This window comes from Devosia elaeis (assembly GCF_001650025.1).
In the GTDB taxonomy this organism is placed as follows: domain Bacteria; phylum Pseudomonadota; class Alphaproteobacteria; order Rhizobiales; family Devosiaceae; genus Devosia; species Devosia elaeis.
In genome coordinates this window covers 1-53268 of the sequence record NZ_LVVY01000067.1, presented here as the reverse complement: position 1 = coordinate 53268, position 53268 = coordinate 1, and the positions used below count along the sequence as shown (strand labels likewise).

Here is a 53268-nt window from a genome sequence, read left to right as displayed (position 1 = left end):
CGAGAATACCTCCATCGAGGTCGAGGCGATTTCGACCGGTTCGCTCGGCCTCGATATCGCGCTGGGCATTGGCGGCCTGCCCAAGGGCCGTATCGTGGAAATCTTCGGGCCGGAAAGCTCGGGCAAGACCACGCTGGCTTTGCATGTCATAGCCGAGGCGCAACGCAAGGGCGGCATCTGCGCCTTTGTGGATGCCGAGCATGCGCTCGATCCCGTCTATGCCCGCAAGCTGGGCGTCAATGTCGATGACCTGCTGATCTCCCAGCCCGATGCCGGCGAGCAGGCGCTGGAAATCACCGATACGCTGGTGCGCTCGGGCGCCATCGACGTGCTGGTGGTCGATTCGGTCGCCGCGCTCACCCCGCGCGCCGAACTCGAGGGCGAAATGGGCGACAGCCTGCCGGGCCAGCAGGCGCGCCTGATGAGCCAGGCCATGCGCAAGCTGACCTCCTCGATCTCCAAGTCCAAGTGCCTGGTCATCTTCATCAACCAGATCCGCATGAAGATCGGCGTCATGTATGGCTCGCCCGAAACCACGACCGGCGGCAATGCGCTGAAGTTCTACGCCTCGGTGCGCCTCGACATTCGCCGCATCGGCGCGCTCAAGGACCGCGAGGAGATCGTGGGCAACCAGACCCGCGTGAAGGTGGTCAAGAACAAGCTCGCCCCGCCGTTCCGCCAGGTCGAATTCGACATCATGTATGGCGAAGGCATTTCCAAGACCGGCGAATTGCTCGATCTGGGCGTCAAGTCGGGCATCGTGGAAAAGTCCGGCGCCTGGTTCTCCTGGGACAGCCAGCGTCTGGGGCAGGGGCGTGAGAATTCCCGCCAATTCCTCAAGGACAATCCAGAAATCGCCGCCACGATCGAACAGGGCGTGCGCGAAAGTTCCGGCCTTCTCGGCGAAGTCCTGCTGGTCGCCGGCGGCGAGGACGATGCGGGCGGCGACGAATAGGCCTCCAATCGCGATCCCGAAAGTCCCATGCATTGCCCCCGCTTCGGCGGGGGTTTTTGTGTTTTGGTCAATTGATTGACGCAGGGTCGCGGCGGAAGACGAAATCCAGCCTGTTGCGCTGGACACAGCTCCCGCCCTCACGATAAAAAGCCCCGTTTTTCCTAAAGGGCGCGCTCGCGTCCTCGCCCAAGAAAGCCTCTGCATGACCAGCGTAAACGATCTTCGTTCGAGCTTTACCGGTTACTTCGCCCGCAATGGCCACGAGGCCGTGGCGTCGAGCCCGCTCGTGCCGCGCAACGACCCGACGCTGATGTTCACCAATGCGGGCATGGTGCAGTTCAAGAACGTCTTTACCGGCGTGGAAAAGCGCCCCTATTCCACGGCCACCACGGCGCAGAAATGCGTGCGCGCCGGCGGCAAGCACAACGATCTCGACAATGTCGGCTTCACCGCGCGGCACCACACTTTCTTCGAGATGCTGGGCAATTTCTCCTTCGGCGATTATTTCAAGGATCGCGCCATCGAGCTGGCCTGGACCCTGCTGACCAAGGATTGGGGCCTGCCCAGGGAAAAGCTGATGGTCACCGTCTATGAGGACGATGACGAAGCGCTCGAGCTCTGGAAAAAGATTGCCGGCCTCTCCGAAGATCGCATCGTGCGGCTCGGCGCCAAGTCCAATTTCTGGCAGATGGGCGATACCGGGCCCTGCGGCCCGTGCTCGGAAATCTTCTACGACCATGGCGACAAGGTCTGGGGCGGCCCGCCGGGCTCGCCCGAGGAGGATGGCGATCGCTGGATCGAAATCTGGAACCTGGTCTTCATGCAGTTCGAGCAGCATGCCGATGGCTCGCGCACCGGCCTGCCGCGCCCCTCGATCGATACCGGCATGGGTCTCGAACGCATCGCCGCCGTCATGCAGGGCGTGCACGACAATTACGATATCGACCTGTTCAGGGCGCTGATCGCCGCCGCCGCGAATGCCACCAATGCCGATATCGACGGCCCGGGCAATCGCAGCCTGCGCGTCATCGCCGACCATCTGCGCTCCATGAGCTTCCTCATCGCCGAGGGCGTGCTGCCTTCCAACGAGGGGCGCGGCTATGTGCTGCGCCGCATCATGCGCCGCGCCATGCGCCATGCCACCCTGCTCGGCGCCAGCGAGCCGGTGATCCACAAGCTGGTGCCGGCCCTGGTGCGCGAAATGGGCCAGGCCTATCCCGAGCTCAGCCGCGGCGAAGCCATGATCGCCGAAACGGTGCGGCTCGAGGAAGGACGCTTCCTCAAGACGCTGGGCCGGGGCCTGCAAATCCTCGAGGCGGAAAGCGCCAATCTGGGCGAGGGCGATACGCTGGACGGCGCCACCGCCTTCAAGCTCTATGACACCTATGGCTTCCCGCTGGACCTGACGCAGGACGCGCTGCGCACGCGCAATATCAGCGTCGACCAGGCCGGTTTCGACGCCGCCATGGCCCAGCAGAAGGCCGAGGCCCGCAAGAACTGGGCCGGCTCGGGCGAGGCGGCCACCGACAATGTCTGGTATGGCCTGGCCGACAAGCTCGGCCCCACCGAATTTCTCGGCTATGAAACCGAGATCGCCGAGGGCGAAATCCGGGCCCTGCTGGTCGATGGCGCCGAAGTGCAGACCATCGCGGCGGGGCAGGACGGCATCGTCGTGGTCAACCAGACCCCGTTCTATGGCGAAAGCGGCGGCCAGGTGGGCGATAGCGGGCTGATCCGCGGCGAGGGCATCCTGGCCGAGGTCAAGGACACCAACAAGTTCCACGGCGTCTTCGCGCACAAGGTCAGCGTCAGCGAAGGCGTGCTCAAGGTTGGCCAGCCGGTCGAATTGGTGGTCGATCATGCCCGTCGTTCGGCCATCCGCGCCAATCATTCGGCCACCCACCTGCTGCACGAGGCGCTGCGTCTGGTGCTGGGCGATCACGTCGCCCAGAAGGGATCGCTGGTTTCGGCCGATCGGCTGCGCTTCGATTTCGTTCACACCAAGCCGATGACCCCGCAGGAACTGGCCGAGGTCGAGGACATGGCCAACGCCATCATCCTGCAGAACAGCCCGGTCGAAACCCGGCTGATGGGTGTCGAGGAAGCCAAGGAATCGGGCGCCCGCGCCCTGTTCGGCGAGAAATACGGCGATGAAGTGCGCGTCGTGTCCATGGGCGAGCCCGATGGCAATGGCCTGGGCTGGTCGGTGGAATTGTGCGGCGGCACCCATGTGCGCCGCACCGGCGATATCGGCCTGGTCTCTGTGGTGTCCGAAAGCGCCGTGGCCGCCGGCGTGCGCCGCATCGAGGCGCTGACCGGCAATGCGGCGCGCCATCGCGGCAATGCCAATACCAATATCGTGGCCTCGGCCGCCGGCCTGCTGCGCTCGGGCAATCATGAGGTGCTCGACCGCATCGAGGCGCTGCAGAACCAGCTCAAGAGCGCGGAAAAAGCCCTGGCCGATGCTCGCCAGAAGCTGGCTTTGGGCGGCGGCGGCGCGGGCGGAAACGCCACCGAAACGGTCAATGGCGTCACCTTTGTCGGCCGCGTCGTCGAAGGCGTCGCGGCCAGGGACATCAAATCCATCGTCGATGCGGAAAAGAAGCGCATCGGCTCGGGCGTGGTGGTCATGGTGCTCAAGGGTGAGGACGGCAAGGGCACGGTGGCCATCGGCGTCACCGACGATCTCACCGGCAAATATGCCGCCGGCACGCTGATCAAGTCGGCCACGGCCGCCTTGGGCGGGCAGGGCGGTGGCGGCCGGCCGGACATGGCGCAGGGCGGCGGCCCCGACGGCGCCAAGGCCGACGACGCCATCGCCGCCATCCGGGCGCTGATCTAGGGTGTTTCACATCTAGCTGGCGTCGCGCTCTTTGCTTCCCCCTTAAGGGGGGCTTGAGGGGGGCCACGAGTGGACAGCTCAACCATTCCCACCCACCGATCGTCACCCTCGGGCTCGACCCGAGGGCGTTTGCCATGCACCCAAAACAAAGAACCCTCGGGTCAGGCCCGAGGGTGACGATCCGGATTGGGTTAGATGTTTAAACGTGAAATGATCTAGGGCCTGGCGGTCGCTCCGGGGCAGGAGTGCTTGTCTTGAGCGAAGTCATCCCCGGTGGGGACCTTCAAGTGAATAACCCTAGACCTCATTGTGAGCTTGTCGAACCACGAGGTCGGGAACGCGAGAGTCTCAGTGCCACGCTCTCGTCCTTCGACAGGCTCAGGATAAGGCCTACTGGATGACGGCCATAAGAAGTAGTACGATTTAGGGGCGCGCCAGTCCCCCCTTCATTCCCCGATGCGGAAGAAGAACACCCGTGGTTTCCAGCGGATGGGCCGCTTGTCGCTGAGGACATTCATCAGCCCCGCGCCGACCACGACCAGCATGCCGATAATGGCGATCCAGTCCGGATATTCCCCGAAGAACAGCGCGCCGAACAGGATGGCCCAGATCAGCTGGCTATATTGCACCGGGGCGATGAGATTGGCGGGGGTCTGCTTGCTGGCCTGGATCAGCAGCAGGCCGCCCATGCCGCCGAGCAGGCCGATGCCGAGCAGGATGACCAATTGCTCCAGCGTGGGCAGGGTGAAGCTGGGGATCATCAGCACCCCATTGATGATGCCGGAATAGAGCACCTGCAGGCCGACAAGGCTGACGCGGCGCTCCTTGGGCGCGACATGGCGCAGGATTGTGGTGGTGCCGGCGCCCAGCATGGCCCCCAGCATCATCACGTAATGGCCCGCTTCCAGTTCGCGCAGGCCGGGCCTGATCACCAGGATTACCCCGAGAAAGCTGATGAACAGCAGGATCCAGCGGTGCAGGGCCACATGTTCGCGCAGCACCAGCACCGAGAGCAGCGTCACGAAGAGCGGCGTGGTGAAGCCGATGGCATAGACATCGGTGAACAGGATATGGGTGAAGGCGAACATCACGCAGGCTGTGCCGGAAATGGCGGTCAGGCAGCGCAGATGCACCAGCCAGGGATGGTGCAGCTTGTAGATGTCGCGCCAGCGCTCGCCACGCTTGGTCAGCATGATGGGAATGATCGAAAAGGTGGTGGTGAAGAAGGCGATCTCGAAAACGGAGAGCGCCGGGCCGGTCGCCTTGATCAGCGCGTCGGACACCGAGAATATCGCATAGGCCAGGAAGGCAAGGATGACGCCGATCGGCATCTGTCAAATCCGCGATGAAAGGGACGGGGCATGAAAATGTCCCGCCATTCTAGCGCCGCCGAATGAATGGGGCGTTACGGTGCCGGGGGCAAAGCAGGGGCCGGAAGGTTTTTGAGCGCCGGGCCGATCAGTTCGATCCTGTTGGTCCAGACATAGCCGTTGAAATCGGCTGGCACCATGGCCAGCGTCTCCAGATCGTCGATGCCCGCCGTGCCCGGATCGCCCGCGCCGAAGGAGCCGAGCAGGATGATCTCGCTGCCCGCCTCGCGCAGCCGCGCCTGGAGCAGGTTGGGCCAGCCCCAGAGCCAGGGCGCCACATTGATCGGGATCATCACCTGCGTATTGCGGCAGGCTTCCGGCACGAAGCCGGTCCAGCCCAGGCCCGCATATTGGGTGAGACAATCCACCAGGCCCCGCCGTGACCAGACATGCAGGTTCCCGATCAGCGCCTGGGCGCGATAGGTGGGCTCGTCGCCGCCATAGGCGCCCCAGATGGCCGGTTGCCATTGAGGATGTGCCGCCACCAGCGCGGCCAGCATGTCGCCCTCGCGCGCTTCGCGGCTCTTGAAATTGACGAGGAAACGCCGCTCCGGCATCGCCGACAGCACCTCCTCCAGCTCCGGCATCTGTCCTGGTCCCGTGCCGCGGAAGGGATAGGTCCGGCCCCCATCGGCGGTATAGCCATGGCCGATATCGAGCGCCTTGAGCTCGGCCATGGCATGCGCCCGGGTCTCGCCCGTGCCATCGGTGCGGCAATCCACGGTCCAGTCATGCATCACCGCCAGCCGTCCGTCCGTGGTGGGGTGCACGTCCAGTTCCACCACGTCGGCGCCGGCGGCAAAGGCGGCCTGCATGGAGGGCAGGGTGTTTTCCAGCAGGGCGTGGCGCGGCGCGTCGATGCGCTCGGCGGTGCAGGTATCGCTGTCGAGATCGTCGCGGTGAAAGGTCTGGTGCACGCCGCGATGGGCGATGAGGCGCAGTTCGGCGTCGTCAGGCGGGCCGACCCGCCAGCCGGCATTGAAGAAATAGACGGCCGCCAGCGCCGCGAGCACGATGCCGCCCACACGATATCGACGCTTCATGCTTGCCTCCCGTCCGTTCCGGATCCTTGCCGCCGAAGCTGTATAAATTGCGGCGGCCCGACAAAAAAGGCCGGGATCGCTCCCGGCCTTGCATCATGTCGTTCCGGCAGGCTTACGCCATGGCCTTCTGCAGGTTCTGGTCGATGGCATCCAGGAAGCCCAGGGTGGAGAGCCAGGGCTGGTCGGGGCCGACGAGCAGGGAGAGGTCCTTGGTCATCTTGCCTTCCTCGATCGTGTCGACGGTGACCTTTTCGAGCGTGGCGGCGAACTTGGCCAGTTCGGTATTGTCGTCGAGCTTGGCGCGGTGGGCGAGGCCACGGGTCCAGGCGAAGATCGAGGCGGTCGAATTGGTCGAGGTTTCCTTGCCCTGCTGGTGCTGGCGGTAGTGACGGGTCACGGTGCCGTGGGCGGCTTCGGCTTCCACCGTCTTGCCATCGGGCGTCATCAGCACCGAGGTCATCAGGCCCAGCGAGCCGAAACCCTGCGCCACGGTGTCGGACTGCACGTCGCCGTCATAGTTCTTGCACGCCCAGACATAGCCGCCGCTCCACTTGAGCGCGGAGGCGACCATGTCGTCGATCAGGCGGTGTTCGTACCAGATCTTCTTGGCCTCGAACTGCTCCTTGAACTCGGCGTCGTAGATCTCCTGGAAGATATCCTTGAAGCGGCCGTCATAGACCTTGAGGATGGTGTTCTTGGTCGAGAGATAGCAGGGCACGCCGCGATTGAGGGCGTAGTTCATCGAGGCGCGGGCGAAATCGGCGATGGAATCGTCGAGATTGTACATGCCCATGGCCACGCCGGCGCTCGGGGCGTCGAACACGTCGTGCTCGATCGTGGTGCCGTCCTCGCCGACGAACTTCATCGTCAGCTTGCCCTTGCCGGGGAACTTGAAATCGGTGGCGCGGTACTGGTCGCCGAAGGCATGGCGGCCCACGATGATCGGCTGGGTCCAGCCCGGCACCAGGCGCGGCACGTTCTTGCAGATGATCGGCTCGCGGAAGATCACGCCGCCCAGGATGTTGCGGATGGTGCCGTTGGGCGACTTCCACATCTTCTTGAGGCCGAATTCCTCGACGCGGGCCTCGTCGGGGGTGATGGTGGCGCACTTGATGCCGACGCCGTATTTCTTGATGGCATTGGCCGAATCCACGGTCACCTGGTCGTCGGTGGCGTCGCGGTTTTCCACCGACAGATCGTAATATTCGATCGGCAGGTCCAGATAGGGGTGGATGAGCTTGTCCTTGATCGCCTGCCAGATGATCCGGGTCATCTCATCGCCGTCGAGGTCCACGACCGGGTTGGCGACCTTGATCTTGCTCATCGATTAACTCCCTTGAAAATGCAATTTCCGGCCCTTCGGCCCTGTCGGTGGCCCGTATAGCATCGCTGGCGGAAAGCGCAAAGACGGCCTCGGCAAGGGGTCTTGCCCATCGGGCGGGCTATTTCGGGGGCAGGGTGCGCACGAAGGCATGGGCGGTGGAAATCCAGCCCGCCAGGTCCTCGTCGTCCTCGATGGCATCGCCCGAAACCACGACGAAACCGCCCATGGTGCGGCCCGACATTTCCATGATTTCGGCGCCCGGCCGGGCCAGCGCCGCGTCCATGCCGTCCTTGCCCACCCGCACCAGCAGCGCCCCGTCCTTGAGCGGGCAGACCAGCATATTGCCGTCCTGCATGAAGGCGATGCCGCCGAACATGCGCTTTTCGCGCGGATGCAGGCCCGGCGGCAGCAGCGTCCTGATGCGGTCGGCCAGCTCTTCGCGCGCCATGCTCATGACGATGCCTCCGGGCGATAGGCCTGATGACGCGGCAGGTTTTCGGCCAGCCGGTCCCAATCCTGGTGGCTGCGCGCGAAGATCAACTGGTTGGGCGCGAACCATTCGTTCTGCCCGGCGAACAGCCCGGCCGGCACGATTCTGAAGGCCGGCGCGCGCGAGGATTGGGCAAACAGGGTCGTGCCGCATTCGGGGCAGAAGTGCCGCGTGAACTTCGCCCCGGAATCGGCTGGCCGCACAACGCTTTTGGTTGCACCGGTCACGCGCACGGCTTCGGCGGGCAGCAGCACGACCGAGGAATGGCCGCCGCCCGATACCTTCTGGCAATTGAGGCAGGCGCATTGGAACATCGAGATCGCCCGGCCGCTGGCATGCAGCGTCACCGCCCCGCAATCGCAGGTGGCAATCAGGCCGAGTTGGGGCATCTTGCTCATGGCGCGGAGGCTGGCACGGGGCCGCGCGCGCCGCAAGCCTCTCCGCATGGCGCCGGGCTGGCGCGCGGGCGGCAAGCTATGGCATGGAGGAGCCATGAATTTTCTTCTGCACTATCCGCTCGAGACCGAACGGCTGCGGCTGCGCCCCTTCACGCGCGGCGATGTCGATGCCGTCTTCGCCTATCGCAGCCGCGAGGACGTGGCGCGTTATCTGTTCGACCCCCCGCTCAGCCGCGAGGAATGCGCCCTGGCTGTGCAGCAGCGGACCACCGAACTGGGCCTGGAGAAAGAAGGCGACCGCATCATCCTCGCCGTGGAAAAGGCCGATGATGGCGTGCTGATCGGCGAGGTTTCGCTGATCTGGCGGTCGGTGGAGGCGCGGCAGGGCGAGCTGGGCTGGATTTTCCATCCCGAGCACCAGGGGCGCGGCTATGCCAGCGAGGCGTCGGCCCGGCTGCTGGAAGTGGCTTTTACCGAGGCGGACCTGCACCGGGTCTATGCCCGCTGCGATGCCGGCAATACCGGCTCCTGGCGGCTGATGGAGCGGCTGGGCATGCGCCGCGAGGCGCATTTCCGCGAACATGCCCTGTTCAAGGGCGGCTGGGACGAGGAATTCTACTACGCCATCCTGCGCCGCGAATGGCTGGCCCTGCGGCAATAGCGCTTCCAGCCGGAAGCGCCCCCCGCAATCCGGATCGTCATCCCCAATCCGGATTGTTACCCCCAATTGGGATCGTTACCCCCCATCTGGGTCGTCACCTTCCAACGCGGATCGTCACCCTCGGGCCTGACCCGAGGGTTCTTTGTTTTTGGGCATATCGCAAATGCCCTCGGGTCAAGCCCGAGGGTGACGATCGGTGGGTGGGGGTGGTTCAGTTACCCACGGATGGCCTCTCCCTCAAGCCCTCCTCTTAAGGGGGAGGGAAGCAAAAGAGCCGCGATTCCAGCCAAATGCGGAATGCTCCAGTGCCCGGTTCGGAGCGCTTGAACACACCTGCCCGCGCCATTCCTTTTTCAACCCCCGATCTGGCAATATTTTCCGCTAATTGTCAGGAACTTCGCCAGTGAGGAGACGTTCTCGGTTCAGGGCTTTGCACCAGGCCACCGGGAGAGTCTCATCATGTCCACATTGCTTTTGCCTATTGAAACCAATCACTTGCGCCTGCGTCCTTTCGAGCGCAGCGATTGCGAGGCCGTGGCGCGCTATCATACGCTGCCCAATGTGCAGCGCTATGTGGAGCGCCAGACCCGCTATGCGGACGATGTGGCGGCGGCGGTTGGAATCATGCGCAATCAGGTGGAGATTCACCGGCCCGGCGATGCGCTGACCCTGGCCATGGAACGCAAGGGCGACAAGGCGCTCCTGGGGCAGGTCAGCCTCAAATGGGCCGATGCCACGGCCGGGCAGGGCGAGGTGCGTTTCGTCATCGCGCCGTCCTATAGCGGCCAAGGCTATCTCACCGAGGCCCTGCGCGCCATGTTCGATCTCGCCTTCGATCATTTCCGCGTCCATCGGCTGATGGCGCGCTGCGACGGGCGCTGCCACCATTCCATCAAGCTGCTGCAGAATCTGGGCATGCGGCTCGAAGCGCATTATCGCGAACATGCCCTGTTCCAGGGCGAATGGGACGAGGAATTGCATTTCGCCCTGCTCGACCGCGAATGGCTGCGCGACAGCAAGGTGCTCGACATGCCCCTGCAGCGCAAGGTCGCCTGGCCCTCCTACGGCTCGCCGGCCGCCTGAGAGGCGTTTCGGGCGCACCAATCCGTGAATTTTCACGATGTCATCCTCGCGAAAGCGGGGACCTCCGTTGTATTAAACAGGGGTTCCCGCCTCCGCGGGAATGACGCCGTGGGTGAGGAAAGCAACCAAAGGGAACTTTTCGGTCATCGCACGGTCCTGGCTGACGCAGCCGAGCACCGAAACGCTTTTTTTCGCCTCGCCGCCCATGTATGACGCCACCATTGCGAAAAACCAAGGCAGGCAAGATGGCGGGCACCGATCGCTCTCAGGAAACCAGTTTCAAGGCCTGTCCGGCCGTCATCCTGGTCGAGCCGCAATTGGGCGAGAATATCGGTTCGGCCGCCCGCGCCATGGCCAATTTCGGGCTCTGGGATTTGCGGCTGGTGCGGCCGCGCGATGGCTGGCCCAATGAAAAGGCCATCGCCGCCGCCTCCCGCGCCGACCATGTGCTGGAGCGGGTTCGCGTCTTCGAGACGCTGGAGGAGGCCATTGGCGACCTCACCCTGGTCTATGCCACCACCGCCCGCTCGCGCGACATGCAGAAGGAAGTGCTCGGCCCCGAAGAGGCGTCGGGCAATATGGCCGCCCATATTGCCGGCGGGCGCCATGCGGGCCTGCTGTTCGGCCGCGAGCGCTGGGGCCTGCTCAATGACGAGGTTTCCATGGCCGATGCCATCGTCACCCTGCCGGTCGAGCCCGCCTTCGCCTCGCTCAATATCGCCCAGGCCGTCCTGCTCATGTCCTATGAATGGCGCCGCACCGGCGCCGAGGGCAGGGCGCTGCCCTTCAGCGACGGGCTGGACGAGGCTGCGCCGCGCCAGGAACTGGTCGGCCTGTTCGAGCATCTCGAAGGCGTCCTCGACCAGACCGGCTTCTTCACCACGCCCGACAAGCGCCCCAGCATGGTCAACAATCTGCGCACCGCCCTGACGCGCGGTCGCTTCACCGCCCAGGAAATCCGCACCCTGCGCGGCGTCATCTCCTCCATCGACCGCCGCCACGAACGCCCCAATCCCAACCGGATGAAGAAGGCAGAGGAGTAGGTTTCTCCCCCGCCGGCCTCCTGGGGAAGGGAACGAGGGGGCCATCAGTGGATACCTGCACCACCCCACCCACCGCTCGTCACCCTCGGGTTCGACCCGAGGGCGTTTGCGATACACCCGAGACAAAGAACCCTCGGGTCAAGCCCGAGGGTGACGATCCAGCTTGGCTTAGATGCCCTTAAAGCAGTCCACATTGAGCTGGAATCACGGCCCCACCGCCACCCTCCCCCTTGCGGGGAGGGCAAGCAAAGCTTGGGTCCAAAGGACCCTAGCGGCGCTCGGGAGGGGGGCGCCGTCGTCAGGCGCCGCCGCTCGTCGGAACCGCCTCACCCCCGCCCAGCTCCGCTAAGCCAGCGGCTAAGCTGCGCTACCCTCCCCTCAAAGGGGGAGGGTGGGGAAAGAGCCGATGCTTCACGCGCATGCCAGGCTCGCCGATACTCGGCCCCAAATCCCCTTTGACCGCCCATCGCCGAAATGCGATGGCAGGGCATCATGAGCACTCCCGCCTCCGCCGAACCGTCCAAATACGCCTTTCACTATCGCGGCTTCCGCTTTTTCTGGCTCACCACCCTGTTCGTCAGCTTCGCCGTGCAGATCATGGCGGTGTCGGTGGCCTGGCAGGTTTATGACGTCACCGGCAATGCCTTTCTGCTCGGCGTGGTGGGCCTCTGCCTCTTCGCGCCGGCTCTGCTGCTGATCCTGGTCACCGGGCTCACCGCCGACCGCTTCAGCCGTCGCGGCATCATGCGGATCTGTCTTCTGGTCGAGGCTGCCTGCGCCCTGGGCTTTTTCCTGCTCGCCAATGCCGATGCCGACCAGATCTGGCCCATCTTCGCCATTCTGTTCCTCCTGGGCACGGCCCGCGCCTTCTGGGGGCCGGCGGCGCAATCGCTGGCGCCCAATATCGTGCCGCCGCAGGCCCTGGCCAATGCCATCACCGCCAATGCCTCGGCCTGGCAATTCGCCTCGATCATGGGGCCGGCCGCCGGTGGCCTGCTCTATGGCATTTCCGCCGAAACCGCCTTCGGGGTGGCCGCCGGGCTGATCCTGGTTGCCGTGATCATGGTATCGCTCATTCCGCGCCCGGCCCAATTGCGGCAGGCGCAGGCCAAGAGCCTCGAAACCCTGCTCGGCGGTTTCCGCTACATCTTTTCCAACCGCGTCGTCCTGGGCGCGATGTCGCTCGACATGTTCGCCGTCATGGCCGGCGGTGCGGTGGCTTTGATGCCGATCTATGCCAAGGATATCCTCAATGCCGGGCCGGAAGAGCTGGGCCTGCTGCGCGCCGCGCCGGGCATCGGCGCGCTGGTCATGGCGTTTTGGCTGATGCGCCATCCGGTGCGCGACCATGCGGGCAAGCTGCTGTTCCTGTTCGTGGCGCTTTTCGGTGCCTTCACCGTCATCTTCGGCCTCTCCACCAATGTCTGGCTCTCCATGGCCGCCCTGGCGCTGGTCGGGGCCGCCGACATGGTCAGCGTCACCATCCGCGAGACCATCATGCAGCTCTGGACGCCCGAGGCGGTGCGCGGGCGCGTCAATGCGGTCAATTCCGTCTTTGTCGGCGCGTCCAACGAATTGGGCGATTTCCGCGCCGGCACCGTGGCCCACCTGTTCGGGCCGGTTCCGGCGGCGATCATGGGTGGCGTCGGTGCCATGATCATCGCCGGCGCCTGGGCACGGTTATTCCCCGAACTGCTCCACCAGCGCAGCCTCGACAAGAGGATGGCCTAAACCGGCTTTGCGCTCCAGTTGACCTTGTCGCGGTAGAAGTGCTCGACGATGGGGATGACCAGCGAGAAGGGCACCACGCCGAGCGCGATGACCTGCAGCCAGAACAGGCCTTCGATGGCGAAATGGCCGCGCTCGGCATGCATCAGCAATTGCGCCGTGGTCTGGAAGGCCAGGTGAATGCCGATCGTGCTCCAGAGCGAGCCGGTAATGATCCGCACCGCGCCCAGCACGGCGGCCATCACATAGAACATGGAGGCATGCATCACATCGATGCCGCCAGCGGAGATGAGCCAGAGCGCCACGCCCCAGGAGCCGAACAGGCTCGCCTGGACCGTCACCGCCAGCCAGGGTTGCAGCAGCCGGCCCAGATTGGTCTGCAGATAGCCGCGAAACCCCAATTCCTCCGGCAGCGCTTCGAGCAGGAAGACCAGCAGGATCAGCAGCGGCACGAAGGCGAGAATGTCGCCCCATGAAGCCAGCGGGCGGATGTCCACGAGGCCCAGGGCCAGGCAGATGCCAAGACCGACGAGGAAGGGTCCGGACCAGGCCAGAATCCCCACCAGCAGCGGCTTCAGCGCCGAGAGATCGAGCGCCAGGCCGAGTTCGGCAAACGGCTTCCTGTCCACCAGGCGCTGCACCATGATGATGAAGGGCACCACGAGCAGGCTGCTCAGCACGGCCATGAACATATGCCGGGCGAGATCGTATTCGGGCCCGAACAGCAGCACCGCCAATTGCGTCTTGCCGGCAAAGAGCGCCAGCAGCGCCATCCAGACCAGGCAGATGCGGATGATGATGGATTGGGGCATGGGCGAATTCCGGTTCAGGGCAGGGCCAGGGCGGCGAGCATGCCGGCCTCGGGGGCGGTATGGGCGAGAAAGGCCGGCCAGAGGCTGCCGGTCAGCGTGCGGATCCAGCCCAGCACCAGTCCCATGACGAAGGCGAAACTCAGCCAGACGGGATCGAAGCCCAGCACCCCGTCTGTAAAGGTGATGCCATGGACCAGCCCGAACAGCCAGGCGGTCAGCACCACGCCCCAGCCGATCCTGGTGCCGCCGAAAGCCCAATGCCGCGCGAAGACCCGGTCCAGCAGCGCCAGCATGAAGCCGCGAAAGGCGATTTCTTCCACCAGATTGGCGTGGGACAGATCGAACAGCACCCGTTCGAGGCTCAGCCCGCCCGCCATGCGGCCCGGCGCCACGCCCGCCAGCAGGAAGCCGGCCAGGGCGAGAATGGCGATATTGACGGCGGCAATGGCCAGCGTTCCGGGCCGGACCTGCCAGGTCCAGCCGATTGCCCGCCTTTGCGCCGGCGCGAGCAGCGCGATGACGCCCAGCATCCAGACCAGATCCAGCGTTTTGCCCTGCCAGTTCCAGTCCAGCCCGGCAAAGGGTCCGAAGCGGGGCAGGGTCAGCACGAAAAGGTTGAGCGCATAGACCAGCGCTACCAGCGCAATGGCAATCCAGCGCTCCCGTTCGCCTCGCGCGCCGATGGCCGCGAGCGGCAGGAAGGCCAGCAGCGTCAATCCGGCCAGCAATGCCGCCGACGCCACCCATGGCCCCAGTTCCACGCCCCGGCCCGTGAGGATGAGCACGAGGCCCATCAGCGCCAGCACCAGCAGCGGCGGCGCGAACAGGCGTGGGGCCGGGCCGGCGGGCTCAGCCATGGCCGCCCGCCCGCACCGCGCGGCCGAACAGGGCGATCAGCTCGGCGGCGAAAAGATCGAGATCGGTCCGCGGGTCATTGGCCCAGCGGCTCAGCGTGCCCTCGATGGCGCCGGCAATGGTGGTGGCCATTGCATCGGCGTCGAAGGTGGTGAAGCTGCCATCGGCCTGGCCCTCCTTCAGCCAGTCGCGCAGCAGCTCGTGCTCCTCGATCTCGACACGGGCGATGTAATCGGGCGCCGCGCCGGTGCCGACATGGCTGAGCGCGATATGGGCAATGGCCAGCAATTCCTCGCGGTGGGCCTCCATATAGGCCAATTGGCCGCCGATATAGGCCGCGATGCGCCCCCAGCTGTCCTCGGCCCGCTCGATCTCGGGCAGGATGGCCGCCTCGATCCGCGCACCGATCGTGGCGAAGAGCTGGCGGAAGATTTCCGCCTTGCCGTCGAAATGATAGGAGATGACGCTCTTGGAAATGCCGGCCTCGGCCGCGATGCGCGACAGCGAGGTCTGCGCGACGCCATGGCGGGCCAGCACGCTGATCGTGGCGTCGATGATCTGCCGCCGCCGCTGTTCCTCGATGAAAGACATGGCATTCCAAAAATAGACCGATTGGCCTGATTTTGGACCGGATGGCCTGAAAGTCAAGAGAAAGCGCCGCCGCGCTTGACTCTCCGGCGCTCCGCCTCTAAGACGCGCCCACCTATTCCGGCCTTCGGGCCCATAGGCGCACCCGGGATTCTCTGTTGGGAGTCTGTCGGCCTCGCGAAAGCGGGGCAGAGGAGGGCGCGATCCGTTCAACGTTTGAAGAAGGATACGCGATGTCGAAGCGTCATTCCGCGAAGTACAAGATTGACCGCCGCCTTGGCGAAAACATCTGGGGCCGTCCGAAGTCCCCGCTCAATGCCCGTGCCTATGGCCCCGGCCAGCATGGCCAGCGCCGCAAGGGCAAGCTCTCGGACTATGGTCTGCAGCTGCGCGCCAAGCAGAAGCTCAAGGGCTATTACGGCTCGATCACCGAGAAGGGCTTCCGCCGTCTCTATGACGAAGCCAACCGCCGCAAGGGCGATACCGGTGAAAACCTGATCGGCCTGCTCGAATCGCGCCTGGACGCCATCGTCTACCGCGCCAAGTTCGTGCCGACCGTCTTTGCCGCCCGCCAGTTCGTGTCCCATGGCCACGTGCTCGTCAACGGCAAGCGCGTCAACATCCCGTCCTACCAGGTCAAGATCGGCGACAAGATCGAAGTGCGCGAGCGCTCCAAGCAGCTGACCGTGGTTCTGGAAGCCAACCAGCTGGCCGAGCGTGACGTTCCCGATTACGTCGAAGTCGACCACAACAAGCAGGTCGCCACCTATGTGCGCGTGCCCGCTCTGTCGGACGTGCCCTATCCGGTCCAGATGGAACCGAACCTGGTCGTCGAATTCTACTCGCGCTAAGCGAACCGACCCGGAAGAATTGCAAAGGGCCGCTCTTCGGAGCGGCCCTTTTGTTTGCGCGCTGCGGCCGGAATGGGTACAATCCCGCTGTCAGAAAAGGAGAGGTCGGTGCGGTTAGCCCGGCCCCCGCGCAGGCGGGTCCTGGCCTTGCCCCTGGGCAGTGAGTCCCGTGGCCTTTATCGACCGCGCATGGTGCGCGGCGAACCAAAGGTAATGGATCCATGCAACAGCAAATGGCCGTTCTCACACTCGGCAGCACCGATCTCGATCGCGCAAAGCGCTTTTATCTCAATGGCTTCGGCTGGAAGCCTGTCTTCGAGAATCCGGAAATCATCTTCTACCAGATGAATGGTTTCGTGCTCGGTCTCTTCCTCAAATCGGCGCTGGAAACCGATATGGGGCGTTCCGGCCTCGTCAGTCCGGGCGCCTATGCGCTGGCGCATAATGTGCGCAGCCAGGAAGAGGTCGCCCCGCTCATGCAGCAACTCCTCGCCGCCGGCGGCACCCTGCTGCGCCCCGCCGACGCACCGCCCCATGGCGGCTATCGCGGCTATGTCGCCGATCCCGACGACCACGCCTGGGAAATCGCCTGGAACCCGCAATGGCCCATCAGCCCCGAGGGCTATGTGACGTTCCGCTAGAGCGGTTCACGAGAGCACTCGGTGCTGGAGTTCGCACCATGTCATCCCCGCGCAAGCGGGGACCTCCGTTTCAAACAGCGGTTCCCGCCTTCGCGGGAATGACCCGGTGGGGGAACTTACCCTTCCAGCCTCACCCCACCCCACCCCACCCACCGCTCGTCACCCTCGGGCTTGACCCGAGGGCGATGCGATGCTTGGAGGCGGAGGCGCTTTTACAGCCCTGCCGGCACCCCCTCCTTGCCTTGGTCGCGATCCGTAGGCAGGGGCTCGAATTCCGCATCGGTGGCGACATAGCGCGGGTCGTCGTAATCGACACCGGAGATCGCGTCGGGCGGAATATTGGCCTCGAAGGTGCGCAAGCGCTTATAGACCGAGATCAGCGAGATGATCGTGGTCCAGGAATTGGCCAGGAAGCGGAAGGAGCTGTCCACCTGGTCGAAGGCATTGCTGACCTGCTGGAACAGGCCGAAGGTCAGCGCGCCGGCGGCGATGGAGGGCGACATGGCGATCAGCGGCACGAAATTGGCGCCTTGGAGGTAAACGTAGCGCGCTACGTTGAAGTAGAGATAGTGCCCATAGAGCCGGAAATAATTGCGCTGCACGCCGAGGAAGAATTCCTTGGTGTCGAGCGGGCGGGCTCTTTCGTGATGGTCTTCGCCATAGACCAGTTCCTTGCGGAACGCGGCTTCCACGCGCTGGTTCTGGAATTCCAGGCCCGGCAGCTTGATGCCGACCAGGCCCAGCAGCAGCGTGCCGGCCATGGCCGACATCAGCGCCACCCAGACCAGGCTCCCGTTGACGGGGCCGATCAGCGGCAATTCCGTGATGTTCTGCGATAGCTGCCAGAGCAGCGGCAGGAAGACCAGCAGCGTCATGATCGAGCCGACCAGGGACACGGCCAGTCCCTCGACGATATTGGCGAAGCGCTGGGTATCTTCCTGGATACGCTGGGAGGCGCCTTCCACCCCGCGCAGGCGGGGCCAATGGCTCATGTAGAAGAAGGTCATCGCCCGCCGCCAGCGGAACAGGTAATGGGCGATGAAGAAGGCGTTCAGCACCAGGATGGCGATGCGCGGCAGCAGCACGATCAGCACGGTGGACAATTCGCCATAGATGGTTTCCAGCGAAACGCTGCCGGGATTTTGCAGCGCCCCCTGGAACATGTTGTAGAATTCGCCATACCAGGCATTCATCCACGCGCTGGCCTGCACGTCGAAGAACACCACTTCCACGATGGTGACGCTGCCCACGACCGACCACCAATACCAGCGCCGATTGTCCCCCAGCCAGTACCAGGGGATGCAGAACAGATATCCGGCCATGATGACATATTGGTAGAGCCAGACCCGGTCCGGCGTCAGGAACACATCCGGATCGGCCTCGGTGGGTGCCTGCCCGATTACGGGGCCAAGGCTGATCAGATTGGCAAGCGCGGGGCCTATGGTGAACCAGATCGCGATGGCGATGGCCGTCCAGGCGAGCGCGGCCGTGAAAAACACTTTGGGATTGGGGAAGAAAGAGCGAAACACCGCATGCTCCAGGGTGTCGGAAGGAGGCCCGATCTAACTGCCGTAAAGCGGAGAAAACAAGGACGACAACTTAAGCTTTGGTAAGATTGTGCTGTAACGCTTTGGCTTTCCATCGCCGCCCAACGGCGTTATCAGCTAGCCGACCGATCAAACGAGAGTTTTGCCATGAGTGCGGCGATGGAAACCCCCGCCATGCCGGAAGACGAGGCCGATGCCTCCGGCGCGCATCCCATTTTTGCCAATGCGCCGCGTTCGGTCGAGTTCAACAAGCTGCGCAAGCGTCTCATTCGCAACGTCCGCGAGGCGCTGGACAAGTTCGCCATGGTGCGGCCGGGCGAGAAATGGCTGATCGCGCTGTCCGGCGGCAAGGATTCCTATGGCCTGCTGGCGCTCCTGCTCGATCTCAAATGGCGGGGCCTCCTGCCGGTCGAATTGCTGGCCTGCAATCTCGATCAGGGCCAACCGAATTTTCCCAAGCATATCCTGCCCGAATTTCTCACCGGGCTCGGCATCGAGCACCGCATCGAATATCAGGACACCTATTCGATCGTCACCGACAAGCTGCCGGCCGGCGCCACCTATTGCTCGCTCTGCTCGCGGCTGCGGCGCGGCAATCTCTATCGCATCGCGCGGGAGGAGGGCTGCTCTGCGCTGGTCCTGGGCCATCATCGTGACGACAGCCTCGAAACCTTCTTCATGAACCTCTTCCATGGCGGCAAGCTGGCCGCCATGCCGCCCAAGCTGGTCAATGACGAGGGCGATCTCGAAGTGCTGCGGCCGCTGATCTATTGCGCCGAGGAAGATTTGCAGCGCTTTTCCGATGCCATGGCTTTCCCCATCATTCCCTGTGACCTCTGCGGCAGCCAGGACGGCTTGCAGCGCAATGTCACCAAGGCCATGCTGACCGACATGGAAAAAGCCATGCCCGGCCGCAAGGACGTGATGATCCGCGCTTTGGGCAATATCAATCCGAGCCATATGCTCGACCCGCGCCTCTTCGATTTCGCGGGCCTCTCCATCCAGCCGAAGGAATAGACGCATGAATATCGACCGCCTGGCCGCCATCCTCAAGCAGGCCGCCAAGCAGGAGATCGTGCCGCGCTTCCGGCGGCTCGACGAGGGCATGATCCAGACCAAGACCGGCGCCTTCGACCTGGTCACCGAGGCCGACACCAATGCCGAGCGGGTCATCACTGCGGCGATCCGCGATCATTCCCCCGATATTCTGGTCATTGGCGAGGAAGCCGTCGCCGCCAATCCGCGCCTCCTGGACTCGAGCCTCGAGGACCGGATCGTCATCTATGTCGATCCGGTCGACGGCACGGCCAATTTCGCCGGCGGCCTGCCGCTATTCGCGGTCATGGCGGCCGTGGTGCAGAATGGCGAGCCGGTGGCCGGCGTCATCTACGATCCCATGGGCGACGATTTCCTCATGGCGGAAAAGGGCTGCGGCACCTGGCAGGTCTTTCCCGATGGCCGCCGCATCCGCATGAAATATGCCGATCCGGTGCCGCTGGCCGAAATGGGCGGCCTGGCCTCGACGGCCTTCTTCCCGCTCGAGCAGCGCCGCACCATCCTCGGCAATCTGGCCAAGGTGAAGATGAGCGCCAATTATCGTTGCGCCGGGCACGAATATCGCTTCGCCGCCGGCGGCAATGTGCATTTTCTCGCCTATGGCAAGCTCATGCCCTGGGATCACGTGGCCGGCGCCCTGATGATGCGCGAGGCCGGCGCCCATGTCGCCAAGTTCGACGGCTCGCCCTATCGCCCCGGCGATCTGGGCGGCGGCCTGCTGGTCGCTCCCGACCAGGCAAGCTGGACCGAACTGCGCCGCGAAGTGTTCGCGATCTAGCCGGGCAGGGGCCTTCGCGCCCCAGCCACCCACCGGCCGCGCCCTCACCCATCCACCGGCTCGCGCACTCACCCCCACACAGGTCGTCACCCTCGGGCTTGACCCGAGGGCTCTTACCCGGCGCGCTCACCGGCTGGCTCATGCCGCCCCCCTTGCCACGACTCATAAGTCTATGCTTATCTGACTTTCATGAGCGAGACCGAAATCTTCAGGGCCCTGGCCGATCCGACCCGCCGCGCCATTCTCGAGCGCCTCGCCGGCGCCGAGATGAATGCCACCGATCTGCGGGCCGGCTTTGCCATTACCCAGCCGGCCATGTCGCAGCATCTGGCGGTGCTGCGCGGGGCGGGGCTGATCAGCGAGCGCCGCGAGGGCCGCTACAGCCATTACCGCATCGCGCGCGACGGTTTCGCGCCGCTGCACGATTGGCTCGGCCGCTATCGCGATTTCTGGCCCAGCCGCATCGACAATCTCAAAGACCTGCTCAGGGAGATGGACCAATGAGCGACGCCGAGAGCGAACTGGTTTTCGAGACCGTTCTCGATGCGCCGCCGGAGAAAATCTGGCGGGCGCTGACCATCCCCGAATATCGCGATCGCTGGTTGCGGAAGCCGGATGACGTTAGCCTCTGTCTGGAGGCAGTCAGCGTTAACAGTCTGCTGACCTATCGCTGGAAAGAGCGAGACGAGGAGAGCCTCGTGACAATCGAGCTGACCCCGCACGAAAATGGCGGCACCGGCTTCCGGCTGACCCATGCGCCGCTCGTCATTCCGGCGGCGGCCAACAGCAATGATGTGGCGCCCACCATGCTGCGCGCCGCCTAAGCCTTTCCCTAACACCTTGAAATCACAGGAGGTCGCCGATGCGCGACATGATGCAACTCGTCCCTATGGTCGTGGAGAATTCCAGCCGCGGCGAACGCGCCTTCGACATCTATTCCCGCCTGCTGCGGGAGCGGATCATCTTCCTCAATGGCCAGATCGAGGACAACATGGCCAGCCTGGTCAGCGCCCAACTGCTGTTCCTCGAAGCAGAAAATCCCAGCAAACCCATATACTTGTACATCAATTCGCCCGGCGGCGTGGTCACGGCCGGTCTCGCCATCTACGATACGATGCAATTCATCAAGGCTCCGGTCGGAACCCTGTGCATGGGGCTGGCCGCCTCGGCGGCGACGCTGCTGCTGGCGGCCGGCGCGCCGGGGATGCGCGCCAGTTTGCCCAATGTTTCCATAATGTTACACCAGCCCTCGGGCGGCTATCAGGGCCAGGTCACCGACATCATGATCCATGCCGAGGAGAGCCTGCGCCTCAAGCGGCGCACCAATAATCTCTACGCCAGGCATTGCGGCCGCACCTATGAGGAGGTCGAGGCCGCCCTGGAGCGAGATCGCTACATGTCGCCCGAGGAAGCCCGCAGCTGGGGCCTTGTGGATCATGTCTATAGCGACCGGTCCCAGCTCGAATTGCCGGGACCGACGGGGCAATAGCGCCTAGTGCGCGTCCATCACCGGCGCTGAATCAGGCTTGCTATACTGCTCGCCAACGCCGAAAAGCCGGCCTTTTTCGGCAATCAGAATGCAGATCAGGGCCAAGGCGCCGGTGATGAAATAGCCCATGGCCGTGGGTACGGTCGTGCCATCGAAATGCTGGCCGGTATAGGAGCCGATCAGGGCGCCGCCCACGGTCTGGATGAAGCCGAAGACCGATGCGGCGGTGCCCGCGACATTGCCAAGTGGTTCCATGGACAGCGAATTCATGTTGGCCGACGACCAGCCGAAGCAGAACATGATGATGGCGAGCAGGCTGAAGAACAGCCAGAGCGGCAGCATGTCGTTCACGGCCAGCACCAGCCAGATCCCGGCAAACAAGGTGAAGGCCAGCATCGCCCCATGCGACAGGCGGCGCATGCCGAAGCGCCTGACCACGCGGGAATTGGTGAACGAGGACACCGCCATCAGGCCCGCCATGGCCGCGAAGGCCACGGGGAAATAGACGCCCAGCCCATAGATATCGACATAGATCTGCTGGGCCGAGGTGATGAAGCCGAACAGCGCCCCGAACAGGAACATGCCGGCCAGGCCGTAGAAGATCGCCACGCGATTGGTGAAGACGATGCGGAAGCTGCCCAGGATGCCGCTGAGGCTCAGCGGGCGGCGCTGGTCCAGGGGCAGCGTTTCGGGCAGGCGCATATAGGTCCAGATCCACAGGGCCAGGGCCAATAGCCCCATGAAAATGAAGATGGATTGCCAGGGACCGGTGAGCAGCAGCACCTGGCCGATGCCGGGCGCGATGATGGGAATGGCCATGAAGACCATGAAGGTCAGCGACATGACCTCGGCCATTTCGCGGCCTGAATAGCGGTCGCGCACGACGGCGGTGGAGATGACGCGCACGCTGGCCGCGCCCATGCCCTGGATGAAGCGCAGCACCAGCAGGATGGTGAAATTGGGCGCGAAGGCCGCGACGATGGCCGCGACGACATAGATGCCGACACCAATGAGCAATGGCGCGCGGCGGCCGAAACGGTCGGTCAGCGGGCCGAAGGCCAGGACGGCGATACCCATGCCGAGCATATAGGCGCTGACGACGAATTGCCGTTCGTTCTCGTTCGAAATGCCCAGCGCTTCGCCCATATAGGGCAGGGCGGGGAGCATGACGTCGATGGCCAGGGCATTGACCGCCATCAGGGCGGCGATGAGGGCAATGAATTCAGGGCGGGAAAGAACCCGCGAAAAGTGATCGGACATGTCTGAAACTCGTCATGGCCGCGACGACGGCGACCGGGAGGAATGGTCGGACCATGAACTTCATGACCGGATTTGGCAAGTCTTCAATCGGCATCAACCGATGGAGGAATCATGCCGCCTTGAGCGCGAAGCTGGAATCGGTGCGTTCGTTGATCGGGATGTGAATGGCCGCAGAGGCAAGGCCCAGGATGATGCCCAGATACCAGACCAGGTCATAGGCCCCGGTGAGGTCATAGACATAGCCGCCCAGCCAGACGCCGACAAAGGAGCCGATCTGGTGGCTGAGAAAGGCGATGCCATAGAGCATGCCCATATAGCGCGGCCCGAAGAACAGGCTGACCAGGCCGGCGGTCAGCGGCACGGTGGACAGCCAGAGCAGGCCCATGGCCGCCGCGAAGGCATAGGCGGTGATTTCGCTCACCGGAAACAACAGGAAGGCACCAATGGCGATGGCGCGCAGGAAATAGATCAGGGCCAGCAGCAATTGCTTGGGCAGCCGGCTGCCCAGCCAGCCGGACAGGAGCGAGCCGGCAATGTTGAACAGCCCGATCACCGCAATGGTCCAGGAGCCCACTTCCGGGGAAAGGCCGCATTGCACCAGATAGGCCGGCATATGGACATTGATGAAGGCCAGGTGGAAGCCGCAGACGAAAAAGCCGATGACCAGCAGCCGGTAGGAGCCGTAGCCCCAGGCGCGCGACAGGGCCTGCATGAAGGGCAGGTCGGCCTCGCCGGGCACCGACTCGGCGCGGCCGCGCAGGGCCGCCGACAATGGGATGATCAGCAGCAGCAGCATGGCGATCCACACCAGCGCCATCTGCCAGCCGAAGGCATTGATGAAGCCCTGGCCCAGCGGGGCGAAGATGAACTGGCCGGCCGAGGAGGCCGCCGTGGCGATGCCGAAGACGAAGCTGCGCTTTTCCGCCGGCACGACGCGGCCGAAGGCGGCCATGACGACGCCGAAGGAAGCAATGGCGATGCCGACGCCGGTGACCACGCCGGCGGTCAGCGTCATAGTCAGCGTATCGGGCGAAAACGCCATGCCGAGCACGCCCGCGGCATAGACGATGCCGCCCAGGGCGAGCACGCGCCCGGTGCCGTAGCGGTCGGCCATGCCGCCGGCAAAGGGCTGGGCGAGGCCCCAGACCAGGTTCTGGATGGCCATGGCCATGCCCCATTGCTCGCGGCTGAGTCCGAGATCCTCAGTCACCGGCAGGGTGAAGAGCCCGAACGAGCCGCGGGTGCCGAAGCCGATGGCCGCAATGATGCAGCCCGCGATGATGACCAGCGGAAGCGGGACAGAGGGACGGATGGCGGTGGACATGGGAGGATTCTCCGGCAGGCGCACCAGCATAGGCCGCGTCCCGCCATCACGCAAAACGATAAAACGGAATGGCTTCCATCAGCATTGGTGATGGGTTGACCTCTGCGGCAAAGGCGTGGACAGAGACGCCAGTTCAGGAGCCTCTATTGATCCGCCATATCGTCTTTTTCACCGCCAAGTCCCCGGACAAGGTCGATGCCATTTGCGAGGGCCTGTCCCTCCTGGCCGAAATCCCGCATAGCCTGGCCTTCGAGGTGCGCCGCAACAGCAAGGTCGATCTTTACGGCAATGCGGTCGACGTCGTGGTCTATGCCGAATTCGCCGATCGCGCCGCTTTCGATGCCTATAAGCAGCACCCCAATTACGCCGAAGCCACCCGCCGCGTCCGCCCCCTGCGGGACCAGCGCTACGCCGCCGATATTCAAACGGGATGAAGACTATGCGCCAGCTTGCCGCCAGCCAGTTCGAGTCCGTCGCGGCGCTGGCCGCCGGCATGGCGGAAATTCATGCCAGTATCGCAGCGGTCCTGGCCGGTGTGGCGGCAGGCGCGGTCTGGGTGGATGATGCCGCGCGGCCGGCTGTGGCGATCATCGAAGGGCCCGAAGGCAGCTATCTCCTGGGGAAGCCCGCCGACGCTGTCGCCGCTGCAATAGCGGATTTGCTCGATGACTGGGTCTATCTGCATGTCCCGCCCGGTGCCGATGTCAGCGCCGCGCTGCCGAACCGGGCCATGCTGGCGCATCCGCGCCTGGTGTTCAGCCTCAAGCCGGCGGACCTGCCCGTAATATTGCCGACAGAGCTCACGCTAAGCGCCGATGCCGATGCGATCGGCCACCGGCTTTTCGATGGCGAAATGGAAATCGGGCGCTGCCTGCCCGATCTCGTCATCGGGGCGCGCGCCGAAATCGGCCTTTGGGTCCATCCCAAATATCGGTGCAGGGGGCTTGGTACCTTATTGGTCAAGACGGTGCTGGACGCGGCCCGGGCGCAGGGCATTTCGCGGATCGGCTGGCATTGCCATGCCTCCAATCGCGGCTCGGTGGCCATTGCCCGGCGCTTTGCCGATGCGCCGCCGGTGCAAGCGCTGGCCTATAGCGCCTCGCTTCCTGCCGAAAATGCAGGCGATCTGGACGAGCCACCCTGCCGCCAGTTCGCGCGGCATTTCGAGGCCGGGGAGGCGGAGATCGTCTGGCTGGGTTTTCACGCCGCCTGTGCCTGGGCCGAAGCGGGCGAAACCGGCAAGGCGCTCGATGCCGTGGAACGGTTGGCGCGCAATGGCTGGCAGGGTGAGCCCGGCTGGCTGGCCCACCATTGGGCCTTGGCGAGATTGCAGCAGGAGCCCCGGTTCGCGGCGGCGCTCGAAACGCTGAAAAAGCAAAAGGCCCCGCCGGGTTAGGACAGGGCCTTCAAATTCGGATTCAGGCGATCAGGCGCTCTGCTTGACGGCGATGCCGGCCTGTTCGAAATGGGTCTGCAATTCGCCGGACTGGAACATTTCGCGGGTAATGTCGGCGCCGCCGACGAATTCACCCTTCACGTAGAGCTGGGGAATGGTCGGCCAATTGGTATAGGCCTTGATCCCGTCGCGCAGTTCTTCGCTTTCCAGCACATTGGCGCTGCCGAATTCGACGCCGAGATAGTTCAGAATTTGGACGACCTGGCCGGAAAAACCGCATTGCGGGAAATCCGGGGTGCCCTTCATGAACAGGAACACGTCGTTGTTCTTCACCTGGTCGTCGATGAAGGCGTTGATATCGGTCATGGCGGAGCCTTTCGGAATGCCGGTGTCAAGGGCCGGTGCGTTTGTCTCTAAATAGGGCAGGCGGGCCGTGCTGTCGAGATGAGCATCGGCAAGCGCCGATGATTGTTACTGTGTCGGCGAAAAAAGCCGTTCCGCTATCCAGGGATGGCTCGAAAAATCATCCATGGTGTCGAATTGCATCGCTTCCCAGCCTGCCGCACGGGCGCCTTCGACCACTTTGGGTGTATCGTCGAAGAAGAGAGGCGGTTCGGCCTGCGGGCCAATCTTTCTTATGGCGAAGTCGAAGAAGGCCTTGTCCGGTTTGCGCGCACCGATCCGGGCGGAATAGAACATGTCGTCGAACAGATCATGCAGGCCCAGATGGCTCCAGAGCCAGCTTGCGCGCAGATGTTCCTGATTGGTGGCGATGTAGAGCCTAATGTCATCCCTACCCTTGAGAATACGGATGGCATCAAGCAGCGGCCGATTGAGCTCGCTATCGTTGAGCAGCCAATAATGGTGAAAAACAACGGGGGAGCCGTGATAGCCGAGCGAGGGCAGCCGGCGTTCCAAGGCCTCCATGACCGACATTTCGCCCACCGAGACCTTCTTGACGAAAATGTCGAAGATAAATTCCTTGGTGAAGCGCTCCGGATCGATGCCCATGTCGACCAGCAGGTTTTGATCCCAGCGGCGGCTCAATTCGGGGCGGGCGTGAATTCCGTTGATCAGCACGCCGTCGACATCAAAGAAAACGGCACGGGTCATATTTTCGGCTTTTGGTTCGGCATGCCGCTCATTTGCCCTTGGCTGGGGATGCGCCAAGCCCGGCAAGCACTTCGCTGGGGATATTGAGGTCTTGAATCACCTCATGATGGCGGCGGAAGCCGATCAATTCGCGCTGCACGAAATAGGCCCACACGGCCTGTCGTGCCTCCTCCAGCCAGTGCTGGCGATCTGCGCCGCTGGCCAGTCCCGCCACGGCCTTTTTCACCCGCGCTTCCGCCGCATTGAGCGAACTGGCGCGTTCGGCCATGATCTCATGTTCGAGGGCCGCCGTACCCGCTTCGGGCCGGACCATGCGGATGAGATCGAGGGAATCGCGCAGGCCGGGCATCAGTCCGGAACGTTGGTCTGCAAGGCCAGGGCGTGGAGGGCGCCGCCCATGTCGCCCTGCAAGGCGGCATAGACGAGCTGGTGCTGCTGCACGCGGGATTTGCCGCGGAAGGCTTCGGAAATCACCGTCGCCGCGTAATGATCGCCGTCGCCGGCCAGATCGCGGATTTCGATCCGGGCATCGGGCAGGGCGGCCTTGATGCGGCGCTCGATTTCATTGGCGTCCATAGCCATGTTCTGTCTCCCCGTTTGTCCATTGCCGAGATCGTCCGGCGCATGCCCCTGATATGGCATGCGGGTCGGGCCGCTTCAACCGCGGTGAAGGGGAGAATGCGGAGTGGCGCGGGAACAGCTATTGCGCGGCGGGTTCTTCCTCGGGGACCAGGGTAGCGCCCACGCAGCAATCGGCATCCGAGCGGGTGGCGAAATTGGCGATGATGAAATCGACCAGCGGCCGGGCCTGCGCCGCCTGGTCGGCGGCATACATGCAGTCGAGCGCATAGCCCCGGCCGGACGATACCGCTTCGGTATGCACCAGGGTCAGCGGCATGCCCATGGCCGAATCCGTGCTGGTGCCTTCATAGGTCAGGGCTTCGGCGTCCTGATAGGACGATGTTCCCTTGCTGGTGACGGTGAAGCCCGGCAGCGTTTCGGCCCACGCCGAGGCGATTTCGGCGTCGTCCAGGGCGGAGAGCGCCGTTTGCACCGACCAGTCCGTATCCTCGACCGGCACCACGCGCATGTCGCATTGCAGCGGCGCATCGGGATGATTGATGATCAGCGGCGCATCGCCGCCGCCGCTGGCCACCATCGGGGCCGGATAGATCAGCGTATAGGGCAGGTCGGTGAGCACGGAGCGCGTGATGTTGATTTCCTGGGCCGCCGCCATGATCGGCGTCAGCGCCAGGCCGAAACCCGCCAAGATGGCCAACACGCGCTTGTGTTTCATCGTCCGCTCCTGTTCCGCGACGCCTTTCCCGGAGCAAAGCGCTCCAAAGAAAGGCGAACATAAGGCGAGGGGCGGCAAATGCCGGCCTAGCCGTTCATATAGCTGGGGAACCAGTTCTCATATGCGGCGGTCAACGTGGCCACCGGGATTGATGTTGCGGCGCCGAGCGTCAGCGCATTGCTTCCCGTCGTGCCGATCCAGGGCGCGAAGATGCCGAGCGCTTCGGCTTCCTTCCACAGTGCCGCGATCTCCTCGCCCTGCGGGTCGAGGTTGAGGGTCACGAGGTAGCGGCCCTGGTCCTCGCCGAAGAAGGTGAGGATCGGGTCATTGCCCTCCACATCGGTCACGCTCGCGCCGATGCCGCCGGTAATGGCCATCTCGGCCAGGGCGACGCCGAGGCCGCCATCGGAGAGGTCGTGGCAGGCGGTGACGACGCCGGAGCGGATCAGCTTGCGCACGAAATCGCCGGTCTTCTTTTCGGCGGCGAGATCGACATGGGGCGCATCGCCGTCGCGGCGGTCGAACAGGTCGCGCAGATAGATCGACTGGCCCAGATGCATGCCGCGCTCGGCCGGGCCGCCGATCAGCAGGATGGGCTGGTTCTCGGCCACGAAGCCGATGCCGACGCTTCTGTTCCATTCGGGCAGGAGGCCGACGCCCCCGATGGTGGGGGTCGGCAGGATGCCGCGGCCATTGGTTTCGTTGTAGAGGCTGACATTGCCCGAGACGATGGGGAATTCCAGCACCCGGCAGGCTTCGCCGATACCTTCGACGGCTTTTACGAACTGGCCCATGATTTCGGGGCGTTCGGGATTGCCGAAATTGAGGTTGTCGGTGGCGGCCAGCGGCTCGGCGCCGGTCGCGGTCAGGTTGCGCCAGGCTTCGGCCACGGCCTGCTTGCCGCCCTCGAAGGGGTTGGCCTCGCAATAGCGTGGGTTCACGTCCGAGGTGAAGGCCAGGCCCTTGGTCTCGGCGCCCTCGACGCGGATGACGCCGGCATCGCCGCCTGGGCGCTGCATGGAATTGCCCTGGATCAGGGTGTCGTATTGCTCGTAGACCCAGCGACGCGAGGAACAATGATGCCCGCCGATCAGCGCCAGCAGCGCTTCGGCCACGTCCATCTGCGGCACGTCGCTCCTGTCCAGCGCGGCGGGAATGACCGGCTCGGTCCAGGGGCGGTCATATTCGGGAGCTTCGTCGCCCAATTCCTTGATCGGTAGATTGGCGACTTCCTCGCCCTGCCAGAGGACGCGGAAACGCAGGTCGTCGGTGGTCTTGCCGACGGTGGCGAAGTCCAGCTCCCATTTCTCGAACACGGCGCGGGCTTCCGCTTCCTTTTCAGGATGCAGCACCATGAGCATGCGCTCCTGGCTTTCCGACAGCATCATCTCATAGGCGGTCATGCGCTCTTCGCGCACCGGCACCTTATCGAGATCGAGCTCGATGCCGAGATCGCCCTTGGCGCCCATTTCGACGGCCGAGCAGGTGAGGCCCGCCGCGCCCATGTCCTGAATGGCGATGACGGCGCCGGTGGCCATCAGCTCAAGGCAGGCTTCCAGCAGGCGCTTTTCGGTGAAGGGGTCGCCGACCTGCACGGTGGGGCGCTTTTCCTCGATATCGTCGCCGAACTCGGCCGAGGCCATGGTGGCCCCGCCGACGCCGTCGCGACCGGTCTTGGCGCCGAGATAGACGACGGGCAGGCCGACGCCTTCGGCCTTGGAATAGAAAATCTTGTCTGTATCGGCGAGCCCGGCCGCGAAGGCGTTGACCAGGATATTGCCGTTATAGCGCGCGTCGAACTCGACCTCGCCGCCCACGGTGGGCACGCCGAAGGAATTGCCGTAGCCGCCGACGCCGGCGACGACGCCGGAGACCAGGTGGCGGGTCTTTTCATGGTCGGGCGCGCCGAAGCGCAGCGCGTTCATGGCGGCGACGGGGCGAGCGCCCATGGTGAAGACGTCGCGCAGGATGCCGCCCACGCCGGTCGCGGCGCCCTGATAGGGCTCGATGAAGCTCGGATGGTTGTGCGATTCCATCTTGAACACCACGGCCTGTCCGTCGCCGATATCGACGACGCCGGCATTCTCGCCCGGCCCCTGGATGACGCGCGGCCCCTTGGTCGGCAGGGTGCGCAGCCATTTCTTGGAGCTCTTGTAGGAGCAGTGCTCGTTCCACATCGCCGAGAAAATGCCCAGCTCGGTATAGGTCGGCTCCCGCCCGATCAGGTCGAGAATCTTCTGGTATTCATCCGGCTTGAGGCCGTGGCTGGCGACCAGGTCGGGGGTGATGGCGATGTCGTTGCGCAGGGTCATTGGGCTGGTGTCCGGGAAAGGCGGGCAAGGAAGTGGTCGGCGGCGATCACCAGCACGGCCAGCACCGCCAGGAACACCGTCATATAGACGGCGTTGGCGGCGACCTGGCCATAGCCGAGATCGATCGCATTGAGGATGGGATAGGGATATTCCTGCACCCAGGCGCCGCGCGCCATGGCGTAGAGGAAGTAGATGAAGGTCGGCACCAGCATCAGGGGCAGGTCGGCCCAGTGCAACTGGCCGTGGCGCTGCGTGGCGCTCCACCAGGCCAGGTAAACCAGCGGGCAGACATAGTGGAGGATGATATCCGCCACGGCGAACAGCCCTTCGAGATCGCTGAGAAAGCGCAGCACGAAAAAGACATAGAGGCCGACCAGCGCGATATTGGCCGCCACCAGACCGCGCACCAGCGGCCGGCGGAATAGGCTCAGCCAGTGCCAGCCGGTCGCGTCCGACAGATAGACCAGGACCAGCGCGATATTGGTGAGGATCGTGTAATAGGAGAAAAAGGCGCCCAGGGCGCCGGGCAGGTCCCGCCCATGGGCGAGCATGTCCTGCATCGAGATGGAAAATTGCAGCACCAGGCCGGCGCTGCCGAGCAGCAGGCCGGTCCAGGTCAGAGCGCGCTGCAGGGCCATATTGGGGTTACGCCACCTGCTGGAGCGCGGCGGCGAACAGGGCGCGCCCGTCCTCGCCGCCATGGGCTGCCTCGATGAGGTTTTCGGGGTGTGGCATCAGGCCGAGCACGTTCTTGTTCTCGTTGAAAATGCCGGCAATGTCGTTGATCGAGCCGTTGGGATTGGTGCCTTCGGCATAGCGGAAGGCCACGCGGCCCTCGCCCTCGATGCGCTTGAGCGTTTCGGCATCGGCGAAGTAATTGCCATCGTGATGGGCGACCGGGCAGCGGATGATCTGGCCCTTGGCATAGCCGCGCGTGAAATCGGTGTCGGCATTGACCACTTCGAGCTTCACTTCGCGGCAGACGAATTTCAGCGACATGTTGCGCATCAGCGCGCCGGGCAGCAGGCCGGCCTCGATCAGGATCTGGAAGCCGTTGCAGACGCCCAGCACCTTGACGCCCTGGGCGGCACGCTCGCGCAGCTTGTCCATGATCGGCGAGCGGGCCGCGATGGCGCCGCAGCGCAGGTAATCGCCATAGGAGAAGCCGCCGGGAATGACGATCAGGTCGGCATCGGGAATATCGGCGTCCTGATGCCAGACGATGGCGGGCTTGCTGCCCCCGATCTTGGTCAACGCCGCGATCATGTCGCGGTCGCGGTTGAGGCCCGGAAACACGATGACGGCGGCCTTCATCGCTTGATCCTTTGTTTCTGTGGGGTGTTCGGGGTCCTTGTGGTGAGTCTTGATGAAAAAGGCAAGGGGCTGGGCCGGCCGATGCCGGCAAATTGCGCGGCGCCGAGCGGCAATCGCTGCAAAAGGCGGAACCATGGCGGGAATGCGGCGTTCGGCCTTGGTGCAAGTTTCAGGGAGCAAGCCAATGCAGCAGCAATCGACGTCGTCGCAAAAACCGGTAACCGTCCGGGGCTCGGAAGGCCGGGCGCATCTGGTGTCGGACATGAAGCGCCAGGATGCGCGGCCGCCGCTCCGCATCCGCCCCATTGTGCCGAACATCTTCCGCACGCCGAATTGATCGACATCTACTGATAAAAAAGCCGGCCCCGGTGCCGGCTTTTTCGCGTTCAGCTCATCTCACTCCAGGGTTGCAATGGCTGCCCCACCATCGTCACCACCGGGCCTGTCCCGGTAGTCCATGCTCGCCGCGCGATGGATTGCCGGGACAAGCCCGGCAATGACGACTAGTCGGGTGAGAGCGCCCGGGTTCCGACAGCCGTAGCTACATTTTCCGGTCCGCTGCTTTACTCGGCTGGGATTCCGGCGGGCTTGGTGCCGCGCGCGGTTCCGGGCAGGTGGGCCCAGGCCGGCCGCTCGAACAGGAATTTGCCGAAACCGAGCTTCTGCACCAGCCACCAGAGCAGGAGCGGCGCGCCGATGGCGGCGATCATGGTGACGAGGCTCACCAGGTTGGGTTCCTCGATGCCGAAGCGCAAAAGGGCGATGCGGGCAATGCCCATGGGCAGCACGAAGGCCACGTAGATCACCAGCGACTTGCTGCCCATCCAGCGCAGCCAGTTCATCCAGGGCAGGCGCACCAGCAGGGCCGCCGACATGACCACCGCCATGGAGCCGGCCAGGGCCAGGATGAGATGCAGGCCGGGCAGGGCGCCCCAGCCCATGTGGATATGCACCGGGTCCATGACGAAGCCCGGCGAAAACACCATGACGGCATTGATCACGGCCCAGGCCGCGAGCGCGCCCAGCGCCAGCGCGACATGGTCCATGGCCCAGTCGGCCAGCTTGAAGATATGCGGCGCCAGGGCATAGCCGGCATAGAAATAGACGAAATAGGCGGCGAACTGGTCGATGAGATAGCTGCCGGTATGGATATTGGCCATCTGCAGGATGGCGGCCACGGCCAGAACGGCCCAATGCGGCGCCCTGGTGTCGAACAGGAACTTGGCCACCAGCCCCATGACGCCGAGCATGTAGATGAACCAGAGCACGCCGTAGGGCGAGATGATCGCCCAGGCCAGCGAGCCGGCGGCGCCCAGCGGGTCGCGGCCCACCAGCGCTTCCTTGAAGACGATGTGTATGATGGCCCAGAGCGCGTAGAAATAGAAATAGTGCACCACGCGCCTATCGGCATAGGCGCGCCAGGGCCGGGTGATGACCTGGCTCAGGAACAGGCCGGAGAGCAGGAAGAATTCCGGCATGCGGAAGGGCATGGCGAAGGCGATGGTCCAGTGCAGGAAACCGGTCTGGCCGGTATCCTCGCCCACGCTGGAGGCGCAATACATGATGACGACGAGAAAGATGGAGAGGCCCTTGGCCATGTCCACCCAATCGAGCCTTGTCCTGGCGTTTTCCATCGGCCTGCGCTCCCCCTTGTGATGAGGAGCAGCATAGGCCTGGCAGCGTCACCGCGGGATTAAGCCCGGGCCTGCAAATGCTGTAAAACGCCAGCTTGGTAAGGAATTGGCTAAAGCCTTACACCGGTACCGAAGCATAGGCCGCGAACAGCAGGCCAAGAGAGGCAAAAAACATTACGGAAAGAGCAATCTGGGACTTACGCATGGCTATATGGTCCTGCGCCGAACGGGGCACGAGTTAGGATTTTGCCGTAAAGGCGTTAATGTGAAATTTCGATCGCGAAGTTTTCGATCACAGTATTGGCGAGGAGCTTTTCGCACATCGCTTTGATCTGGGAACGCGCGGCCTGCTCGTCGGTTCCTTCGATCTCGAAGTCGAAAACCTTGCCCTGGCGCACATTGCTGACACCGCCGAAGGAAAGGCTGGCCAGAGAGCCTTCGATGGCCTGGCCCTGGGGGTCGAGAACGCCGTTCTTGAGCGTGACGATGACGCGCGCTTTCATCAGATCTGTTTCCGAAACTACTGGACGAGACGCGGACCGGTGGTCAGCGCATTGTCGTTTTCCACCAGGATGCCGAGGCGCTGGGCCACCTCGCGATAGCTTTCCACCAGGCCGCCGAGATTTTCGCGGAAGCGGTCCTTGTCGAGCTTGTTGCGGGTCTTGATGTCCCAGAGGCGGCAATTGTCCGGGCTGATTTCGTCGGCCAGCACGATGCGCATCAGGTCGCCCTCATAGAGGCGGCCGACTTCGATCTTGAAATCGACGAGCTGGATGCCGACGCCCATGAACAGGCCGGTGAGGAAATCGTTGATGCGGACGGCCAGGCTCATGATGTCGTCGAGCTCGGCCGGGTTGGCCCAGCCGAAGGCGGTGATGTGCTCTTCGGAGACCATCGGGTCGCCGAGCGCATCGTCCTTGTAGCAGAATTCGATGATCGAGCGGGGCAGGCGGGTGCCCGGCTCCAGCCCCAACCGCTTGGCCAGCGAGCCGGCGGCGTAATTGCGCACGATGATCTCGAGCGGGATGATCTCGACTTCCTTGATCAGCTGCTCGCGCATGTTGATGCGGCGCAGGAAATGGGTCGGGATGCCCAGATCGTTGAGCTTGGAGAAGACGAACTCGGAAATCCGGTTGTTCAGCACGCCTTTGCCGTCGATCACTTCGTGGCGGGCGCCGTTGCCGGCGGTGGCGTCGTCCTTGAAATACTGAACCAAAGTGCCCGGCTCGGGACCCTCGAACAGGATCTTGGCCTTGCCCTCATAGATTTTGCGTCGACGGTTCATCTCGAATCCGTTGCCATTGAGAGGTGGGTGGATTGGGCCGCTTCATGCGCCAGAACGGGGCAAGAAAGCAAGGCCTTTCCTGTGGAGCGCGATGCGCGGGGCACGGCGTCGCAGCCTTGGGCGCGGCGTTGATTTGCGGGCAAAGACCCCCTATGTCCAAGAGCGAAGCCGGTTAGGCGGCAAGACAGAGCCATTTGGGAGAGATCATGAACCAGTTTGAAGATCGGCAGAAGGGCCAGGAAGCCAAGTTCGCTTTCGACGCCGAAAAGAAGTTCAAGGCCGAGGCGCGCCGCAACAAGCTGCTGGGCCTGTGGGTTGCCGAGCTCCTGGGCCTGTCGGGCGACGCGGCCAATGCCTATGCCGCCGAAGTGGTGGCCGCCGATTTCGCCACTCCGGGCGACAGCGATGTGTTCGAAAAGGTTTCGGCCGACCTCAAGGCCAAGGGCGTTGCGGTCGATGACGCGGCAATCCGGTCCAAGATGGATCAATTGGTGATCGTGGCCAATGAGCAGGTCGCTGCGGAAGGCTGATCATTTTTAGCTGCAAGTTTAGGGGGCGTTCGCCGGTCGGCGGGCGCCTCTTTTCTTTGCACTCGTTCGGCCTAGGCGCGGGCCGGCACCAGCATGGCCATGCCGATCGAGGCCGGCATGACCGGCTCGAATCCGTATTTCGCGTAAAGATGGCGCGCATCGCCGTCGGCGATCAGGCTGACATAGGCGCCTGCGGGGGCGTGCGTGGCTAGGTGCTGCATCAGCGCCGCCATGATCGCCTTGCCCAGGCCCTTGCCGTGATGGGCCGGCTCCAGGGCGATATCGACGATCTGGAATGCCGTGCCGCCGTCGCCGATGATCCGCCCCATGCCCACGGCGCGGCCGCCATGCCGCACAATGACGCCGAACCAGGTATTGGGCAGGCCCTTGGCCGCCTGTTCCGCCGTCTTGGGGCTGAGCCCGGCCGCCACGCGCAGGCGCTGGTAATCCTCGGCGGAGGGCGTTTCGGGCCGGATGTCGTAATCGCCGGTCACAGCCGCTGCATCAGCCGCGTGAACATCAGCAGCCCTTCCGGCCAGGGGCCGTGGCCGGAATCCACGTTGATATGGCCGGCCTCGCCCGCCATGTGAAAGTCCGAGCCCCAGCAGGTGGCGAATTCGACGGCGCGATCGACGCTGCAATAGATGTCATTGGTCGACGCCACCACCATGGACGGGAAGGGGAAGGGATCGCGCGGCACCGGGCGGAACGGCTCCACTTCCGGCGGCACGGCCGGGCTCAACTCGGCATCGGTGGGCGCCACGAGAAAGGCGCCCCGCACATTCTCGGGCAGGCGCGAAGCGGCATGGGCAATGGCGATGCAGGACAGGGAATGGCCGATGAGCACGACCGGGCGGGTGGTCAGCCGCGTCGCCTGATCGATCGTATCCACCCAGTCGTCCAGTTCCGGCTCATCCCAATCGGCCTGCTCGACGATGGCCGATGTCCGCATCTTTTCCGCCCAGCGGACCTGCCAATGGCCCGGCCCGGAATTACCCAGGCCCGGCAGGATCAGGATGTCGCAATCGGCAATTCTCATGCGCCGAAGACCCGCGCGAAGATCGTGTCGACATGCTTGAGGTGATAACCGTCGTCGAACATGGCGTCGATTTGTTCGTCGCTCAGAGTCACTTGCGGGTCATCCTTGAGGTTCTGCGCGAACAGCCCGGCGCGGTCGCCGCGATGTTCCCAGACCTTCATGGCATTGCGCTGCACCGCCGCGTAGGAATCCTCGCGGCTATAGCCGGCCTGGGTCAGCGCCAGCAGCACGCGCTGGGAATTGTGCAGCCCGCCCAAGAGATCGAGATTTTTCCGCATGTTTTCCGGATAGACGACCAGCTTGTCGATCACCCCGGTCAGCCGCGCCAGCGCGAAATCCAGCGTGATCGTGGCGTCCGGCCCGATCATGCGCTCGACCGAGGAATGGGAAATATCGCGCTCGTGCCAGAGCGCCACGTTTTCCAGGGCAGGAGTGACCATGCCGCGCACGAGGCGGGACAGCCCGGTCAGGTTTTCGGTCAGCACCGGGTTGCGCTTGTGCGGCATGGCCGAGGAGCCCTTCTGGCCGGGCGAGAAATATTCCTCTGCCTCCAGCACCTCGGTGCGCTGCAAATGGCGGATTTCGGTTGCCACCCGCTCGATGGAAGAGGCGATCACGCCCAGGGTGGCGAAGAACATGGCATGCCGGTCGCGCGGGATCACCTGGGTGGAGACCGGCTCGATGGAAAGGCCGAGCTTTTCGGCCACATACTCTTCCACGGAAGGGTCGATATTGGCGAAGGTGCCGATGGCGCCGGAAATGGCGGCGGTGGCGATTTCGGCGCGCGCCGCTACCAGGCGGGCCCGGTTGCGCGAGAATTCGGCATAGGCTTCCGCCAGCTTCACCCCGAACGTGGTGGGCTCGGCATGGATGCCGTGGCTGCGGCCGATGGTGATGGTGTTCCTGTGCTCGAAGGCGCGGCGCTTCAGCGCCTCGAGCAGGGCACCGATATCGGCGAGCAGGATATCGGCGGCATTCCTGAGCTGCACCGAGAGCGTAGTGTCCAGGATGTCGGAGGAGGTCATGCCCTGGTGCACGAAGCGCGCATCGGGTCCCACGATTTCCGAAAGATGGGTCAGGAAGGCGATGACGTCGTGCTTGGTGGTGCGCTCGATTTCGTCGATCCGCGCGACATCGAAGCCGTAATCGCCCAGCTCCGCCTTGCGGGCATTCATCACGTCCCAGATCTTGTCGGCGCTCTCCTTGGGCACGACGCCGAGTTCGGCGAGCTTGGAGGTGGCGTGCGCCTCGATCTCGAACCAGATGGCGAAGCGGCTTTCGGCCGACCAATTGGCAACCATTTCGGGGCGGGAATAGCGCGGGATCATGGGTTTAGCCTTGATAGATCAGAGTTTGATTCAGATGCCCCGGGGGCAGACGGGCCGCGCGGCCCGGAGCCAGCCTGGCCGTTCGCCGAACTCACTACAGCGCCACGCCGATCAGGACCAGCCCAAAGACGCTATCCGGCAATCGCGGCGGGCTGTGAACAATCGCATTTTAACGAATCCGTTAGGGTCCCGTTCGGCGACTCGAGGCAGACCGGTGTCATGTTCAGAGAACGCCGCGCCGCCACCCGCAAAGCCGTCAATACCAGGGCCATCGTCGTTTGGAGCGATGGACTGAAGCGGGCCTTTGCCATCATCCTCGACATGTCCGAGACCGGCCTGCGCATCCGCCTCGATCACGAGGCCGAAATCGGCAGCGACGGCTATATCCTGTTCGACCACAGGATGGAGCCGTTCCGCGTGGCCTGGCAGGCGAGCCGATCGGCCGGCCTGCAATTCACCATGCCGCTGGAGGCTTGAGCCCCCTCAGGCCCGCCGGCTGGCCGCGTCGCGGATGGCCTTGATCCGGCCGGCATAGGTTGCCGGGTCGTTGCCGCCATAGATCGCCGAGCCCGCCACCAGCACATTGGCCCCGGCCTCGACGATCGCCCGCGCATTGTCGGCGGTTACCCCGCCATCGACCTCGAGATCGATATCGCGCCCGCCGATCAGCGCCTTGGCCTGCCTGATCTTGTTGAGGCTTTCGGGAATGAAGCTCTGCCCACCGAAGCCGGGATTGACGCTCATCACCAGCACCAGGTCGCAATCTTCGATGACGTGCTGGATCGCCGAAACCGGCGTTGCCGGATTGAGCGCCACGCCCGCCTTCTTGCCCAGTGCCCTGATGGCTTGGAGCGAACGGTGCAGATGCGGCCCCGCCTCGGCATGGACGGTGATGATATCGGCCCCGCCCTTGGCGAAATCGGCCAGGTAGGGATCGGCCGGCGCGATCATCAGGTGCACGTCGAACACCTTGTCCGTCACCCCACGCACCGCCTTCATCACCGGCGCCCCGAAGCTGATATTGGGCACGAAATGGCCGTCCATCACATCGACATGGATGTAATCGGCTCCGCCTTCGGCAATGGCCTTAACCTCGGCGCCGAGCCGCGCGAAATCGGCGGACAGGATCGATGGCGCAATGCGGAGCGGACGATGTGTCATGGGCACCTCGATGGGAAAAAACCCATTTGCTGTAACGCGCGGGGCAGGGGGCGGCAAGCTCTCTTGGCCGGGGACTCGGGGCCGGCCGGGCGCTCACATCGGCGCGATGCGACCCAAGGGCTCATTGCTTTGTGCGGGACAGGCGCTACACAGGGGCGCGAGCAAGGAGCGTCGTGAATTGGAATTTTCCCTGCCTCTGGTCATCGGTGCGGGCGTATTGAGCTTTCTCAGCCCCTGCGTGCTGCCCCTGGTGCCGCCCTATCTCACCTATATGAGCGGGGCGAGCTATGACCAATTGCGCGCCGAATCGGCGAGTATCGGCGGGCGGCTGCAATTGCGCGTCGCCGTCACCTCGATCTTCTTCATCCTGGGCTTCACCGTGGTATTCGTGGCGCTGGGCGCCACCGCCACCGCTTTCGGCCAGGTGTTCCGCCAGCTCCTGCCGATCCTGACGCCGATTGCCGGCATCGTCATCATCGCCATGGGCCTGCATTTCCTGGGCCTTTATCGCATCGGCATTCTCGACCGGCAGATTCGCCATCAGGGCCCCGGCATGGCGTCCGGGCCTCTGGGCGGGTTCCTGCTGGGCCTGGCCTTCGCCATCGGCTGGACGCCCTGTATCGGGCCGGTCCTGGCCGCGATCCTCTCCGTCGCCGCCAGCCGCGACACCGCCTGGGAAGGCGCCTCGCTGCTGGGCCTCTATTCGCTCGGCCTGGGCATTCCCTTCTTCCTGGCCGGCATTGCCGTGGGGCCCTTCCTCACCTTCTTCCAGGGGTTCAAGAAGCATCTGGGCATGGTCGAGAAGATCATGGGGGGGCTCTTGGTTCTCACCGGGATCCTGTTCCTCACCGGCAATTTCACCCGCATCTCCTATTGGTTCCTGGAGACCTTCCCGGTCCTCGCAACCTTCGGCTGATCGGGAAGCTCGCATTAACCTTTGCACCATTTCCCGCACTTTATCGGCGGATCGCGGCTGCATTTTCAGGACTGATTTACCCGCGCACCCGAAGCTGCGGTCGATCTGGGGTGCCTGGGGGGCGGTTTGGTGCGAGCGGAAAGCCAGTCATTTGGCGCAATGGTGGGGAATCTGGCGAGCGCCATCGCCATGGAGCCGGCCGGCTTCGGCGAGCGGATCGGCATTCGCGTCACCAGGCGCATCGAGGATGTCGAGGTCGCCTGGCGCGACCTGACCGCCGGCGCCGTTCAGTCCCCCGGCCTGGGCTACGATTTCATCCGCCTCTGGGTCCGGGACCGCAAAATTCCGACAAGCCAGCAGCGCTATGTGCTCGCCGAACTGGATGGCCGCGCCATTGCCATCCTGCCGCTCCATCTCAAGCGCGTCTGGGGCATCCGGGTGCTCACCTGGTTTCCCGGCACCAATGCCGGCTGCTATGCGCCGGTGGCGGACCATGCCCGCCTCGCCGCTCTGGGCCCGGCCGGCCGCGCCGAGCTGTGGCGCGCCATGACTGCCGATTTTCGCGGGGCGGAGCTGCTCTTCCTGCGCTCGGTTCCCGCCGAGGTGGACGGACATCCCGGCCTCTTCGACGAATTGGGAACCTGGCTGGAGCATGAAACCCTCTATCGGGCGCAATTCTCGTCCTGGGCGCAATGCGACGGCGAACAGCGCAGCCGGTCCCGCCGCAAGCATGACCGGCAGCAGGGCGATCGCCTGGCGGCGCTGGGAGCGGTCTCTTTCGAGGAAATCACCGATCCGGTCCTTGCTGCGCCCGTCATCGACACCATGTTCCACCAGCGCTCCGAGCGCTTCCGCGCCCAGGGCATCCGCGATTGTTTCGTGGAAGACGATCTGATCGGCTTCTATCACGCGGCCATGGCGCCCGGCTCGGGCATCGATGTGCGCCTGCACGCGCTGCGGGTGGAGGGCGAGGTGGTCGCGGTGCGCTACAATATCGTGCATGGCGATCGCATGTTCTGCCTCATCTCCTCGATGAGCGATTGCAGCCGCATGCAGGGCGGCTCGCCCGGCAAGCAATGCCTGCTGCGGGTCATGCAGGACGTGTTCGACAACGGCATTGCCGTCTTCGACATGGGCTCGGGCTTCACCGACGAAAAGCGGCATTGGTGCAATGTGCAGGTGCCGCTGCGCCATCATTATATCGGCCTGACGCCGCTGGGTGCCGTGGTGATCGCGGCCCATCGCGGCTTCCAGCAGGTGCGCATATGGGCCAAGGCCAGCCCCGGGGTGAAGAAGAGCCTGCGCGCCCTGCAGCAATTCCGCGACCGGCTGGGCCGCAAACGCTCAGATGAGCTTTAGCCCGCGCAGCGAGGCGTGGCCCGATTTGCCCACGATGATGTGATCGTGCAGCACGATGCCCAGCGGCTTGGCGATCTCGGCAATTTCGCGCGTCATGCGGACATCGGCGGAGGAGGGGGCCGGGTCGCCCGAGGGATGGTTGTGCACCAGGATCAGGGCGGTGGCCGAGAGTTCCAGCGAGCGGCGGATGACTTCGCGGGGATAGACCGGCGTATGGTCCACCGTGCCCACCTGCTGCACCTCGTCGGCGATCAGCCGGTTCTTCTTGTCGAGGAACAGGATGCGGAACTGCTCCACCGTCTCATAGGCCATCTGGCTGCGGCAATAATCGATCAATTGCGACCATGAGGCCAGGATGGGCTGTTCGCGGCTGATCTGGTCGCGGCCATAGCGTTGCGCCGCCGACTGGATGACCTTGAGATTGGTGATCGAGGTGGGGCCCAGGCCCTTCACCTCCGCCAGCCGGGCCGGCGCGGCGCCGAGCACGGCGGAGAACGAGCCGAAATGGCCCAGCAATTCCTTGGCCAGCGCCTTGGTGTCGCGCTGGGGCAGCAGGATATGCAGCACCAGTTCCAGCAATTCGTAATCGGCCAGCGCCTCTCCGCCCACGTTGTTGAAGCGCTCGCGCGCCCGTTCGCGATGGCCCAGATAATGCGGCTTGGCCGCTTCGGACATTCCCGATCCCGTATCGTCCGGCTTTTTCGTCACGCTGCCGCCCGGCTGGCCATGGGGTTGAACAGGTCAGCGGGAGAGAGAGTGAAGATTTCGCAGCCCGTTTCGGTGATGCCGATGGAATGTTCGCATTGCGCCGACAGCGTCCGGTCGCGCGTCACCGCGGTCCAGCCGTCCGAGAGGATTTTCACATGCGGGCGGCCGAGATTGATCATCGGCTCGATGGTGAAGATCATGCCCGGCTTGAGCGGGACGCCAGTGCCCGGCGTGCCGAAATGCAGGATGTTGGGCTCGTCATGGAACAGCCGGCCGAGGCCATGGCCGACGAAGTCGCGCACCACGCTCATGCGCTCGCCCTCCGCCACCGCCTGGATGGCGGCGCCGATATCGCCGGTCGTATTGCCCGGCCTGGCGGCGGCGATGCCGGCCGCAAGGCCTTCATAGGTGACCTCGATCAGCCGCTCGGCCTTGCGTGAAATTTCGCCCACCGGATACATCCGGCTCGAATCGCCATGCCAGCCATCCACCACCAGGGTCAGGTCGATATTGACGATATCGCCCTCGCGCAGCGGCCGCTGGTCGGGAATGCCGTGGCACACCACATGGTTGATCGAGGTGCACAGGGCATGGCGGTAGCCCTTGTAGAAAATCGTCGCCGGCACCGCGCCATGGTCGCGGGCGAATTCGTGGGCGATCTGGTCGAGCTTGGCCGTGGGCACGCCCGGCTCGACATATTCGGTCAGGATGTCGAGGGCCTGTGCCGTCAGCGCGCCGGCCCGGCGCATGCCTTCAAAACCTTCTGCGCCATGCAGGGGGATGATGCCGGGCGTACGGCGGGTTTTGCTGGATGCGTCGACATAGGTGATCATGAACATACTCCTGCCCGCAAAATAGGGGCACAAGCCGCTTATGGGAAGGCCGTACGCGGCTTGACTCGGCTTTGCCCGGGAGGCATCCACAGATGCCCCTTTCGGATAGACACCATGACCCAGCAGAACAATCGCGTCACCGCCGGAATGATCGTCATCGGCGACGAAATCCTCTCCGGCCGCACCAAGGACGTCAATATCGGCGCGGTCGCCGATTTCTGCACCGATCTGGGCATCGACCTCATCGAGGTGCGCGTGGTGTCTGACGAGATGGACGCCATTGTGGAGGCGGTCAACGCGCTGCGCGCCCGCTGCACCTATGTCTTCACCTCGGGCGGGATCGGGCCGACGCATGATGACATCACCGCCGATGCCATCGCCACGGCCTTCGGCGTCGCCCTGCCGATCAATGCCCAGGCCCGCGCCATGCTGGAGGCGCGCTGGCAGCAGACCGGCACCGAGGTAAACGAAGCGCGCCTGCGCATGGCCCGCATTCCCGAAGGCGCCGATCTCATCGTCAATTCCGTCAGCGCCGCGCCGGGCTTCCGCATCGGCAACGTGCATGTCATGGCCGGCGTGCCCATCATCATGCGGGCCATGCTCGAAGCGCTGGCTCCCACGCTCCAGGGCGGCCGGAAAGTGCTGTCGCGCACGGTCAAGGCGGCGGTGGGCGAGGGGACGGTGGGCGGCCCGCTGGGCGAACTCCAGGCGCAATATCCCGACGTCAAGATGGGCTCCTATCCGCAGATGGGCCGCGATCGCGTCATGACCGAACTGGTCCTGCGTTCCGCCGACGAGGCTCGGCTCGAGGAGGCCACCGCCAAGGTCAGGGCCATGGTCGATGCGGCCCATGCCAAGGCCGGCGTGACCCCGCCGGAGGATTGAGCCGCGCCAGTCTTCCCCAGCCATCGACGGCTTTGCCTTTGCCAAAAGCCGGCGCGCCCATTATTTCCTGGATTTTGGAAACATGGGATTGAAAAGAAAAGGTGGCTGTCAACGTTTGGGATGTCGTCGGGATCGGCGCGGTCTTGCTGCTGGTGCTGGCGAACGGTTTTTTCGTGGCCGCGGAATTTTCCCTGGTTGCCGTCCGGCGCAGCCGGGTGACGCAATTGGTGCAGGATGGGGCGGCCAATGCCAGGCCGCTGCAAAAGGCGGTCGAGTCGCTGGATTCCCATCTGGCGGCGACCCAATTGGGCATTACCCTCTCATCATTGGCGCTGGGCTGGGTGGGCGAGCCGGCCTTGGCCCATCTCATCGAGCCGTTGCTGGTCCAGCTCATGGGCCAATATGCCGAAATGGCGTCCCATGTGACCGCGGTGATCATCGCCTTCGTGCTGATCACCATGCTCCATATCGTGGTGGGTGAACTGGCGCCGAAAAGCCTGGCGCTGCAGCGCAGCGAAGGCACGGCGCTGGCCATCGTGCGGCCGCTGAACTGGTTTCTCATCGTGTTCCGCCCGGCCATCACGGTGTTGAACGGCATGGGCAACATGCTGCTGCGCGCCCTTGGCCTCAGGCCGACATCGGGGGAGGAGGGCGTGCATTCGCCCGAGGAGATCAAGCTGCTGGTGGCCGAAAGCTATCGCGCCGGTATTGTCGAGGCCGGCCAGCACGAGGCCGTGGCGCGGGTTTTCGATATCGGCAACCACAAGGTGGCCTCGATCATGACGCCGCGGCACGAAATCGACTGGATCGACATCACCGCCGACGATGCGGAAATCCGCGCCGCCTTGCGGCAGAGCCGCCACCGCCAATTGGTCGTGGCCGAGGGGCGGGTGGATGAGCCGGTGGGCGTGGTCTCCAAGAAGGATCTCCTGGAGCAATTGCTGGCCGGCGGGGATATCGATGTGCGCGGCGCGCTCAAGGAGCCGCTCTATGTGCTCGACACGTCCCCGGTTTTCGCCGTGCTGGAGCGCTTCAAGGCCGAGCCGGTGCGGATCGCGCTGGTGGTGGACGAATATGGCCAGACGGAAGGGATCGTCACCCAGAGCGACCTGCTCAATGCCCTGGCGGGCGACCTGGCGGACGAGGACGATCCCGCCGAGCAGATTGCCGAAACCGATGGCGTTCTCCATGTCGGGGGCGGCTATCCGGTGGCGGAACTGCTGGCCCGGCTGGGCATCGAGGATGGTCCGCGCAATTACCAGACGGCGGCCGGGCTGGTGCTCAATCAGTTCAGGAGATTGCCGCGCGCCGGCGAGAGCTTCCCTTTCCATGGCTTCCGCATCGAGGTCGTCGCGCTCGATCGCCATCGGGTGGCGTCGATCGCCATCCGGCCGGAGGGCGCCGGCGAGCACCAGGAATAGGGAGCAAGAGAGTTGTGGGCGTGTGCGCGCGGTGCAATAGCGCAGGCCTGCGGCTTTTGCTAAGCAACGGCAAATTTCTTTATCGGGCGCGTGGCGTCCACACAGAACAGATCGGCCTCGTCCCGTCAGGAGAGTTCCTTGAGCAACCCGAACCAGAAGTCCTTTCCCGTCACCTGGGATCAGTTCCATCGCGATAGCCGCGCCCTGGCATGGCGGCTGGCCGGCATGGGGCCGTTCGACGCGGTGGTCGCCATTGCCCGCGGGGGCCTGGTGCCCGCGGCCATCGTGGCGCGCGAGCTCAATATCCGCACGGTCGAAACCGTGGCCTGCAAGAGCTATGACCACCAGAACCAGGGCGGGATCAAGGTTCTCAAGGAAATCAGCCAGCCGGTGCTGGAGCTGGCCCGGAACGGCGGTAAGGTGCTGATCGTCGATGACCTGGTCGATACCGGCAACACCGCGCGCGTCGTGCGCGACATGCTCCCCGGCGCCCATTTCGCCACCGTCTACGCCAAGCCCAAGGGTCGCGACATGGTCGATACCTTCATCACCGAAGTCAGCCAGGACACCTGGATCTTCTTCCCCTGGGACCTCGACGTGGCCTATGTGGCCCCGATTTCGGGCGGCACGGACTGAGCCGGCCCGACTTATCCCCTCGTCCATCAAAGTCCGAAAGCTATTGGGACCCGTCGTTTCCGTTCGACACCGCCTGAGGCGTGGTGCGGGCTGCGGATTTACATGCGCGGTTCACGGCATTCGGCATAGGTAAACCGCCAGCCCACGAGATCCGGATGCTTTTGCGGATCGGATAGCTGGCGCGCGAGCACTTGCGCTGCGCCGGCGTCCAGGGCCTCTCGACAATCGAACATGGACATGGCCTGGCGCTGCAATCGCGCCTCGACCGGCTTGTAGGCGCCATTGGCGTCCCGGAACATCATCCAGACGATCGCTTCGGCCTGGGCCGGAACGGCGAAGCTCACCGATAGAGCTGTGGCCGCAAGCAGTTTTTTAAGTACAGACATCTCCAATCGCCCCCCTGTCTGCCGGCCATAAAGGCACGGACCGGCAGGCACCGGCAATCCCTTTGAATCTTCGGGAGAGGAATCCGATCACTGACGAAGTGGCCCTCGGCAGGGCCGCGCCTTCCGGGCTGGTGCGGGCGGCGGGAATCGAACCCGCAAGGCTATCGCCGAGGGATTTTAAGTCCCTTGTGTCTACCAATTCCACCACGCCCGCTTGGCCCGGCCGCCCGTGTTTGTCACAAGGACTTGGACAAGACAATTGCGACGTGACGATTCTTCCCGGAGGCCTAATGATCGAACGCATCGAAACCGGCATCGCGCCGTCCTCGGCGCCCATCAATGACGCGGTGCGCGCCGGCAAGCATGTCTGGCTGGTCGCCATCGCCGAAGACCCGGTGACCGGCGACATCGTCGCCGGCGGCATCGAGGCGCAGGCGCGCCGCTGCATCCAGAACCTGGAGATCGCGATCAGGGCGGCCGGCGGGACGCTGGCCAATCTGGCCATGGTCCAGATTTTCCTCACCGATGCCGCCGATGCCCCGGGCATGAACGCGGTCTATCGCGAATTCTTCACCGCCCAGCCCTATCCGGTCCGCGCCACCGTGGTGGTCAAGGAATTGCTGGCCAAGGGCCTCAGGATCGAAATCACGGCTCAAGGGGTGCTGGACTGATGCTGCTCAAGCGCGATCTGCTCGAAGACATCAAGGCCGGCAAGGTGGACCTCATCTTCCGGCGCTGGAACCGGCCCACGGTCAAGCCGGGCGGCACGCTCAAGACCAAGGTGGGCCTTTTGGCCATCAAGGCCATTACCGATATGAGCCCGGACGAGGTCACCGACGCCGAGGCGCGCCGCGCCGGCTTCAAGGACGTGCCCGATTTCCGCCGCTGGCTCGATAGTATGAAGGAAGGGGCGCTCTTCCAGCGCATCGAGGTTGGGTATATCGGGGAAGAGTAGGGACAGTTCTCGCGAGCCGACCCCACCCCATCGTCATTGCCGGGCTTGTCCCGGCAATCCATTTTCGACATCGCATGGACCACCCGGACAAGCCGGGTGGTGACGCTGCAGGGTGGGCCGGCTTCTCACATCACCGCCTTGGACTAAAACGGCACCGGCGCCGAAAAGGTCATGAACTCTTTCGTCGTCGGGTGGGTGAAGCCCAGTTCCGCCGCGTGGAGCTGCAATCTGTCCGCCGCTGTGAAGTCGGCGCCTTCGGCATAAAAGGCATCGCCCAGAATCACATGGCCGATGGCCTTCATGTGAACTCTCAATTGATGGGTCCGCCCGGTCAGCGGCACGAGCCTGACCCGGGTGGCCTCTTGCTCACGCTCGATCACCTGCCATTCGGTCTGCGCCGGGCGGCCATGTTCGTAGTCGACCTTCTGGCGCGGCTTGTTCAGCCAGTCGGTCGCCAGGGGCAGGTCGACCAGGCCGCTGTCCTGTTCCAGGATGCCCGATACCCGGGCCACATAATGCTTGGTGGTCTTGCGATGCTCGAACTGGCTGCCGATAAAGCCGTGGGCCGGCTTGTTCAGCGCCAGCACCAGGACGCCCGAAGTGTCCTTGTCGAGCCGGTGGCACATGCCCGCCGAGGGCCAGGTCTGGCGGGCGCGATATTCGATGCAATCCCACAGGCTGGGATCCTTGCCCGGCACGCTCAGCAGGCCGGATTGCTTGTTCACCACCAGGATGTCGTCATCGACATGGATGACGTCGAGGTAGGGATCGGTGGGCGGAAAATAGTCGAGCAAAGTGGGCATGGGACCGGGCATGAGGCCCTGTAGCAGACAAGGGCCGGTTTGACCAATGGCCGGTCCCGCGCCGCCTTGTTAGGTGAAGCGGTAATGCAGCCGCACGCAGCCCTTGTCGAGCGCCTTGGCCGAGATCAGCTCGGGCGAGGCCTTGAAGCCGGTGGGCGGGAAGAGCGGGGTGCCCCCGCCGATAATTTCGGGGATGACGTAGATTTCGATCTCATCCAGCGCACCGCGCTCCATGAAGGCCATCTGCAACTGGCCGCCGCCCAGCATCCAGACATCGCCATCGTCCAGGGCCCGCAATTCCTCGATCAGCGCGTCCACATTGGAGCGGGTTTCCAGCTTGCCCTTGGGATTGTCGATCGGGGTCCGCGTCACCACCAAGGTGCGTTGCGCCTCATAGGCCCAGGGCGATTCCTCAGCGGCGATCCAGTCATAGGTGGCCCGGCCCATCACCACGGTGCGGATGGATTTGATGAAGGTGCGGTAATCGTGCTCGCCCAGATTCATGTCATCATATTTGAACAGCCAGTCGAGGCTGTCGTCGGAAGCGGCGATGAATCCGTCCAGGCTGGCGGCGATATATCCGAGAATTCTGGCCATGGTTTATCCCTTCGATTTTTGCGCGCTCTGGTTGATCGGTGCGGGCGACAGAACCTGTCAGCAGCTCAAACGCCCCGCTGGCGCCGCCGGATGCACCGGCCTATGCTCGACGCCATGGAAACCGCGACCTTCGATACGGCCCTGGGCATGTTCGGCATCGGCTGGACCGAGCGCGGCGTGGCGCGCCTGCTCCTGCCGGGGGAGGATGCCGAGGCGATGCGGGACCGCCTCGATCGCGGCGGCGCCCGTCCGGGCGAGCCGGACCGGGCCATATCGGCGTTGATGGGTCGCATCGAGGATTATGCCGAGGGCGTGCGCGTCGATTTTTCCGGCACCAGGCTGGATCTGGCCGGCGTGCCGGATTTTCACCGCCGGGCCTATGATCTCCTCCTGCTGGTGGGCTGGGGCGAAACCCTCACCTATGGCGATCTGGCCCGCCAATTGGGCGATGTCGGCCTGTCGCGCGCCGTGGGCCAGGCCATGGGCGCCAATCCCATCCCGCTGATCATTCCCTGCCATCGGGTGCTGGCCGGCAATGGCAAGCCGGGCGGGTTTTCGGCGCCGGGCGGGGCGGTCTCCAAGGTCAGGATGCTCGCGCTCGAAGGCGTCAGCGTCGGGGCGCCGGCCGGCCAGATGAGCTTCGGGTTCTGAGCCATGGGCGTCGAGATCGAACGGAAATTCCTGGTCGATGGCACGGCCTGGCGGGCAGCGGTCAGCCGGGTCCACATCCTGCGCCAGGGCTATCTCTCCACAAATGCCAAGGCGACGGTGCGCATCCGCATCGTGGACGATGCCAGGGCCTTTCTCACGCTCAAGGGGCCGGTGAGCGGCATCAGCCGGGCCGAGTTCGAATATGAAGTGCCGCTCGACGAGGGCAGGGCCCTGCTGGACCTGGCGCGGCCGCATGTGGTGGAAAAGCGCCGCCACCTGGTGCCCCATGAGGGCGTGACTTGGGAAGTGGACGAGTTCGAGGGGCTGCACCAGGGGCTGGTCATGGCCGAAATCGAGCTGGACAGCCCCGGCCAGGCCATCGCGCTGCCGGATTGGGTGGGCCGCGAGGTCAGCCATGACGACCGCTATGCCAATGCCAGCCTGTCGCGCAATCCCGGCGTGCCGCCCGTTGACCCTGACGTGGCGTGAGGGATTATCTGCTGGTCTCGCGGAGGATGCGGGAACATGAAGACCTATTCTGTCAATCAACTGGCCCGGCTTGCCGGCGTCTCGGTGCGCACCTTGCACCATTATGACGAGATCGGTCTGCTCAAGCCCGCATTCACCGGCGAGAACCGCTACCGCTATTATGGCGAGGATGAATTGCTGCGCTTGCAGCAGATCCTCATCCATCGCGAGCTGAACATTCCCCTGGCCGAAATCGGCGCCATCCTCGATGCGCCCGGTTTCGACCGTCTGGAGGCGCTGCAGAAGCAGCGCGAACGGCTCGATGAACAGGCGCAGCGCTTCGCCGGCATGGTGAGGACGATCGACCGCACGATCGCCCATCTCAAAGGAGAGCGCAAAATGCAGGAATCCCAATTATATGCGGGCATCGTCTCGCCCGAAAAGCAGGCCGAATACGAGGCCTGGCTGGTTGAGCATTACGGGTCGGCCATGGAAGAACGGATCGAACGGAGCCGCAAGGACATGGCGGCCATGAGCGAGGCCGAACGCCAGGCCTGGATGGCCGAACTCAAGGCGATCGAGGATGGCCTGGCCGAAGGTCTGCGGCGCGGCCTGCCGCCACAGGCGGCCGCTCTCGATCCGATGCTGGAGCGGCACCGCCGCTGGGTCGGCCGGTCCTGGGGGCGGGATTGCACGCCGGAGGCCTATGCCAATCTGGCCGATATCTACCGGCATCCCGATTTTCGGGCGCGCTACGAGGCCATCGAGCCCGGCTTTGCCGATTATCTTGTCGCGGCCATGAAGGCCTGGGCCCGGCGGCAGGGCGACTGAACCCCTATTGCCAGCGCTTGAACGTCTTCAGATGTTCCAGCGTGCCGGTGACCGTGCGGACGATCTTGTCGACGCTGTCGGTCACTGGCACGGCCATGACGTGTTCCTGCGCTGCGTCGGGCACTTCAAGCGTTGCGAACTGGCTGTCGAGCAGGCTGGTGGGCATGTATTCGTGGCTGCGGCGGGCCATGCGTTCGCCGATCACCTCCCGGCTGCCGTCGAGATAGACGAACAGCACCGGCTCGCCGGCCTTTTCGGTGATGAAATCGCGATAGGTCTTTTTCAGCGCCGAACAGGCGCCGACCGCCACGCCCTTGCGGGCGGCGGCTTGCTTGAGCGCCGCGCTCAGCGCGTCCAGCCAGGGCCAGCGATCCGCGTCGGTCAGGGGGATGCCGGCGCGCATTTTCTCCACATTGGCCTCGGGGTGATATTGGTCCCCGTCGAGGAACGGCGCATGCAGCGCCCGGCCCAGGGCCGCGCCGATCGTGGATTTGCCGGAAGAGGAAACGCCCATCACGATGATGATGCGGGCGGGCTCAAACCGTGGCTGTGAAGGCGCCGTCGACATAGAGGATGTGTCCGTTGACAAAGCGGGAGGCATCGGAGGCCAGGAAGACGGCGGCGCCGCCCAGTTCTTCGGGATCGCCCCAGCGGCCCATCGGCGTGCGGCCGGCGATCCAGGCGTTGAATTTGTCGTCCTTGAGCAGCGCCTCGTTCATCTCGGTGGAGAAGTAGCCGGGCGCGATGCCGTTGACGTTGAGGCCGTGCTTGGCCCAATCCACCGCCATGCCGCGCGTCAGGTTGGCCACGGCCGCCTTGGTCGCCGCATAGGGGGCGATGGAGGGGCGGGACAATTCGGCCAGCAGCGAGCAGATATTGATGATCTTGCCGCGCCCGCGCGAAATCATGTGCCGCGCCACCGGCTGGGACACGTTGAACACCGAGGTCAGGTTGGTGGCGATCACCTGGTCGAACTTTTCGGGCGGAAAGGCTTCGAGCGCGCTGCGGAACTGCATGCCCGCATTGTTGATCAGGATGTCGAGGGGGCCGATTTCGTCCTCGATATGGGCGACGGCCTCGTTGACGCTGTCGCGGCTGGTGACGTCGAAGGCCACGGCGCGCACCGCATGGCCCTCGGCGGCGAGATCGGCCGCCGCCCGGCCCAGGGCTTCGCCATCGCGCCCGTTCAGCACCAGCGCGGCGCCGGCTTCGCCCAGTGCCCGGGCCATGGCCAGGCCCAGCCCGCGGCTCGATCCGGTGACGAGCGCCCGGCGTCCGGAAAGGTCGAAAGGCGATGCTTTGCTCATGTTCCGGCTCCCTTTTTGCGCGTCAGGACTTGTTAGAGGAGCGGGTGCCGCCATGCAAGGTTGGGGCGCCGAACTTCCATACAAGTTGTGCGTTTTGCGCCGCTTTTGCGCAATTCGCCCTTCCTTCTCCGGCTGGTTTATGCTCACTTCCGCCCGCGCGCCATGCGCTGCGTGCATGATACGACGATTTCGGAAGGACTTTGCGGATGTCGACAGCGGATATTGGCCTGATCGGCCTGGCGGTGATGGGTTCCAATCTTGCCCTCAACATCGCGGAAAAAGGCTATACCGTCGCCGTGCATAACCGCTCGGCCGGCCGCATCGACGAATTCGTCGCCGAGGCCAAGGCGCAGGGCCTGTCCGACCGCACCATTCCGAAATACGACCTCGCCGATTTCGTGCAGAGCGTGAAGGCGCCGCGCTCCATCATCATCATGGTCAAGGCCGGCAAGCCGGTGGACGACATGATCGAGCAATTGCTGCCCCATCTCGAGCCCGGCGACGCCATCATCGAATGCGGCAATTCCCTGTTCACCGATACGCAGCGCCGCTTCGATTATCTCAAGCCCAAGAATATCGGCTATCTCGGCGTCGGCGTGTCCGGCGGCGAAGAGGGCGCCCGCCACGGCCCCTCCATCATGGTCGGCGGCTCCAAGGAGCAATGGCACAATGCCGAGGCGGTGCTGACGGCCATTGCCGCCAAGTTCAGCGGCGAAAGCTGCTGCGCCTATCTCGGCGAGGGCGGGGCGGGCCATTTCGTCAAGACCATCCACAATGGCATCGAATATGGCGACATGCAGATGATCGCCGAGGTCTATGGCGTGATGCGCGACGGGCTCGGCATGTCGGCCAAGGAATGCGCCGCCGTGTTCAAGAAGTGGAACCAGGGCCCGCTCAATTCCTACCTCATCGAGATCACCGGGCATGTGCTGGATGCCGTCGATGACCAGACGGGCGCCCCGCTGGTCGATCTCATCCTCGACAAGGCCGGCCAGAAGGGCACCGGCGTCTGGTCCGCCATCGTGGCGCAGCAGATGGGCGTGCCCGCCACCGCCATCGAGGGCGCCGTCGCGGCCCGCTCGATCTCCTCGCGAAAAGCCGAGCGCGTCGCGGCCGAGGGCATCTATGGCAAGCCGGACCGCGCCAGGACCGACGTGACCCTGGAAGACCTCGAAAAGGCGCTGCTTGCCGGCAAGATCGTCTCCTATGCGCAGGGCTTTGCCGTCATCGCCAAGGCCTCGGAAGAAAATGGCTGGGCGCTGCCGCTGGCCACGATCGCAAAAATCTGGCGCGCCGGCTGCATCATCCGCTCGCGCTTCCTCGACCAGATGTCGAGCGCCTATGAAAAGGGCGAAGCGGTCAACCTGCTGGTCGTCCCCGATTTCGTCGCGATCATGAAGGACAGCCATCCCAGCCTGCGCAAGGTCGTCGCCGCTGCCGCCATCGGCGAATTCCCGATGATCTGCCTGTCCGCCGCGCTGAGCTATTTCGACAGCTACCGCCAGGCCCAGGGCACCGCCAACCTCATCCAGGGCCAGCGCGACTTCTTCGGCGCCCACGGCTTCGAGATCGAAGGCCGGGGCAGCGACCTGCACGGGATCTGGCCGTCGACCCTGGGCAAGTAAGGGCAAACACCGGCACCCACCTCCCCCTTGACGGGGGAGGTAGCGCAGCTTGGCCGAAAGGCCTAGCGAAGCTAGGAGGGGGTGCTCCCGCGCAACAGCGTTAGAGATCAAGCACCTTGCCGCCCACCCCCCTCACCCGTCTCGGCCTGCGGCCGATCCACCTTCTCCCCGAGGGGGAGAGGAATAAGAGGCGCTGTGCCAAAGCAAACGCCGCACCATTCTTCTCCCCCTCGGGGAGAAGGTGGCCCGTCAGGGCCGGATGAGGGGGCTGCTGCCACAAACGCCGAACCCGCAAAAAACCAAAACTTATCCCCACCCCATCACCCCATATTATTCTCCC

The 53268-nt window shown here is 64.3% G+C and carries 63 protein-coding genes and 1 tRNA gene (1 of these 64 only partly in view); 29 read left to right on the top strand and 35 right to left on the bottom strand.

Annotated features, from left to right (window positions below; all coding sequences use genetic code 11):
• A protein-coding gene (gene recA / locus A3840_RS05190) for a recombinase RecA (protein ID WP_067452928.1) crosses the window boundary here: on the top strand, positions 1 to 955 show its 3' portion. It extends 119 nt beyond the left edge of the window; 955 of the gene's 1074 nt are visible here — the last part of the coding sequence; the start codon falls outside the window, past its left edge; its stop codon occupies positions 953 to 955.
• A gap of 202 nt (positions 956 to 1157) precedes the next feature.
• Complete coding sequence (alaS, locus tag A3840_RS05185) at positions 1158 to 3797, top strand: alanine--tRNA ligase (protein WP_067452925.1); 2640 nt, start codon at positions 1158 to 1160, stop codon at positions 3795 to 3797.
• Positions 3798 to 4243: 446 nt separating this feature from the next.
• On the opposite strand, the gene A3840_RS05180 is transcribed toward alaS, so the two are convergent.
• The 5 genes from A3840_RS05180 to A3840_RS05160 all read right to left on the bottom strand — a co-directional run bounded on the left by A3840_RS05180 (position 4244) and on the right by A3840_RS05160 (position 8422).
• Complete coding sequence (locus A3840_RS05180) at positions 4244 to 5128, bottom strand: DMT family transporter (RefSeq protein WP_067452922.1); 885 nt, start codon at positions 5126 to 5128, stop codon at positions 4244 to 4246.
• Between the two features lie 74 nt (positions 5129 to 5202).
• Positions 5203 to 6210: a glycerophosphodiester phosphodiesterase family protein gene (locus A3840_RS05175; protein WP_067452919.1), complete on the bottom strand. Its 1008-nt coding sequence runs from the start codon at positions 6208 to 6210 to the stop codon at positions 5203 to 5205.
• A 112-nt stretch (positions 6211 to 6322) separates the two neighbouring features.
• Positions 6323 to 7534, bottom strand: a complete 1212-nt coding sequence (locus tag A3840_RS05170) for an NADP-dependent isocitrate dehydrogenase (protein ID WP_067452916.1) — start codon at positions 7532 to 7534, stop codon at positions 6323 to 6325.
• Between the two features lie 118 nt (positions 7535 to 7652).
• On the bottom strand, positions 7653 to 7988 hold the full coding sequence (locus A3840_RS05165) for a TfoX/Sxy family protein (protein ID WP_205633338.1): 336 nt from the start codon (positions 7986 to 7988) through the stop codon (positions 7653 to 7655).
• Entirely contained in the window at positions 7985 to 8422 is a 438-nt protein-coding gene (locus A3840_RS05160; protein ID WP_165603125.1) for a GFA family protein, read from the bottom strand. The genes A3840_RS05165 and A3840_RS05160 overlap by 4 nt, the downstream gene beginning before the upstream one ends.
• A gap of 94 nt (positions 8423 to 8516) precedes the next feature.
• Here A3840_RS05160 and A3840_RS05155 point away from each other — a divergent pair, with 94 nt between their 5' ends.
• Positions 8517 to 9083, top strand: a complete 567-nt coding sequence (locus A3840_RS05155; protein ID WP_067453065.1) for a GNAT family N-acetyltransferase — start codon at positions 8517 to 8519, stop codon at positions 9081 to 9083.
• A 459-nt stretch (positions 9084 to 9542) separates the two neighbouring features.
• Positions 9543 to 10166 (top strand): GNAT family N-acetyltransferase, encoded by a 624-nt coding sequence (locus tag A3840_RS05150; protein ID WP_082903666.1) that lies wholly within the window; start codon positions 9543 to 9545, stop codon positions 10164 to 10166.
• 72 nt (positions 10167 to 10238) lie between these two features.
• On the opposite strand, the gene A3840_RS20120 is transcribed toward A3840_RS05150, so the two are convergent.
• Positions 10239 to 10373: a hypothetical protein gene (locus A3840_RS20120; RefSeq protein ID WP_281180545.1), complete on the bottom strand. Its 135-nt coding sequence runs from the start codon at positions 10371 to 10373 to the stop codon at positions 10239 to 10241.
• A 38-nt stretch (positions 10374 to 10411) separates the two neighbouring features.
• On the opposite strand from A3840_RS20120, the gene A3840_RS05145 reads away from it, so the two are divergent.
• Both A3840_RS05145 and A3840_RS05140 read left to right on the top strand, forming a co-directional pair.
• The gene (locus A3840_RS05145) at positions 10412 to 11209 is read left to right on the top strand and encodes an RNA methyltransferase (RefSeq protein ID WP_067453064.1); all 798 of its coding nucleotides are present in this window, start codon (positions 10412 to 10414) and stop codon (positions 11207 to 11209) included.
• A gap of 492 nt (positions 11210 to 11701) precedes the next feature.
• Positions 11702 to 12940, top strand: a complete 1239-nt coding sequence (locus tag A3840_RS05140; RefSeq protein ID WP_067453061.1) for an MFS transporter — start codon at positions 11702 to 11704, stop codon at positions 12938 to 12940.
• Here A3840_RS05140 and A3840_RS05135 read toward each other — a convergent pair.
• The 3 genes from A3840_RS05135 to A3840_RS05125 are packed head-to-tail and all read right to left on the bottom strand — an operon-like array spanning position 12937 to position 15195.
• Positions 12937 to 13749: a CPBP family intramembrane glutamic endopeptidase gene (locus tag A3840_RS05135; RefSeq protein ID WP_067452906.1), complete on the bottom strand. Its 813-nt coding sequence runs from the start codon at positions 13747 to 13749 to the stop codon at positions 12937 to 12939. The genes A3840_RS05140 and A3840_RS05135 overlap by 4 nt on opposite strands.
• A 14-nt stretch (positions 13750 to 13763) precedes the next feature.
• Positions 13764 to 14606: a CPBP family intramembrane glutamic endopeptidase gene (locus A3840_RS05130; protein WP_067452903.1), complete on the bottom strand. Its 843-nt coding sequence runs from the start codon at positions 14604 to 14606 to the stop codon at positions 13764 to 13766.
• On the bottom strand, positions 14599 to 15195 hold the full coding sequence (locus A3840_RS05125) for a TetR/AcrR family transcriptional regulator (RefSeq protein ID WP_067452900.1): 597 nt from the start codon (positions 15193 to 15195) through the stop codon (positions 14599 to 14601). Before A3840_RS05125 ends, A3840_RS05130 begins: the two co-directional genes overlap by 8 nt.
• Positions 15196 to 15425: 230 nt before the next feature.
• On the opposite strand from A3840_RS05125, the gene rpsD reads away from it, so the two are divergent.
• On the top strand, positions 15426 to 16043 hold the full coding sequence (rpsD, locus tag A3840_RS05120; RefSeq protein ID WP_067452897.1) for a 30S ribosomal protein S4: 618 nt from the start codon (positions 15426 to 15428) through the stop codon (positions 16041 to 16043).
• Between the two features lie 221 nt (positions 16044 to 16264).
• A complete protein-coding gene (locus A3840_RS05115) occupies positions 16265 to 16684 on the top strand; it encodes a VOC family protein (protein ID WP_067452894.1) in 420 nt (139 codons plus the stop codon).
• A gap of 212 nt (positions 16685 to 16896) precedes the next feature.
• Here the strand turns inward: A3840_RS05115 and sbmA are convergent, their stop codons facing one another.
• Positions 16897 to 18213: a peptide antibiotic transporter SbmA gene (gene sbmA / locus A3840_RS05110; protein WP_067452891.1), complete on the bottom strand. Its 1317-nt coding sequence runs from the start codon at positions 18211 to 18213 to the stop codon at positions 16897 to 16899.
• 177 nt (positions 18214 to 18390) lie between these two features.
• On the opposite strand from sbmA, the gene ttcA reads away from it, so the two are divergent.
• The 5 genes from ttcA to A3840_RS05085 all read left to right on the top strand — a co-directional run bounded on the left by ttcA (position 18391) and on the right by A3840_RS05085 (position 21554).
• On the top strand, positions 18391 to 19248 hold the full coding sequence (gene ttcA / locus A3840_RS05105) for a tRNA 2-thiocytidine(32) synthetase TtcA (protein ID WP_425388837.1): 858 nt from the start codon (positions 18391 to 18393) through the stop codon (positions 19246 to 19248).
• Positions 19249 to 19252: 4 nt separating this feature from the next.
• Positions 19253 to 20065, top strand: a complete 813-nt coding sequence (locus A3840_RS05100) for an inositol monophosphatase family protein (RefSeq protein ID WP_067452885.1) — start codon at positions 19253 to 19255, stop codon at positions 20063 to 20065.
• A 189-nt stretch (positions 20066 to 20254) separates the two neighbouring features.
• Complete coding sequence (locus tag A3840_RS05095) at positions 20255 to 20569, top strand: ArsR/SmtB family transcription factor (RefSeq protein ID WP_067452883.1); 315 nt, start codon at positions 20255 to 20257, stop codon at positions 20567 to 20569.
• Positions 20566 to 20889: an SRPBCC family protein gene (locus A3840_RS05090; protein ID WP_067452880.1), complete on the top strand. Its 324-nt coding sequence runs from the start codon at positions 20566 to 20568 to the stop codon at positions 20887 to 20889. Before A3840_RS05095 ends, A3840_RS05090 begins: the two co-directional genes overlap by 4 nt.
• A gap of 38 nt (positions 20890 to 20927) precedes the next feature.
• Complete coding sequence (locus A3840_RS05085; RefSeq protein WP_067452877.1) at positions 20928 to 21554, top strand: ATP-dependent Clp protease proteolytic subunit; 627 nt, start codon at positions 20928 to 20930, stop codon at positions 21552 to 21554.
• A gap of 3 nt (positions 21555 to 21557) precedes the next feature.
• Here the strand turns inward: A3840_RS05085 and A3840_RS05080 are convergent, their stop codons facing one another.
• Together A3840_RS05080 and A3840_RS05075 are read right to left on the bottom strand one after the other, a co-directional pair.
• Positions 21558 to 22814: a multidrug effflux MFS transporter gene (locus A3840_RS05080; protein ID WP_067452874.1), complete on the bottom strand. Its 1257-nt coding sequence runs from the start codon at positions 22812 to 22814 to the stop codon at positions 21558 to 21560.
• Positions 22815 to 22923: 109 nt separating this feature from the next.
• On the bottom strand, positions 22924 to 24138 hold the full coding sequence (locus A3840_RS05075; protein ID WP_067453058.1) for an MFS transporter: 1215 nt from the start codon (positions 24136 to 24138) through the stop codon (positions 22924 to 22926).
• Between the two features lie 146 nt (positions 24139 to 24284).
• On the opposite strand from A3840_RS05075, the gene A3840_RS05070 reads away from it, so the two are divergent.
• Positions 24285 to 24572 carry a Dabb family protein gene (locus A3840_RS05070; protein WP_067452871.1) on the top strand — a complete coding sequence of 96 codons (288 nt, stop codon included), beginning with the start codon at positions 24285 to 24287 and terminating at the stop codon, positions 24570 to 24572.
• Between the two features lie 5 nt (positions 24573 to 24577).
• Positions 24578 to 25534 (top strand): GNAT family N-acetyltransferase, encoded by a 957-nt coding sequence (locus tag A3840_RS05065; RefSeq protein WP_165603124.1) that lies wholly within the window; start codon positions 24578 to 24580, stop codon positions 25532 to 25534.
• A gap of 30 nt (positions 25535 to 25564) precedes the next feature.
• On the opposite strand, the gene grxD is transcribed toward A3840_RS05065, so the two are convergent.
• From grxD to purQ, 8 genes are all read right to left on the bottom strand, one after another.
• On the bottom strand, positions 25565 to 25900 hold the full coding sequence (grxD, locus tag A3840_RS05060) for a Grx4 family monothiol glutaredoxin (RefSeq protein ID WP_067452865.1): 336 nt from the start codon (positions 25898 to 25900) through the stop codon (positions 25565 to 25567).
• A 105-nt stretch (positions 25901 to 26005) separates the two neighbouring features.
• On the bottom strand, positions 26006 to 26704 hold the full coding sequence (locus A3840_RS05055) for an HAD-IA family hydrolase (protein ID WP_131798253.1): 699 nt from the start codon (positions 26702 to 26704) through the stop codon (positions 26006 to 26008).
• On the bottom strand, positions 26676 to 26996 hold the full coding sequence (locus tag A3840_RS05050) for a DUF6665 family protein (protein ID WP_245676550.1): 321 nt from the start codon (positions 26994 to 26996) through the stop codon (positions 26676 to 26678). The genes A3840_RS05055 and A3840_RS05050 overlap by 29 nt, the downstream gene beginning before the upstream one ends.
• Positions 26996 to 27229: a BolA family protein gene (locus A3840_RS05045; protein ID WP_067453053.1), complete on the bottom strand. Its 234-nt coding sequence runs from the start codon at positions 27227 to 27229 to the stop codon at positions 26996 to 26998. The genes A3840_RS05050 and A3840_RS05045 overlap by 1 nt, the downstream gene beginning before the upstream one ends.
• A gap of 118 nt (positions 27230 to 27347) precedes the next feature.
• Entirely contained in the window at positions 27348 to 27944 is a 597-nt protein-coding gene (locus A3840_RS05040) for a hypothetical protein (protein ID WP_067452859.1), read from the bottom strand.
• An 86-nt stretch (positions 27945 to 28030) separates the two neighbouring features.
• Entirely contained in the window at positions 28031 to 30256 is a 2226-nt protein-coding gene (gene purL, locus A3840_RS05035) for a phosphoribosylformylglycinamidine synthase subunit PurL (RefSeq protein ID WP_067452856.1), read from the bottom strand.
• A complete protein-coding gene (locus A3840_RS05030) occupies positions 30253 to 30894 on the bottom strand; it encodes a Pr6Pr family membrane protein (RefSeq protein ID WP_082903665.1) in 642 nt (213 codons plus the stop codon). The genes purL and A3840_RS05030 overlap by 4 nt, the downstream gene beginning before the upstream one ends.
• A 7-nt stretch (positions 30895 to 30901) precedes the next feature.
• Positions 30902 to 31570, bottom strand: a complete 669-nt coding sequence (purQ, locus tag A3840_RS05025) for a phosphoribosylformylglycinamidine synthase subunit PurQ (protein ID WP_067452854.1) — start codon at positions 31568 to 31570, stop codon at positions 30902 to 30904.
• Positions 31571 to 31754: 184 nt separating this feature from the next.
• Between purQ and A3840_RS19610 the strand changes: the two genes are divergently transcribed.
• The gene (locus tag A3840_RS19610) at positions 31755 to 31907 is read left to right on the top strand and encodes a hypothetical protein (RefSeq protein ID WP_165603123.1); all 153 of its coding nucleotides are present in this window, start codon (positions 31755 to 31757) and stop codon (positions 31905 to 31907) included.
• A gap of 226 nt (positions 31908 to 32133) precedes the next feature.
• On the opposite strand, the gene A3840_RS05020 is transcribed toward A3840_RS19610, so the two are convergent.
• The 3 genes from A3840_RS05020 to purC form a co-directional block, all read right to left on the bottom strand.
• Positions 32134 to 33204 (bottom strand): acyltransferase family protein, encoded by a 1071-nt coding sequence (locus A3840_RS05020; protein ID WP_067452851.1) that lies wholly within the window; start codon positions 33202 to 33204, stop codon positions 32134 to 32136.
• 260 nt (positions 33205 to 33464) lie between these two features.
• A complete protein-coding gene (gene purS, locus A3840_RS05015) occupies positions 33465 to 33710 on the bottom strand; it encodes a phosphoribosylformylglycinamidine synthase subunit PurS (protein ID WP_067453047.1) in 246 nt (81 codons plus the stop codon).
• Between the two features lie 14 nt (positions 33711 to 33724).
• On the bottom strand, positions 33725 to 34489 hold the full coding sequence (gene purC / locus A3840_RS05010) for a phosphoribosylaminoimidazolesuccinocarboxamide synthase (RefSeq protein WP_067452848.1): 765 nt from the start codon (positions 34487 to 34489) through the stop codon (positions 33725 to 33727).
• Positions 34490 to 34695: 206 nt separating this feature from the next.
• Between purC and A3840_RS05005 the strand changes: the two genes are divergently transcribed.
• Entirely contained in the window at positions 34696 to 35019 is a 324-nt protein-coding gene (locus tag A3840_RS05005) for a DUF1476 domain-containing protein (RefSeq protein WP_067452845.1), read from the top strand.
• Positions 35020 to 35090: 71 nt separating this feature from the next.
• On the opposite strand, the gene A3840_RS05000 is transcribed toward A3840_RS05005, so the two are convergent.
• Genes A3840_RS05000 through purB form a run of 3 tightly spaced genes read right to left on the bottom strand, consistent with a single transcriptional unit; the run spans position 35091 to position 37386 of the window.
• Positions 35091 to 35513: a GNAT family N-acetyltransferase gene (locus tag A3840_RS05000; RefSeq protein WP_067452842.1), complete on the bottom strand. Its 423-nt coding sequence runs from the start codon at positions 35511 to 35513 to the stop codon at positions 35091 to 35093.
• Positions 35510 to 36058 (bottom strand): RBBP9/YdeN family alpha/beta hydrolase, encoded by a 549-nt coding sequence (locus A3840_RS04995; protein ID WP_067452839.1) that lies wholly within the window; start codon positions 36056 to 36058, stop codon positions 35510 to 35512. The genes A3840_RS05000 and A3840_RS04995 overlap by 4 nt, the downstream gene beginning before the upstream one ends.
• Positions 36055 to 37386 carry an adenylosuccinate lyase gene (purB, locus tag A3840_RS04990; protein WP_067452838.1) on the bottom strand — a complete coding sequence of 444 codons (1332 nt, stop codon included), beginning with the start codon at positions 37384 to 37386 and terminating at the stop codon, positions 36055 to 36057. The genes A3840_RS04995 and purB overlap by 4 nt, the downstream gene beginning before the upstream one ends.
• Positions 37387 to 37605: 219 nt before the next feature.
• On the opposite strand from purB, the gene A3840_RS04985 reads away from it, so the two are divergent.
• A complete protein-coding gene (locus A3840_RS04985; RefSeq protein ID WP_067452835.1) occupies positions 37606 to 37863 on the top strand; it encodes a PilZ domain-containing protein in 258 nt (85 codons plus the stop codon).
• Positions 37864 to 37869: 6 nt separating this feature from the next.
• Here A3840_RS04985 and rpe read toward each other — a convergent pair whose 3' ends face one another.
• Complete coding sequence (gene rpe / locus A3840_RS04980) at positions 37870 to 38547, bottom strand: ribulose-phosphate 3-epimerase (RefSeq protein WP_067452832.1); 678 nt, start codon at positions 38545 to 38547, stop codon at positions 37870 to 37872.
• A 178-nt stretch (positions 38548 to 38725) separates the two neighbouring features.
• Between rpe and A3840_RS04975 the strand changes: the two genes are divergently transcribed.
• Positions 38726 to 39463, top strand: coding sequence for a cytochrome c biogenesis CcdA family protein (locus A3840_RS04975; RefSeq protein WP_067452829.1), 738 nt, complete (start codon positions 38726 to 38728; stop codon positions 39461 to 39463).
• Positions 39464 to 39622: 159 nt separating this feature from the next.
• Entirely contained in the window at positions 39623 to 40822 is a 1200-nt protein-coding gene (locus A3840_RS04970; protein WP_067452826.1) for a GNAT family N-acetyltransferase, read from the top strand.
• On the opposite strand, the gene radC is transcribed toward A3840_RS04970, so the two are convergent.
• Both radC and map read right to left on the bottom strand, forming a co-directional pair.
• The gene (gene radC, locus A3840_RS04965; protein ID WP_067452823.1) at positions 40808 to 41497 is read right to left on the bottom strand and encodes a RadC family protein; all 690 of its coding nucleotides are present in this window, start codon (positions 41495 to 41497) and stop codon (positions 40808 to 40810) included. The two genes, A3840_RS04970 and radC, sit on opposite strands and share 15 nt — an antisense overlap.
• A 29-nt stretch (positions 41498 to 41526) precedes the next feature.
• Entirely contained in the window at positions 41527 to 42360 is an 834-nt protein-coding gene (map, locus tag A3840_RS04960) for a type I methionyl aminopeptidase (RefSeq protein WP_067453044.1), read from the bottom strand.
• Positions 42361 to 42477: 117 nt separating this feature from the next.
• On the opposite strand from map, the gene A3840_RS04955 reads away from it, so the two are divergent.
• From A3840_RS04955 to gpt, 3 genes are all read left to right on the top strand, one after another.
• Positions 42478 to 43248, top strand: a complete 771-nt coding sequence (locus A3840_RS04955; RefSeq protein WP_067452820.1) for a competence/damage-inducible protein A — start codon at positions 42478 to 42480, stop codon at positions 43246 to 43248.
• 101 nt (positions 43249 to 43349) lie between these two features.
• Positions 43350 to 44669, top strand: a complete 1320-nt coding sequence (locus A3840_RS04950) for a hemolysin family protein (RefSeq protein ID WP_067452817.1) — start codon at positions 43350 to 43352, stop codon at positions 44667 to 44669.
• A gap of 138 nt (positions 44670 to 44807) precedes the next feature.
• Positions 44808 to 45305: a xanthine phosphoribosyltransferase gene (gene gpt / locus A3840_RS04945; protein WP_067452814.1), complete on the top strand. Its 498-nt coding sequence runs from the start codon at positions 44808 to 44810 to the stop codon at positions 45303 to 45305.
• A gap of 98 nt (positions 45306 to 45403) precedes the next feature.
• Here gpt and A3840_RS04940 read toward each other — a convergent pair whose 3' ends face one another.
• Both A3840_RS04940 and A3840_RS04935 read right to left on the bottom strand, forming a co-directional pair.
• Positions 45404 to 45691, bottom strand: coding sequence for a hypothetical protein (locus A3840_RS04940; protein ID WP_131798252.1), 288 nt, complete (start codon positions 45689 to 45691; stop codon positions 45404 to 45406).
• Positions 45692 to 45820: 129 nt separating this feature from the next.
• Positions 45821 to 45905 (bottom strand) — tRNA-Leu (locus tag A3840_RS04935).
• A gap of 76 nt (positions 45906 to 45981) precedes the next feature.
• Between A3840_RS04935 and A3840_RS04930 the strand changes: the two genes are divergently transcribed.
• Both A3840_RS04930 and A3840_RS04925 read left to right on the top strand, forming a co-directional pair.
• Positions 45982 to 46362, top strand: a complete 381-nt coding sequence (locus tag A3840_RS04930; RefSeq protein ID WP_067452808.1) for a RidA family protein — start codon at positions 45982 to 45984, stop codon at positions 46360 to 46362.
• On the top strand, positions 46362 to 46646 hold the full coding sequence (locus A3840_RS04925; RefSeq protein WP_067452804.1) for an ASCH domain-containing protein: 285 nt from the start codon (positions 46362 to 46364) through the stop codon (positions 46644 to 46646). Before A3840_RS04930 ends, A3840_RS04925 begins: the two co-directional genes overlap by 1 nt.
• A gap of 143 nt (positions 46647 to 46789) precedes the next feature.
• On the opposite strand, the gene A3840_RS04920 is transcribed toward A3840_RS04925, so the two are convergent.
• Together A3840_RS04920 and A3840_RS04915 are read right to left on the bottom strand one after the other, a co-directional pair.
• Positions 46790 to 47461 (bottom strand): RluA family pseudouridine synthase, encoded by a 672-nt coding sequence (locus tag A3840_RS04920; protein WP_082903663.1) that lies wholly within the window; start codon positions 47459 to 47461, stop codon positions 46790 to 46792.
• 57 nt (positions 47462 to 47518) lie between these two features.
• The gene (locus A3840_RS04915; protein WP_067452798.1) at positions 47519 to 48046 is read right to left on the bottom strand and encodes a dihydrofolate reductase family protein; all 528 of its coding nucleotides are present in this window, start codon (positions 48044 to 48046) and stop codon (positions 47519 to 47521) included.
• Between the two features lie 102 nt (positions 48047 to 48148).
• Between A3840_RS04915 and A3840_RS04910 the strand changes: the two genes are divergently transcribed.
• The 3 genes from A3840_RS04910 to A3840_RS04900 are packed head-to-tail and all read left to right on the top strand — an operon-like array spanning position 48149 to position 49996.
• Positions 48149 to 48697, top strand: coding sequence for a methylated-DNA--[protein]-cysteine S-methyltransferase (locus tag A3840_RS04910; RefSeq protein WP_067452795.1), 549 nt, complete (start codon positions 48149 to 48151; stop codon positions 48695 to 48697).
• Positions 48698 to 48700: 3 nt separating this feature from the next.
• Positions 48701 to 49186: a CYTH domain-containing protein gene (locus A3840_RS04905; RefSeq protein ID WP_067452792.1), complete on the top strand. Its 486-nt coding sequence runs from the start codon at positions 48701 to 48703 to the stop codon at positions 49184 to 49186.
• Positions 49187 to 49222: 36 nt separating this feature from the next.
• Positions 49223 to 49996: a MerR family transcriptional regulator gene (locus tag A3840_RS04900; protein WP_067452789.1), complete on the top strand. Its 774-nt coding sequence runs from the start codon at positions 49223 to 49225 to the stop codon at positions 49994 to 49996.
• A gap of 4 nt (positions 49997 to 50000) precedes the next feature.
• Here A3840_RS04900 and A3840_RS04895 read toward each other — a convergent pair whose 3' ends face one another.
• On the bottom strand, positions 50001 to 50564 hold the full coding sequence (locus A3840_RS04895) for a gluconokinase (RefSeq protein ID WP_067452786.1): 564 nt from the start codon (positions 50562 to 50564) through the stop codon (positions 50001 to 50003).
• On the bottom strand, positions 50533 to 51303 hold the full coding sequence (locus A3840_RS04890; protein ID WP_067452783.1) for a glucose 1-dehydrogenase: 771 nt from the start codon (positions 51301 to 51303) through the stop codon (positions 50533 to 50535). The genes A3840_RS04895 and A3840_RS04890 overlap by 32 nt, the downstream gene beginning before the upstream one ends.
• Before the next feature lie 206 nt (positions 51304 to 51509).
• Between A3840_RS04890 and gndA the strand changes: the two genes are divergently transcribed.
• Positions 51510 to 52928, top strand: a complete 1419-nt coding sequence (gene gndA / locus A3840_RS04885) for an NADP-dependent phosphogluconate dehydrogenase (protein ID WP_067452780.1) — start codon at positions 51510 to 51512, stop codon at positions 52926 to 52928.
• Positions 52929 to 53268 lie beyond the last annotated feature (340 nt).

Bases quoted from the DNA above. Each gene is read 5' to 3' on its own strand.
- A3840_RS05095 (WP_067452883.1), top strand. From the start codon at position 20,255: ATGAGCGAGACCGAAATCTTCAGGGCCCTGGCCGATCCGACCCGCCGC.
- radC (WP_067452823.1), bottom strand. From the start codon at position 41,497: ATGTCCGAAGCGGCCAAGCCGCATTATCTGGGCCATCGCGAACGGGCG.
- A3840_RS05090 (WP_067452880.1), top strand. From the start codon at position 20,566: ATGAGCGACGCCGAGAGCGAACTGGTTTTCGAGACCGTTCTCGATGCG.
- A3840_RS20120 (WP_281180545.1), bottom strand. From the start codon at position 10,373: ATGGGCGGCGAGGCGAAAAAAAGCGTTTCGGTGCTCGGCTGCGTCAGC.
- A3840_RS04985 (WP_067452835.1), top strand. From the start codon at position 37,606: ATGTTCAGAGAACGCCGCGCCGCCACCCGCAAAGCCGTCAATACCAGG.
- grxD (WP_067452865.1), bottom strand. From the start codon at position 25,900: ATGACCGATATCAACGCCTTCATCGACGACCAGGTGAAGAACAACGAC.
- A3840_RS05140 (WP_067453061.1), top strand. From the start codon at position 11,702: ATGAGCACTCCCGCCTCCGCCGAACCGTCCAAATACGCCTTTCACTAT.
- A3840_RS05135 (WP_067452906.1), bottom strand. From the start codon at position 13,749: ATGCCCCAATCCATCATCATCCGCATCTGCCTGGTCTGGATGGCGCTG.
- A3840_RS19610 (WP_165603123.1), top strand. From the start codon at position 31,755: ATGCAGCAGCAATCGACGTCGTCGCAAAAACCGGTAACCGTCCGGGGC.
- A3840_RS04920 (WP_082903663.1), bottom strand. From the start codon at position 47,461: ATGCCCGGTCCCATGCCCACTTTGCTCGACTATTTTCCGCCCACCGAT.
- A3840_RS05150 (WP_082903666.1), top strand. From the start codon at position 9,543: ATGTCCACATTGCTTTTGCCTATTGAAACCAATCACTTGCGCCTGCGT.
- A3840_RS05180 (WP_067452922.1), bottom strand. From the start codon at position 5,128: ATGCCGATCGGCGTCATCCTTGCCTTCCTGGCCTATGCGATATTCTCG.
- A3840_RS04930 (WP_067452808.1), top strand. From the start codon at position 45,982: ATGATCGAACGCATCGAAACCGGCATCGCGCCGTCCTCGGCGCCCATC.
- A3840_RS04940 (WP_131798252.1), bottom strand. From the start codon at position 45,691: ATGTCTGTACTTAAAAAACTGCTTGCGGCCACAGCTCTATCGGTGAGC.
- A3840_RS04955 (WP_067452820.1), top strand. From the start codon at position 42,478: ATGACCCAGCAGAACAATCGCGTCACCGCCGGAATGATCGTCATCGGC.
- A3840_RS04925 (WP_067452804.1), top strand. From the start codon at position 46,362: ATGCTGCTCAAGCGCGATCTGCTCGAAGACATCAAGGCCGGCAAGGTG.
- A3840_RS05170 (WP_067452916.1), bottom strand. From the start codon at position 7,534: ATGAGCAAGATCAAGGTCGCCAACCCGGTCGTGGACCTCGACGGCGAT.
- purB (WP_067452838.1), bottom strand. From the start codon at position 37,386: ATGATCCCGCGCTATTCCCGCCCCGAAATGGTTGCCAATTGGTCGGCC.
- A3840_RS05075 (WP_067453058.1), bottom strand. From the start codon at position 24,138: ATGTCCACCGCCATCCGTCCCTCTGTCCCGCTTCCGCTGGTCATCATC.
- A3840_RS05030 (WP_082903665.1), bottom strand. From the start codon at position 30,894: ATGGCCCTGCAGCGCGCTCTGACCTGGACCGGCCTGCTGCTCGGCAGC.
- A3840_RS05085 (WP_067452877.1), top strand. From the start codon at position 20,928: ATGCGCGACATGATGCAACTCGTCCCTATGGTCGTGGAGAATTCCAGC.
- purQ (WP_067452854.1), bottom strand. From the start codon at position 31,570: ATGAAGGCCGCCGTCATCGTGTTTCCGGGCCTCAACCGCGACCGCGAC.
- A3840_RS04900 (WP_067452789.1), top strand. From the start codon at position 49,223: ATGAAGACCTATTCTGTCAATCAACTGGCCCGGCTTGCCGGCGTCTCG.
- A3840_RS05175 (WP_067452919.1), bottom strand. From the start codon at position 6,210: ATGAAGCGTCGATATCGTGTGGGCGGCATCGTGCTCGCGGCGCTGGCG.
- ttcA (WP_425388837.1), top strand. From the start codon at position 18,391: ATGGAAACCCCCGCCATGCCGGAAGACGAGGCCGATGCCTCCGGCGCG.
- A3840_RS05165 (WP_205633338.1), bottom strand. From the start codon at position 7,988: ATGAGCATGGCGCGCGAAGAGCTGGCCGACCGCATCAGGACGCTGCTG.
- A3840_RS05050 (WP_245676550.1), bottom strand. From the start codon at position 26,996: ATGCCCGGCCTGCGCGATTCCCTCGATCTCATCCGCATGGTCCGGCCC.
- A3840_RS04995 (WP_067452839.1), bottom strand. From the start codon at position 36,058: ATGAGAATTGCCGATTGCGACATCCTGATCCTGCCGGGCCTGGGTAAT.
- A3840_RS05155 (WP_067453065.1), top strand. From the start codon at position 8,517: ATGAATTTTCTTCTGCACTATCCGCTCGAGACCGAACGGCTGCGGCTG.
- A3840_RS04910 (WP_067452795.1), top strand. From the start codon at position 48,149: ATGCTCGACGCCATGGAAACCGCGACCTTCGATACGGCCCTGGGCATG.
- gndA (WP_067452780.1), top strand. From the start codon at position 51,510: ATGTCGACAGCGGATATTGGCCTGATCGGCCTGGCGGTGATGGGTTCC.
- A3840_RS05100 (WP_067452885.1), top strand. From the start codon at position 19,253: ATGAATATCGACCGCCTGGCCGCCATCCTCAAGCAGGCCGCCAAGCAG.
- rpsD (WP_067452897.1), top strand. From the start codon at position 15,426: ATGTCGAAGCGTCATTCCGCGAAGTACAAGATTGACCGCCGCCTTGGC.
- rpe (WP_067452832.1), bottom strand. From the start codon at position 38,547: ATGACACATCGTCCGCTCCGCATTGCGCCATCGATCCTGTCCGCCGAT.
- A3840_RS04895 (WP_067452786.1), bottom strand. From the start codon at position 50,564: ATGTCGACGGCGCCTTCACAGCCACGGTTTGAGCCCGCCCGCATCATC.
- A3840_RS04915 (WP_067452798.1), bottom strand. From the start codon at position 48,046: ATGGCCAGAATTCTCGGATATATCGCCGCCAGCCTGGACGGATTCATC.
- A3840_RS05160 (WP_165603125.1), bottom strand. From the start codon at position 8,422: ATGAGCAAGATGCCCCAACTCGGCCTGATTGCCACCTGCGATTGCGGG.
- A3840_RS05080 (WP_067452874.1), bottom strand. From the start codon at position 22,814: ATGTCCGATCACTTTTCGCGGGTTCTTTCCCGCCCTGAATTCATTGCC.
- A3840_RS05130 (WP_067452903.1), bottom strand. From the start codon at position 14,606: ATGGCTGAGCCCGCCGGCCCGGCCCCACGCCTGTTCGCGCCGCCGCTG.
- purL (WP_067452856.1), bottom strand. From the start codon at position 30,256: ATGACCCTGCGCAACGACATCGCCATCACCCCCGACCTGGTCGCCAGC.
- A3840_RS05005 (WP_067452845.1), top strand. From the start codon at position 34,696: ATGAACCAGTTTGAAGATCGGCAGAAGGGCCAGGAAGCCAAGTTCGCT.
- A3840_RS05065 (WP_165603124.1), top strand. From the start codon at position 24,578: ATGCGCCAGCTTGCCGCCAGCCAGTTCGAGTCCGTCGCGGCGCTGGCC.
- A3840_RS04970 (WP_067452826.1), top strand. From the start codon at position 39,623: ATGGTGGGGAATCTGGCGAGCGCCATCGCCATGGAGCCGGCCGGCTTC.
- alaS (WP_067452925.1), top strand. From the start codon at position 1,158: ATGACCAGCGTAAACGATCTTCGTTCGAGCTTTACCGGTTACTTCGCC.
- A3840_RS05115 (WP_067452894.1), top strand. From the start codon at position 16,265: ATGCAACAGCAAATGGCCGTTCTCACACTCGGCAGCACCGATCTCGAT.
- A3840_RS05045 (WP_067453053.1), bottom strand. From the start codon at position 27,229: ATGGCTATGGACGCCAATGAAATCGAGCGCCGCATCAAGGCCGCCCTG.
- A3840_RS05145 (WP_067453064.1), top strand. From the start codon at position 10,412: ATGGCGGGCACCGATCGCTCTCAGGAAACCAGTTTCAAGGCCTGTCCG.
- A3840_RS05125 (WP_067452900.1), bottom strand. From the start codon at position 15,195: ATGTCTTTCATCGAGGAACAGCGGCGGCGGCAGATCATCGACGCCACG.
- A3840_RS05040 (WP_067452859.1), bottom strand. From the start codon at position 27,944: ATGAAACACAAGCGCGTGTTGGCCATCTTGGCGGGTTTCGGCCTGGCG.
- purC (WP_067452848.1), bottom strand. From the start codon at position 34,489: ATGAACCGTCGACGCAAAATCTATGAGGGCAAGGCCAAGATCCTGTTC.
- A3840_RS04905 (WP_067452792.1), top strand. From the start codon at position 48,701: ATGGGCGTCGAGATCGAACGGAAATTCCTGGTCGATGGCACGGCCTGG.
- A3840_RS04890 (WP_067452783.1), bottom strand. From the start codon at position 51,303: ATGAGCAAAGCATCGCCTTTCGACCTTTCCGGACGCCGGGCGCTCGTC.
- A3840_RS05020 (WP_067452851.1), bottom strand. From the start codon at position 33,204: ATGGAAAACGCCAGGACAAGGCTCGATTGGGTGGACATGGCCAAGGGC.